The 57,435-nt window shown below is 59.1% G+C and carries 52 protein-coding genes (1 of these 52 only partly in view); 25 read left to right on the forward strand and 27 right to left on the reverse strand.

Translation table 11 applies throughout. The annotated features are described in order from the left end of the window. Genes dnaA through gyrB form a run of 4 tightly spaced genes read left to right on the forward strand, consistent with a single transcriptional unit; the run spans window position 1 to window position 6,211 of the window. On the forward strand, window positions 1-1,521 hold the full coding sequence (gene dnaA, locus ACA062_RS00005; RefSeq protein WP_497454679.1) for a chromosomal replication initiator protein DnaA: 1,521 nt from the start codon (window positions 1-3) through the stop codon (window positions 1,519-1,521). Between the two features lie 39 nt (window positions 1,522-1,560). Further along, window positions 1,561-2,664 (forward strand): DNA polymerase III subunit beta, encoded by a 1,104-nt coding sequence (dnaN, locus tag ACA062_RS00010; RefSeq protein ID WP_064680536.1) that lies wholly within the window; start codon window positions 1,561-1,563, stop codon window positions 2,662-2,664. Between the two features lie 20 nt (window positions 2,665-2,684). Next, window positions 2,685-3,788, forward strand: a complete 1,104-nt coding sequence (gene recF, locus ACA062_RS00015; protein ID WP_128874607.1) for a DNA replication/repair protein RecF — start codon at window positions 2,685-2,687, stop codon at window positions 3,786-3,788. Window positions 3,789-3,793: 5 nt separating this feature from the next. Further along, on the forward strand, window positions 3,794-6,211 hold the full coding sequence (gyrB, locus tag ACA062_RS00020) for a DNA topoisomerase (ATP-hydrolyzing) subunit B (protein WP_497454680.1): 2,418 nt from the start codon (window positions 3,794-3,796) through the stop codon (window positions 6,209-6,211). A gap of 85 nt (window positions 6,212-6,296) precedes the next feature. Here the strand turns inward: gyrB and ACA062_RS00025 are convergent, their stop codons facing one another. Further along, window positions 6,297-7,016 carry a response regulator transcription factor gene (locus ACA062_RS00025; RefSeq protein ID WP_497454681.1) on the reverse strand — a complete coding sequence of 240 codons (720 nt, stop codon included), beginning with the start codon at window positions 7,014-7,016 and terminating at the stop codon, window positions 6,297-6,299. Window positions 7,017-7,172: 156 nt separating this feature from the next. On the opposite strand from ACA062_RS00025, the gene ACA062_RS00030 reads away from it, so the two are divergent. Continuing rightward, the gene (locus tag ACA062_RS00030) at window positions 7,173-8,705 is read left to right on the forward strand and encodes a PAS domain-containing sensor histidine kinase (protein WP_497454682.1); all 1,533 of its coding nucleotides are present in this window, start codon (window positions 7,173-7,175) and stop codon (window positions 8,703-8,705) included. Between the two features lie 56 nt (window positions 8,706-8,761). On the opposite strand, the gene ACA062_RS00035 is transcribed toward ACA062_RS00030, so the two are convergent. The 5 genes from ACA062_RS00035 to glyQ form a co-directional block, all read right to left on the reverse strand. Next, entirely contained in the window at window positions 8,762-9,622 is an 861-nt protein-coding gene (locus ACA062_RS00035) for an RHS repeat-associated core domain-containing protein (protein ID WP_497454683.1), read from the reverse strand. A gap of 311 nt (window positions 9,623-9,933) precedes the next feature. Further along, entirely contained in the window at window positions 9,934-10,713 is a 780-nt protein-coding gene (locus tag ACA062_RS00040) for a lysophospholipid acyltransferase family protein (RefSeq protein ID WP_497454684.1), read from the reverse strand. An 80-nt stretch (window positions 10,714-10,793) separates the two neighbouring features. Beyond that, window positions 10,794-11,333, reverse strand: a complete 540-nt coding sequence (gmhB, locus tag ACA062_RS00045; RefSeq protein ID WP_497454685.1) for a D-glycero-beta-D-manno-heptose 1,7-bisphosphate 7-phosphatase — start codon at window positions 11,331-11,333, stop codon at window positions 10,794-10,796. A 4-nt stretch (window positions 11,334-11,337) separates the two neighbouring features. Continuing rightward, a complete protein-coding gene (gene glyS / locus ACA062_RS00050) occupies window positions 11,338-13,392 on the reverse strand; it encodes a glycine--tRNA ligase subunit beta (protein WP_497454686.1) in 2,055 nt (684 codons plus the stop codon). Continuing rightward, on the reverse strand, window positions 13,389-14,342 hold the full coding sequence (gene glyQ, locus ACA062_RS00055) for a glycine--tRNA ligase subunit alpha (RefSeq protein WP_064680830.1): 954 nt from the start codon (window positions 14,340-14,342) through the stop codon (window positions 13,389-13,391). Before glyQ ends, glyS begins: the two co-directional genes overlap by 4 nt. Window positions 14,343-14,423: 81 nt before the next feature. Between glyQ and tag the strand changes: the two genes are divergently transcribed. Next, a complete protein-coding gene (gene tag / locus ACA062_RS00060) occupies window positions 14,424-14,981 on the forward strand; it encodes a DNA-3-methyladenine glycosylase I (protein WP_497454687.1) in 558 nt (185 codons plus the stop codon). Between the two features lie 40 nt (window positions 14,982-15,021). Then, window positions 15,022-15,909, forward strand: a complete 888-nt coding sequence (locus tag ACA062_RS00065; RefSeq protein WP_497454688.1) for a lysophospholipid acyltransferase — start codon at window positions 15,022-15,024, stop codon at window positions 15,907-15,909. A 166-nt stretch (window positions 15,910-16,075) separates the two neighbouring features. On the opposite strand, the gene ACA062_RS00070 is transcribed toward ACA062_RS00065, so the two are convergent. The 5 genes from ACA062_RS00070 to def all read right to left on the reverse strand — a co-directional run bounded on the left by ACA062_RS00070 (window position 16,076) and on the right by def (window position 20,790). Beyond that, entirely contained in the window at window positions 16,076-16,390 is a 315-nt protein-coding gene (locus ACA062_RS00070) for a tetratricopeptide repeat protein (protein WP_497454689.1), read from the reverse strand. Window positions 16,391-16,563: 173 nt separating this feature from the next. Further along, window positions 16,564-17,937: a Trk system potassium transporter TrkA gene (trkA, locus tag ACA062_RS00075; protein ID WP_138963485.1), complete on the reverse strand. Its 1,374-nt coding sequence runs from the start codon at window positions 17,935-17,937 to the stop codon at window positions 16,564-16,566. Between the two features lie 22 nt (window positions 17,938-17,959). Further along, complete coding sequence (gene rsmB, locus ACA062_RS00080; protein ID WP_497454690.1) at window positions 17,960-19,270, reverse strand: 16S rRNA (cytosine(967)-C(5))-methyltransferase RsmB; 1,311 nt, start codon at window positions 19,268-19,270, stop codon at window positions 17,960-17,962. Then, window positions 19,267-20,226, reverse strand: coding sequence for a methionyl-tRNA formyltransferase (fmt, locus tag ACA062_RS00085; RefSeq protein WP_497454691.1), 960 nt, complete (start codon window positions 20,224-20,226; stop codon window positions 19,267-19,269). Before fmt ends, rsmB begins: the two co-directional genes overlap by 4 nt. A 57-nt stretch (window positions 20,227-20,283) precedes the next feature. Beyond that, the gene (gene def, locus ACA062_RS00090) at window positions 20,284-20,790 is read right to left on the reverse strand and encodes a peptide deformylase (RefSeq protein ID WP_027926190.1); all 507 of its coding nucleotides are present in this window, start codon (window positions 20,788-20,790) and stop codon (window positions 20,284-20,286) included. A gap of 170 nt (window positions 20,791-20,960) precedes the next feature. On the opposite strand from def, the gene ACA062_RS00095 reads away from it, so the two are divergent. From ACA062_RS00095 to tsaC, 3 genes are all read left to right on the forward strand, one after another. Continuing rightward, a complete protein-coding gene (locus ACA062_RS00095) occupies window positions 20,961-21,986 on the forward strand; it encodes a LysM peptidoglycan-binding domain-containing protein (RefSeq protein WP_497454692.1) in 1,026 nt (341 codons plus the stop codon). Window positions 21,987-22,067: 81 nt separating this feature from the next. Then, a complete protein-coding gene (dprA, locus tag ACA062_RS00100; protein WP_497454693.1) occupies window positions 22,068-23,174 on the forward strand; it encodes a DNA-processing protein DprA in 1,107 nt (368 codons plus the stop codon). Window positions 23,175-23,228: 54 nt separating this feature from the next. Then, entirely contained in the window at window positions 23,229-23,786 is a 558-nt protein-coding gene (gene tsaC, locus ACA062_RS00105; protein ID WP_497454694.1) for an L-threonylcarbamoyladenylate synthase type 1 TsaC, read from the forward strand. Between the two features lie 111 nt (window positions 23,787-23,897). On the opposite strand, the gene ACA062_RS00110 is transcribed toward tsaC, so the two are convergent. Further along, window positions 23,898-24,875, reverse strand: a complete 978-nt coding sequence (locus ACA062_RS00110; protein WP_497454695.1) for an NADPH:quinone reductase — start codon at window positions 24,873-24,875, stop codon at window positions 23,898-23,900. A gap of 180 nt (window positions 24,876-25,055) precedes the next feature. Between ACA062_RS00110 and hemF the strand changes: the two genes are divergently transcribed. Together hemF and aroE are read left to right on the forward strand one after the other, a co-directional pair. Continuing rightward, complete coding sequence (hemF, locus tag ACA062_RS00115; RefSeq protein ID WP_497454696.1) at window positions 25,056-25,970, forward strand: oxygen-dependent coproporphyrinogen oxidase; 915 nt, start codon at window positions 25,056-25,058, stop codon at window positions 25,968-25,970. Between the two features lie 67 nt (window positions 25,971-26,037). Further along, window positions 26,038-26,859, forward strand: a complete 822-nt coding sequence (aroE, locus tag ACA062_RS00120) for a shikimate dehydrogenase (RefSeq protein ID WP_497454697.1) — start codon at window positions 26,038-26,040, stop codon at window positions 26,857-26,859. Between the two features lie 132 nt (window positions 26,860-26,991). On the opposite strand, the gene ACA062_RS00125 is transcribed toward aroE, so the two are convergent. The 3 genes from ACA062_RS00125 to betC form a co-directional block, all read right to left on the reverse strand. Continuing rightward, complete coding sequence (locus tag ACA062_RS00125; RefSeq protein ID WP_497454698.1) at window positions 26,992-28,560, reverse strand: SulP family inorganic anion transporter; 1,569 nt, start codon at window positions 28,558-28,560, stop codon at window positions 26,992-26,994. Window positions 28,561-28,713: 153 nt separating this feature from the next. Further along, window positions 28,714-29,634 (reverse strand): choline ABC transporter substrate-binding protein, encoded by a 921-nt coding sequence (gene choX, locus ACA062_RS00130; RefSeq protein WP_497454699.1) that lies wholly within the window; start codon window positions 29,632-29,634, stop codon window positions 28,714-28,716. Window positions 29,635-29,650: 16 nt separating this feature from the next. Next, complete coding sequence (gene betC, locus ACA062_RS00135) at window positions 29,651-31,165, reverse strand: choline-sulfatase (protein WP_497454700.1); 1,515 nt, start codon at window positions 31,163-31,165, stop codon at window positions 29,651-29,653. 114 nt (window positions 31,166-31,279) lie between these two features. On the opposite strand from betC, the gene ACA062_RS00140 reads away from it, so the two are divergent. Next, window positions 31,280-32,230, forward strand: a complete 951-nt coding sequence (locus ACA062_RS00140) for a choline sulfate utilization transcriptional regulator (RefSeq protein WP_497454701.1) — start codon at window positions 31,280-31,282, stop codon at window positions 32,228-32,230. 206 nt (window positions 32,231-32,436) lie between these two features. Here ACA062_RS00140 and ACA062_RS00145 read toward each other — a convergent pair whose 3' ends face one another. Then, window positions 32,437-33,102, reverse strand: coding sequence for an NAD(P)-dependent oxidoreductase (locus ACA062_RS00145; RefSeq protein ID WP_497454702.1), 666 nt, complete (start codon window positions 33,100-33,102; stop codon window positions 32,437-32,439). An 84-nt stretch (window positions 33,103-33,186) separates the two neighbouring features. Between ACA062_RS00145 and ACA062_RS00150 the strand changes: the two genes are divergently transcribed. Beyond that, entirely contained in the window at window positions 33,187-33,513 is a 327-nt protein-coding gene (locus ACA062_RS00150; protein WP_497454703.1) for a DOPA 4,5-dioxygenase family protein, read from the forward strand. On the opposite strand, the gene ACA062_RS00155 is transcribed toward ACA062_RS00150, so the two are convergent. From ACA062_RS00155 to ACA062_RS00165, 3 genes are read right to left on the reverse strand one after another with little or no spacing between them, the layout of a single operon-like run. Beyond that, complete coding sequence (locus tag ACA062_RS00155; RefSeq protein WP_497454704.1) at window positions 33,514-33,915, reverse strand: GFA family protein; 402 nt, start codon at window positions 33,913-33,915, stop codon at window positions 33,514-33,516. It lies immediately after the preceding gene. 13 nt (window positions 33,916-33,928) lie between these two features. Then, window positions 33,929-34,435 (reverse strand): hypothetical protein, encoded by a 507-nt coding sequence (locus ACA062_RS00160; protein WP_497454705.1) that lies wholly within the window; start codon window positions 34,433-34,435, stop codon window positions 33,929-33,931. Next, window positions 34,432-35,463, reverse strand: a complete 1,032-nt coding sequence (locus ACA062_RS00165) for an AAA family ATPase (RefSeq protein WP_497454706.1) — start codon at window positions 35,461-35,463, stop codon at window positions 34,432-34,434. Before ACA062_RS00165 ends, ACA062_RS00160 begins: the two co-directional genes overlap by 4 nt. 401 nt (window positions 35,464-35,864) lie before the next feature. On the opposite strand from ACA062_RS00165, the gene ACA062_RS00170 reads away from it, so the two are divergent. The 9 genes from ACA062_RS00170 (at window position 35,865) to ACA062_RS00210 (ending at window position 46,393) form a co-directional block, all read left to right on the forward strand. Next, window positions 35,865-37,172 carry a CitMHS family transporter gene (locus ACA062_RS00170; protein ID WP_497454707.1) on the forward strand — a complete coding sequence of 436 codons (1,308 nt, stop codon included), beginning with the start codon at window positions 35,865-35,867 and terminating at the stop codon, window positions 37,170-37,172. Between the two features lie 84 nt (window positions 37,173-37,256). After that, window positions 37,257-38,024 carry a TerC family protein gene (locus tag ACA062_RS00175; RefSeq protein ID WP_497454708.1) on the forward strand — a complete coding sequence of 256 codons (768 nt, stop codon included), beginning with the start codon at window positions 37,257-37,259 and terminating at the stop codon, window positions 38,022-38,024. 306 nt (window positions 38,025-38,330) lie between these two features. Further along, window positions 38,331-39,989 carry a Na/Pi cotransporter family protein gene (locus ACA062_RS00180; RefSeq protein WP_497454709.1) on the forward strand — a complete coding sequence of 553 codons (1,659 nt, stop codon included), beginning with the start codon at window positions 38,331-38,333 and terminating at the stop codon, window positions 39,987-39,989. A gap of 193 nt (window positions 39,990-40,182) precedes the next feature. Next, window positions 40,183-41,559: a M16 family metallopeptidase gene (locus tag ACA062_RS00185; RefSeq protein WP_497454710.1), complete on the forward strand. Its 1,377-nt coding sequence runs from the start codon at window positions 40,183-40,185 to the stop codon at window positions 41,557-41,559. A 238-nt stretch (window positions 41,560-41,797) separates the two neighbouring features. Then, window positions 41,798-42,826, forward strand: coding sequence for a DUF5924 family protein (locus ACA062_RS00190; protein ID WP_497454711.1), 1,029 nt, complete (start codon window positions 41,798-41,800; stop codon window positions 42,824-42,826). Window positions 42,827-42,881: 55 nt separating this feature from the next. Then, window positions 42,882-44,030: an ABC transporter permease gene (locus ACA062_RS00195; RefSeq protein WP_497454712.1), complete on the forward strand. Its 1,149-nt coding sequence runs from the start codon at window positions 42,882-42,884 to the stop codon at window positions 44,028-44,030. Beyond that, on the forward strand, window positions 44,027-44,830 hold the full coding sequence (locus ACA062_RS00200; protein WP_497454713.1) for an ABC transporter ATP-binding protein: 804 nt from the start codon (window positions 44,027-44,029) through the stop codon (window positions 44,828-44,830). Before ACA062_RS00195 ends, ACA062_RS00200 begins: the two co-directional genes overlap by 4 nt. A gap of 1 nt (window position 44,831) precedes the next feature. Continuing rightward, window positions 44,832-45,770 carry an MlaD family protein gene (locus tag ACA062_RS00205; protein ID WP_497454714.1) on the forward strand — a complete coding sequence of 313 codons (939 nt, stop codon included), beginning with the start codon at window positions 44,832-44,834 and terminating at the stop codon, window positions 45,768-45,770. Next, a complete protein-coding gene (locus tag ACA062_RS00210; RefSeq protein ID WP_497454715.1) occupies window positions 45,767-46,393 on the forward strand; it encodes an ABC-type transport auxiliary lipoprotein family protein in 627 nt (208 codons plus the stop codon). The genes ACA062_RS00205 and ACA062_RS00210 overlap by 4 nt, the downstream gene beginning before the upstream one ends. 117 nt (window positions 46,394-46,510) lie before the next feature. Here ACA062_RS00210 and ACA062_RS00215 read toward each other — a convergent pair whose 3' ends face one another. The 5 genes from ACA062_RS00215 to ACA062_RS00235 all read right to left on the reverse strand — a co-directional run bounded on the left by ACA062_RS00215 (window position 46,511) and on the right by ACA062_RS00235 (window position 51,023). After that, window positions 46,511-47,740: a nucleoside recognition domain-containing protein gene (locus tag ACA062_RS00215; RefSeq protein WP_497454716.1), complete on the reverse strand. Its 1,230-nt coding sequence runs from the start codon at window positions 47,738-47,740 to the stop codon at window positions 46,511-46,513. Window positions 47,741-47,958: 218 nt separating this feature from the next. After that, entirely contained in the window at window positions 47,959-49,290 is a 1,332-nt protein-coding gene (gene gltP / locus ACA062_RS00220; RefSeq protein ID WP_497454717.1) for a glutamate/aspartate:proton symporter GltP, read from the reverse strand. Between the two features lie 716 nt (window positions 49,291-50,006). Further along, window positions 50,007-50,471, reverse strand: coding sequence for an inhibitor of vertebrate lysozyme family protein (locus ACA062_RS00225; RefSeq protein ID WP_497454718.1), 465 nt, complete (start codon window positions 50,469-50,471; stop codon window positions 50,007-50,009). Window positions 50,472-50,473: 2 nt separating this feature from the next. Then, window positions 50,474-50,638: a DUF1328 domain-containing protein gene (locus ACA062_RS00230; protein ID WP_003177151.1), complete on the reverse strand. Its 165-nt coding sequence runs from the start codon at window positions 50,636-50,638 to the stop codon at window positions 50,474-50,476. A 97-nt stretch (window positions 50,639-50,735) separates the two neighbouring features. Next, window positions 50,736-51,023 carry a hypothetical protein gene (locus ACA062_RS00235; protein ID WP_497454719.1) on the reverse strand — a complete coding sequence of 96 codons (288 nt, stop codon included), beginning with the start codon at window positions 51,021-51,023 and terminating at the stop codon, window positions 50,736-50,738. Between the two features lie 435 nt (window positions 51,024-51,458). Here ACA062_RS00235 and algB point away from each other — a divergent pair, with 435 nt between their 5' ends. Further along, window positions 51,459-52,805, forward strand: coding sequence for a sigma-54-dependent response regulator transcription factor AlgB (gene algB, locus ACA062_RS00240; protein WP_497454720.1), 1,347 nt, complete (start codon window positions 51,459-51,461; stop codon window positions 52,803-52,805). A 10-nt stretch (window positions 52,806-52,815) separates the two neighbouring features. After that, entirely contained in the window at window positions 52,816-54,606 is a 1,791-nt protein-coding gene (locus ACA062_RS00245) for a KinB sensor domain-containing domain (protein WP_497454721.1), read from the forward strand. A 7-nt stretch (window positions 54,607-54,613) separates the two neighbouring features. Here the strand turns inward: ACA062_RS00245 and ACA062_RS00250 are convergent, their stop codons facing one another. The 3 genes from ACA062_RS00250 to ACA062_RS00260 form a co-directional block, all read right to left on the reverse strand. Next, window positions 54,614-56,227 (reverse strand): EAL domain-containing protein, encoded by a 1,614-nt coding sequence (locus ACA062_RS00250; RefSeq protein ID WP_497454722.1) that lies wholly within the window; start codon window positions 56,225-56,227, stop codon window positions 54,614-54,616. Window positions 56,228-56,302: 75 nt separating this feature from the next. Then, on the reverse strand, window positions 56,303-57,085 hold the full coding sequence (locus ACA062_RS00255; RefSeq protein ID WP_497454723.1) for an N-acetylmuramoyl-L-alanine amidase: 783 nt from the start codon (window positions 57,083-57,085) through the stop codon (window positions 56,303-56,305). A gap of 102 nt (window positions 57,086-57,187) precedes the next feature. Continuing rightward, window positions 57,188-57,435: the 3' end of a GGDEF domain-containing protein gene (locus ACA062_RS00260; RefSeq protein WP_497454724.1), read on the reverse strand. Its footprint extends 1,798 nt past the window's final position; 248 of the gene's 2,046 nt are visible here — the last part of the coding sequence; its start codon lies off the right edge, out of view — the gene reads right to left on this strand; the stop codon is at window positions 57,188-57,190.

The following is a 57,435-nucleotide window of genomic DNA, read 5'->3' on the forward strand; positions in this document are numbered from 1 at the left end:
GTGTCAGTGGAACTATGGCAGCAGTGCGTGGAGCTTTTGCGCGATGAGCTGCCTGCCCAACAATTCAACACTTGGATCCGTCCACTACAGGTCGAAGCCGAAGGCGACGAGTTGCGTGTCTACGCACCGAATCGTTTTGTTCTCGACTGGGTTAACGAAAAGTACCTGGGCCGCGTCCTCGAACTGCTGGATGAGCATGGCAATGGCACGGCGCCTGCGCTTTCCTTATTAATAGGCAGCAAACGCAGTTCGGCGCCACGTGCCGCGCCTAATGCGCCGCTGGCCGCTGCCGCGTCCCAGGCACAGGCGGCTCAAGCGCCTGTCAGCGCACCGGCCCCCGCGCCGGCAGCCATGCCGACCAAGCGATCGACGCACAAAGTTGCCGACGTCAGTGAAGAGCCGTCCCGCGACAGTTTCGACCCGATGGCGGGTGCGAGTTCTCAACAGGCCCCGGTGCGCTCCGAACAGCGCACGGTGCAGGTCGAAGGCGCGCTCAAGCACACCAGCTACCTGAACCGCACCTTCACGTTCGAGAACTTCGTCGAAGGCAAGTCCAACCAACTGGCCCGGGCCGCGGCCTGGCAGGTAGCGGACAACCCCAAGCATGGCTACAACCCGCTCTTCCTTTATGGTGGCGTTGGCCTGGGTAAAACCCACTTGATGCACGCTGTGGGTAACCACCTATTAAAGAAGAACCCGAATGCCAAGGTCGTGTACCTGCATTCCGAGCGTTTCGTGGCGGACATGGTCAAGGCGCTGCAATTGAACGCGATCAACGAATTCAAGCGCTTCTACCGTTCGGTGGACGCGCTGTTGATCGATGACATTCAGTTCTTCGCCCGCAAGGAACGCTCCCAGGAAGAGTTTTTCCACACCTTCAATGCCCTGCTTGAAGGTGGGCAGCAGGTCATTCTGACCAGTGACCGCTATCCTAAAGAAATCGAAGGCCTCGAAGAGCGCCTCAAGTCTCGCTTCGGTTGGGGGCTGACGGTTGCCGTCGAGCCGCCGGAGCTGGAAACCCGCGTGGCGATCCTGATGAAAAAGGCCGATCAGGCCAAAGTCGATCTGCCACACGACGCGGCGTTCTTCATCGCCCAGCGTATTCGCTCCAACGTTCGTGAACTGGAAGGTGCGCTTAAACGCGTGATCGCCCATTCGCACTTCATGGGCCGCGACATCACCATCGAGCTGATTCGCGAATCCCTGAAGGACCTGTTGGCGCTGCAAGACAAACTGGTCTCTGTGGATAACATTCAGCGCACCGTCGCCGAGTACTACAAGATCAAGATCTCCGACCTGCTGTCCAAGCGTCGTTCACGCTCGGTCGCTCGTCCGCGTCAGGTTGCCATGGCGTTGTCCAAAGAGTTGACTAACCACAGCCTGCCGGAAATCGGCGACGTGTTTGGTGGCCGCGATCACACGACTGTTTTGCACGCCTGCCGCAAGATCAACGAACTCAAGGAATCCGACGCGGACATCCGCGAGGACTACAAGAACCTGCTGCGTACACTGACCACTTGATGAACACCAGCGCAGCTTATTAAGGCAAGGGACTAGACCATGCATTTCACCATTCAACGCGAAGCCCTGTTGAAACCCCTGCAACTGGTCGCAGGCGTCGTCGAGCGCCGACAGACCTTGCCGGTGCTCTCCAACGTGCTGCTTGTTGTCGAAGGCCAGCAACTGTCGCTGACCGGTACCGACCTGGAAGTCGAGCTGGTCGGTCGTGTACAACTCGAAGAACCTGCAGATCCGGGTTCCATCACGGTACCTGCGCGCAAGCTGATGGACATCTGCAAAAGCTTGCCGAACGACGCGTTGATCGACATCAAGGTCGACGAGCAGAAGCTTGTGGTGAAGGCCGGCCGTAGCCGCTTTACCTTGTCGACGTTGCCGGCCAACGATTTCCCGACGGTGGAAGAAGGCCCTGGCTCGCTGACCTGCAGCCTGGAGCAAAGCAAATTGCGTCGTCTGATCGAGCGCACCAGCTTCGCCATGGCCCAGCAGGACGTGCGGTACTACCTGAACGGCATGCTGCTGGAAGTCTCTGCCGGCATCATCCGCGCTGTGGCAACAGACGGTCACCGTCTGGCCATGTGCTCGATGCAGGCCGATATCGGTCAGCCGGATCGCCACCAGGTCATCGTGCCGCGCAAGGGTATCCTTGAGCTGGCGCGCTTGCTGACCGAGCCGGACGGCATCGTCAGCATCGTCCTGGGTCAACACCACATCCGCGCCACCACCGGCGAGTTCACCTTCACCTCGAAACTGGTCGACGGTAAATTCCCCGATTACGAGCGTGTTCTGCCAAAAGGCGGCGACAAGCTGGTGCTGGGTGATCGTCAGGCCTTGCGTGAAGCCTTCAGCCGTACCGCGATTCTGTCCAACGAGAAATACCGTGGCATTCGCCTGCAACTGGCCAATGGCCAGCTAAAGATCCAGGCCAACAACCCGGAGCAGGAAGAAGCGGAAGAAGAAGTGGGTGTTGAGTACAACGGCGGCCCCCTGGAAATCGGCTTCAACGTGAGCTATCTGCTCGACGTGCTGGGGGTGATGACCACCGAGCAAGTTAGACTGATCCTGTCCGACTCCAACAGCAGCGCGCTGGTGCAAGAGTCCGACAACGATGACTCGGCCTACGTTGTCATGCCGATGCGTCTGTAATCATGCTCAGCAGAAGCTAGATGTCCTTAAGTCGCGTCTCGGTCACCGCGGTGCGCAATCTGCACCCGGTGACCTTCTCCCCCTCTCCCCGAATCAATATTCTTTACGGCGCCAACGGCAGCGGCAAAACCAGTGTTCTGGAAGCCATACATCTGCTGGGGCTTGCCCGTTCGTTTCGTAGCACCCGTCTATTGCCCATGATTCAATACGAGCAGCTGGCGTGCACGGTGTTTGGTCAGGTGGAATTGGCCGAGGGCGGGCACAGTGCATTGGGGATATCTCGCGACCGCCAGGGTGAGTTCCAGATCCGCATCGACGGACAGAACGCCCGTAGCGCGGCTCAGCTGGCGGAGATCCTGCCGTTGCAGCTGATCAACCCCGACAGCTTCCGGCTGTTGGAGGGTGCGCCGAAGATTCGCAGACAGTTTCTCGACTGGGGAGTGTTCCACGTGGAACCGCGCTTCATGTCCACCTGGCAGCGCTTGCAGAAGGCCTTGCGCCAGAGAAACTCTTGGCTGCGGCATGGTACACTTGACGCCGTTTCGCAAGCGGTTTGGGACAGGGAACTGTGCCAGGCCAGCGCTGAAATTGATGAATACCGCCGCGCTTACATCAAAGCCTTGAAACCAGTCTTTGAACAGACCTTGAGCGAACTGGTTGAGCTCGAGGGCTTAACGCTCAGCTATTACCGAGGTTGGGATAAGGACCGCGAGCTGAGTGCAGTGCTCGCCGGTTCCCTACAGCGGGATCAGCAAATGGGTCATACCCAGGCCGGACCACAACGCGCTGATTTGCGCCTTCGATTGGGCGCCCATAACGCCGCAGACATCTTGTCCCGCGGTCAGCAGAAGTTGGTGGTGTGTGCGCTGCGGATTGCCCAAGGGCACTTGGTCAGCCAAGCCCGACGCGGTCAGTGTATTTATCTGGTGGATGACCTGCCGTCCGAACTGGACGAGCACCACCGTCGCGCGCTTTGCCGCTTGCTGGAAGACTTACGCTGCCAGGTCTTTATCACCTGTGTAGATCACGAATTATTGAGGGAAGGCTGGCAGACGGAAACGCCAGTCGCTTTGTTCCACGTGGAACAGGGCCGTATCACCCAGACCCACGACCATCGGGAGTGAAGGCATTGAGCGAAGAAAATACGTACGACTCAACGAGCATTAAAGTGCTGAAAGGCCTGGATGCCGTACGCAAACGTCCCGGTATGTACATTGGTGACACCGACGATGGCAGCGGTCTGCACCACATGGTGTTCGAAGTGGTCGATAACTCGATCGACGAAGCTCTCGCCGGCCACTGCGACGACATCAGCATCATCATTCACCCGGACGAATCCATCACCGTTCGCGACAACGGTCGTGGCATCCCGGTAGACGTGCACAAAGAAGAAGGCGTTTCGGCAGCCGAGGTCATCATGACCGTGCTGCACGCCGGCGGTAAGTTCGACGACAACTCCTACAAAGTATCCGGCGGCCTGCACGGTGTAGGTGTGTCGGTTGTGAACGCCCTGTCCGAAGAGCTGATGTTGACTGTTCGCCGCAGTGGCAAGATCTGGGAACAGACCTACATCCATGGTGTTCCGAAAGAGCCGATGAAAATCGTTGGCGAAAGCGAAACCACCGGTACCCAGATTCACTTCAAACCTTCTGACCTGACCTTCAAGAATATCCACTTCAGCTGGGACATCCTGGCCAAGCGGATTCGTGAACTGTCCTTCCTGAACTCCGGTGTCGGCATCGTCCTCAAGGACGAGCGCAGTGGCAAGGAAGAGTTGTTCAAGTACGAAGGCGGCCTGCGTGCGTTTGTTGAATACCTGAACACCAACAAGACGCCGGTCAACCAAGTGTTCCACTTCAACATCCAGCGTGAAGACGGCATCGGCGTGGAAATCGCCCTGCAGTGGAACGACAGCTTCAACGAGAACCTGTTGTGCTTCACCAACAACATTCCACAGCGCGACGGCGGTACTCACCTGGTGGGTTTCCGTTCAGCCCTGACGCGTAACCTGAACACCTACATCGAAGCGGAAGGTCTGGCGAAGAAGCACAAAGTCGCGACCACTGGCGACGATGCCCGTGAAGGCCTGACCGCGATCATCTCGGTGAAAGTGCCGGATCCGAAGTTCAGCTCCCAGACAAAAGACAAGCTGGTTTCTTCCGAAGTGAAGACCGCGGTCGAACAGGAAATGGGCAAGTACTTCTCCGACTTCCTGCTGGAAAACCCGAACGAAGCCAAGCTGGTCGTCGGCAAGATGATCGACGCGGCACGGGCTCGTGAAGCGGCGCGTAAAGCCCGTGAGATGACCCGTCGTAAAGGCGCGCTGGACATTGCCGGCCTGCCGGGCAAACTGGCTGACTGCCAGGAAAAAGACCCTGCCCTTTCCGAGTTGTACCTCGTGGAAGGTGACTCTGCTGGCGGCTCCGCCAAGCAGGGACGCAACCGTAGAACCCAGGCCATCCTGCCGTTGAAAGGCAAGATCCTGAACGTCGAGAAGGCGCGCTTCGACAAGATGATCTCTTCGCAGGAAGTGGGCACCTTGATCACCGCGCTGGGCTGCGGCATTGGCCGTGACGAGTACAACATCGACAAGCTGCGCTACCACAACATCATCATCATGACCGATGCTGACGTCGACGGTTCGCACATCCGTACCCTGCTGCTGACCTTCTTCTTCCGTCAGCTCCCGGAGCTGATCGAGCGCGGCTACATCTACATCGCACAGCCGCCGCTGTACAAGGTCAAGAAAGGCAAGCAAGAGCAATACATCAAAGACGACGACGCCATGGAAGAGTACATGACGCAGTCGGCCCTGGAAGATGCAAGCCTGCACCTGAACGACGAAGCCCCGGGGATTTCCGGTGAAGCGCTCGAGCGTCTGGTGAATGACTTCCGCCTGGTGATGAAGACCCTCAAGCGTCTGTCGCGCCTGTACCCACAGGAACTGACCGAGCACTTCATCTACTTGCCTGCAGTGAGTATGGAGCAACTGTCCGATCACGCCGCCATGCAGGATTGGTTGGCCCAGTACGAAGTTCGCCTGCGCACCGTCGAGAAGTCCGGCCTGGTTTACAAAGCCAGCCTGCGTGAAGACCGTGAACGTAACGTCTGGCTGCCTGAGGTCGAACTGATCTCCCACGGCCTGTCGAACTACGTCACGTTCAACCGCGACTTCTTCGGCAGTAACGATTACAAGACGGTTGTTTCTCTGGGCGCTCAACTGAGCACCTTGTTGGACGACGGCGCGTACATCCAGCGTGGCGAGCGCAAGAAGCCGGTCACCGAGTTCAAGGAAGCGCTTGAATGGCTGATGGCTGAAAGCACTAAGCGTCACACCATCCAGCGATACAAAGGTCTGGGTGAAATGAACCCGGATCAGCTGTGGGAAACCACCATGGACCCAAGCCAGCGCCGGATGCTTAGAGTCACCATCGAAGACGCCATTGGCGCGGATCAGATCTTCAACACCCTGATGGGTGATGCGGTCGAGCCACGTCGTGACTTTATCGAAAGCAACGCCCTGGCGGTATCCAACCTGGATTTCTGATCCAGCGTACTTGCCAAAAAAAGGCCACCGTTAACGCGTTGGCCTTTTTATTGGCCCATCGAAATGTTTGTCCGATTAAAGATCTTCACTCGCTTGCCACCCCCACACTCTCCAACCGATACCCATACCCGTAAATCGTCAACAATTGCCAACCGCGATCAGCCGTCAGCCCCAGCTTGTTGCGCAGGCGATAAATGTGGGTGTCCAGCGGTCGGGAAGACACCATCTCTTCATGGGTCCAGAACCGCTCATAGAGATACTCCCGGGACAGCGGTCGTCCCAGGTTACTGAACAGGCAACGCGCCAGTCGGTATTCCCGCTCGGTCATCCCAATAGATTTGCCGGCGCGGTTTACGGTCAACGCGGCATCATCGAACACCAGATCATTGAAACTCAGAACTTCGGTCGCTGCCGCACGTTGCTGGCTATGCCGGCGCAACACTGCAGCCACTCTGGCTTTCAATTCATTGGGTCGAAACGGCTTGCTGACGTAATCGTCGGCGCCTGCATTCAACGCCTGGACGATATCGCTTTCGGCATCGCGGCTGGTCAGCATGATCGCGGCGGGCGGTGCGTCCATGTGCTCGCGGGTCCAGCGTAACAGCGACAGGCCGCTGAAGCCTGGCAACTGCCAGTCGAGGATCAGCAGGTCGAATGTTTCCCGTCGCAATTGCCGTAACAGATCCTCTCCCTGTTCGAAGCTGTGCAATGACCAGGCAGACTCACCCGGTTCGGCCATCTGCCGCAAAGTCTGTTCCACCCTGCGCAGTTCTGCCGGTTCGTCATCCAGTATCGCGACACGCATGTACGTTATTCCTTTGGCGGCCAGCATGTTATCTGACAATACACGTTCGGTTGGAGAGTGAAAGTAAGCAGGTCCGCTATGATTCTTCAAGCGCCCTCCTCCGGGAACTGTGACCCATGAACGAAATTCCCTACAACCCTTACGTCAGTATTGCCTATGAATTATGAGCGCCGCCGGGAAAGTCGCGAGCCGACTCAAGTCCAAAGGTTGTTTCGGCAATTGGTCCGCGAATGGCTGTGGATAAGCTTGCTGTTGTTACCCCTGACGGGCCTTCTTTCTTTCAATGCCGAGACCAGCCAACGAGACGGCTCGGGTGTGTGGGGCGCGTTGTTGTCTGTTTGCCTGGTCGCCTGTGTCTTGGGTTTGTTATTGCTTCGTCCAAGGCTGGCGCTCTGGTTGACCTTGGTGGGCATGAGTTGTGCGCTACTGGCGAGCATAGGATTGGCGAAACTGGGCTGGTGGTGGTCCCCTGCAGCGAGTCTGTTGGGCATGTTGTTCGGTTACCTGATCTGGAACTGGCGGCGCTTGAGTGTGGTACTGACCTATTTTGGCTGGGAACTGGAGCGGCTGGACAGCGAGCCGAAGGTCTTTCCTGAGCGCCGTCGTGCACAATTTCCGACTGACGACCCTTTGCAAGGTCAGATCATGGCGCTGGAACAAGCGATGGGGCGAACCCGTGATACCCGTCGCTTTATCGCTGATGGCCTGGAGTATTTGCCTGTCGCCACCTTGATCAGTGATCCCCATGGCCGCATTTTGCTGGGTAACCGTAATGCCAGGGATCTGTTCGGCGCCGATCTGGTGGGCGATGACGTTCTGGAGCAATTGGCCAAACTGGGCTATCCGGAACTGGTCGAAGGCCCTCGGCCACTCTTATCGACTTTGCCGCTGGTGGAGTTCAGGGACGTCAAGGAACGCAGCCTGCGTCTGGAGCGCGCGGCGTTACTGCCAGTGGACGGAGAAACGCCTATCGGCTGGTTATTGAGCCTGACCGACCTCAGCGTTGAGCGTGATGCCGAGGAGCAGCGTGGCGTACTGTTGCGCTTCTTGTCCCATGATCTGCGGGCGCCTCACTCGGCGATTCTCGCCCTGCTCGACGTCCACCGACATCAATCCGTCGGGGACACCCAGCTGTTCGATCAGATCGAGTGCCAGGTGCGTCGAGCCCTGGAATTGACTGACGGTTTCGTACAACTGGCCAAGGCCGAGTCAGAGGCGTATCAGTTTCAGCCGAGCTTGTTTGCGATGATGGTGCTGGATGTCTTCGATCAAACATTGACCATTGCGCAGTTGAAGCAGATCGAAATGGTCCATCACTTGGATGATCTGGCGCAGGAAAGCTTGATCATGGCCGACCAGGCGCTGCTGACCCGAGCCTTGTTCAATCTACTGGAGAACGCCATCAAGTACAGCGGCCCCGGCACTCGAATCATTGTGCAAGTCAACTGCGCCGAAGGCTGGCTGACGTGCGAGATCATTGATCAAGGTAAAGGCATTGCTGCAGAGGAATTGCCCGAACTGTTCAGCCAGTATCGGCGACTTTCTTCAGCCCACGGCATCGACGGCGTGGGATTGGGGCTGTCGATGGTGAAGGCGGTGATGGATCGACATGGCGCGAGGATTGAGTGCCAAAGTGTGGTGGATCAAGGCACTCGCTTCCGGCTGCATTTCCCGTTGCTCAAGGATTAAGACAAATACTCGCAATCAGACTGAGCGCACGAAGCGAGGTGGCGTAACAAAAACCATCAGATCAACTTTTTTCCGCGAATTTGACCAGCGTCAGTTTTCACTGAAGAGGCCACCCGACTGAGACGTGAATTGGAACGGCTGGACGGTTTTGTTTTCCCCCCGGGGTTGGCCACTACTATTTCATTCTTTTTCAAAGCCGGAGCTTGTTTGCGCACCAAGCGTCGGGCAATGGCTTTCCCAAAACGGCTTGCTGCTACTGTAGTAACAGCAGTGTGCATCATTCTAATACTGTTACCTAAACTCGCCAGCGCCCCACCAGCACTCGAAACGACGGCTCCAGCTGAATAACCCAGAGCCTGCAGGGTGGCTCCCGTGGCGACACCGCCATAACCGACGTTAGACGCTAACGTCGCATAGCCCATAACTCCACGTGGAAGAGGACTAAAAGCAATCCGGGTGATATTACTGGCATGAACCGACACGGTTTCAAACGTCTTGAAGTAAGGGACAAAAACTTTAAGAAAGGCTAAAGCAGCCTTGATGAATTGCCCCGTCGGATCTACGAAGTTCACGGGGTCCCCTTCGCAATAGGCGTAAGCGTTCAAGCCGCCTTTGGCAAACGGACTCAGCCGATCAGGACTGTGAAAACGCATCAGCGTCGGGTTATAGACCCGATGACCATTACCCAGGTGATACCAGCCAGCAGGTTGTTCTTTAAGCTCCCCATTAAACCCCAAGCGAGTGCCTGCCGGGAGCGTATTGCTCTGCGAGCCATAGGGGTTATAGGCAAGTGGGCCTGGACCGGTACGATCCAATTGGGTAAGGACGCTTCGCTGCAAGTCGGTGGCCAGCAATAATGTCTTTGACAAATTGCGACTGGATGAAGGGGGGCGGTGAGTGTGACGGGAAACGGGCATAGGGAGCCTCCTCATTCAGGTCTGATTGACCCACCAACTTGAAGCGGAAATCGTTGGTCAGGGCACCCTAACAAATGCCCCGGAAAACCAACACTAGCAGTTCTGCTAGGGTTGCCTCCCGGCAGAGGGCCTACACAGCCATTGCGGCATAAAAAAAACCGGCTATATCAGCCGGTTTTTTTGCGCCCGAAAAAAACTTATGCACCTTTTCCGACGTTTTATGTGTTTATGAAATATGTATATAAATCATCAAGCTACAAGCGAAATACGGCACTTGTAAGAAAAACGATACACAGGTTATCCACAGAATCTCAGACTGCCATTTGATCACTGGCAGCCGGGGCTTGCGGAGCAGGTGGAAGCGAGCCCATTTCCCGTTGCATCTGCTCGTTCCAGGCCTGGACCCGATCGTTCAGCTCGGCAATGGCGCGCGGCCCGCTGCCGTCGGCGTACATGGGTTCACCGATGATCACGGTGATGACGCCCTGCGTTTTCGCCCAACCGGCTTTCGGCCAGAATTTGCCTGCATTGTGCGCAATCGGCAGTACCGGGAGTGCAGCATTGACCGCCAAAGCGGTGCCACCGCGGGAGAATTTTCCGATGGTGCCGAAAGGAACCCGCGTGCCTTCCGGGAAGATCAGCACCCAGACGCCATCTTTGAGCAATTCATCGCCCTTTTTCGCCACGTGTTTGAGCGCAGCTTTAGGATTGCCGCGGTCGATGGCAATCGGTCGCAGCATGGCCATCGCCCAACCGAAGAACGGAACGTAAAGCAGTTCACGCTTGAGCACTTGGCTCAGTGGCTCGAAGTAGGCCGAGAGAAAGAAGGTCTCCCAGGTGCTCTGGTGATTGGATTGAATCACGCAGGGCTGGTCAGGCACGTTCTCTGCGCCTTTGATTTCATGGCTGATGCCCAGAAAGACTTTGCTCAGCCATAAGGCGCAGCGGCACCAGTACACATTGATAAAGCGATAGCGCGCCTTGAACGGTAGAAAAGGTGCGATTAAAAAGCTCAGGCTGCACCAGAGCAAAGAGCTGGTGCCCAGCAGCAGGTAAAAGAGGAAGGTTCTGATGGCCTGCAGTATCGACATGGCGACGTTTACCGTGCGGGCATTGCCCGTCTATATAAGCGCACTCCCGATCAATCCTTGGCCAGGAATATCAGAAGCGCTCAATTGTGGATAAGTTCTGCGGCAATCGCCGCCAGATCGTCAAAAATCAGGGTGCCCACCGGCAGGGTCTTGCCCAGAGTCTTTTCGCCTTTTCCGGTCTTTACCAAAACTGGCTGAGAATCGACGGCTTTGGCGGCTTCCAGGTCACCGAGAGTATCGCCGACGAACCATAGATTGGTCAGCGCTACGTTGTAATGTGCGGCGATGGTTTTCAACATCCCCGGTTTTGGTTTGCGGCAATCGCAACCGTCGTCCGGCCCGTGCGGGCAGTAGACGATCAGCCCGACTTCACCACCCTGCTCCGCCACCAGTGAGCGCAAGCGCTCGTGCATGGCGTCCAGGGTGGCGATGTCGTAATAGCCGCGAGCGATGCCCGACTGGTTGGTGGCCACTGCCACCGTCCAGCCGGCTTTGCTCAACTGCGCGATGGCTTCGATTGAACCGGGGAGTGGAATCCACTCCTCCACCGACTTGATGTAAGCGTCGGAGTCGTAATTGATCACCCCGTCCCGATCGAGAATCAGCAGTTTCAACAGCAATCCCTCAGCCCAGCAGCGAAATGTCGGCGACACCGAGGAACAGTCCACGCAGACGCGCCAGCAATGCATAGCGGTTGGCGCGCACTTTGGCATCGTCGGCATTGACCATCACGGCTTCGAAGAACGCATCCACCGGCTCGCGCAAGGCCGCCAGGCGTGCCAGCGATTCGCTGTACTGACGTGCAGCAGCCATCGGCTGGACAGCCTGGTCCGCCTGCTGGATTGCCGAATACAGGGAGAACTCGTTGGCGTTGTCGAAGTACTTGGCTTCAACAACTGCCGGAACCGAGCCCTCTACCTTGCTCAGCAAGTTCGAAACGCGCTTGTTCACCGCAGCCAGGGCAGCAGCTTGCGGCAATTTGCGGAACGCCTCTACCGCTTGGACGCGCTGATCGAAGTCCAGCGCCGAACCCGGCTTCAGGGCCCGTACCGACAGGTAAGTCCCGACATCGACACCTTCGTCTTCGTAACGGGCACGCAGACGGTCGAAGATGAATTCCAGCACCGAATCATTGAGACCGACAGCCTTGACCTTGGTACCGAATGCATTCACAGCGAAGGCTACGGCGTCGTTCAGGTCGAGCTCGAGCTTCTTGTCGATCAGGATACGCAACACACCCAGGGCGGCACGACGCAATGCGTACGGGTCTTTGCTACCGGTCGGCAGCATGCCTATGCCGAAAATGCCCACCAGGGTGTCGAGCTTGTCAGCGATGGCCACGGCCGCACCGGTCAGGGTGGTCGGCAGTTCAGCACCGGCACCGCGCGGCATGTATTGCTCGTTCAGCGCCAGGGCGACTTCTTCCGGCTCGCCGTCGTTGAGGGCGTAGTAGTAACCGGCGACACCTTGCATCTCCGGGAACTCACCGACCATTTCGGTCGACAGGTCGCACTTGGACAGCAGGCCGGCACGGGAAGACCAGGCTGCGTTGCCACCAATGCGCTGCGCGATGAACGCGGCCAGTTTGGAAACACGCTCGGCCTTGTCGTAGACGCTGCCGAGTTTTTCCTGGAACACCACGTTTTGCAGGCGCAGATTGAAGTCTTCGAGTTTCTGCTTCTTGTCTTGCTTGAAGAAGAACTCGGCGTCGGTCAGGCGTGGGCGAACCACTTTCTCGTTACCGGCGATGATTTGTTGCGGGTCTTTGCTTTCGATGTTGGCCACGGTAATGAAGCGTGGCAGCAACTTGCCGTCGGCATCCAGCAGGCAGAAGTACTTCTGGTTGTCCTGCATGGTGGTGATCAGCGCTTCTTGCGGAACGTCGAGGAAACGTTCCTCGAACGAGCACACCAGCGGCACCGGCCATTCAACCAGCGCGGTCACTTCATCAAGCAAGGCTGGAGGAACGATCGCCGTACCTTCCTGCATCGTCGCCAACGCTTCGGTGCGCTTGCTGATCAGCTCGCGACGTTCGTTGGAGTCGGCCAGTACATAAGCGGCACGCAGGTCGCTCAAGTAGTTGGCTGGGGAGGTGATGCGCACACTTTCCGGGTGATGGAAGCGATGACCACGGGAGTCGCGACCGGCCTTCTGGGCGAGGATCGTGCAATCGATGACCTGGTCACCGAGCAGCATCACCAGCCACTGGGTCGGACGCACGAACTCTTCCTTGCGGGCGCCCCAGCGCATGCGCTTTGGAATCGGCAGGTCGTTCAGGGAGTCTTCGACGATGGTCGGCAGCAGGCTCGCGGTCGGCTTGCCGGCGATGCTCTGGCTGTAGCGCAGTTTCGGGCCGCTCTGATCGATTTCGCTCAGGTCGACGCCGCACTTCTTGGCGAAACCCAATGCCGCTTGAGTCGGGTTGCCTTCGGCATCGAACGCGGCCTGGCGTGGCGGGCCGTCGAGGTTGATGCTGCGATCCGGCTGGTGGGTCGCCAGCGAGGTGATCAGCACAGCCAGACGACGCGGTGCGGCGTAGACGGTTTTGGTCTCGTAGTTCAGGCCAGCGGCCTGCAGGCCCTTGTCGATACCGGCCAGGAACGCGTCGGCCAGGGTGTTCAGGGCTTTGGGTGGCAGTTCTTCGGTGCCCAGTTCAACCAGAAAATCTTGAGCACTCATTGTGCAGCCTCCAGCTTGGCCAGTACTTCATCACGCAGGTCCGGGGTCGCCATCGGGAAGCCCAGCTTGGCGCGAGCCAGCAGGTAGGCTTGCGCAACGGAACGCGCCAGGGTGCGTACACGCAGAATGTATTGCTGACGTGCGGTTACCGAAATCGCCCGGCGCGCATCCAGCAGGTTGAAGGTGTGGGAGGCCTTCAACACCATTTCGTAGCTCGGCAACGGCAGCGGCTGCTCGAGTTCGATCAGGCGCTTGGCTTCGCTTTCGTAGAAATCGAACAGCTCGAACAGCTTCTCGACGTTGGCGTGTTCGAAGTTGTAGGTCGACTGCTCCACTTCGTTCTGGTGGAACACGTCGCCGTAGGTGACCTTGCCCATCGGGCCGTCAGCCCAGACCAGGTCGTAGACCGAGTCCACGCCTTGCAGGTACATGGCCAGGCGCTCGAGACCGTAGGTGATCTCGCCGGTCACCGGGTAGCACTCGATGCCGCCCGCTTGCTGGAAGTACGTGAACTGCGTCACTTCCATGCCGTTGAGCCAGACTTCCCAGCCCAGGCCCCAGGCGCCCAGGGTCGGCGATTCCCAGTTGTCTTCGACGAAACGGATGTCGTGGACCAACGGGTCCAGGCCGACATGCTTGAGGGAGCCCAGGTACAGTTCCTGGAAGTTGTCCGGATTCGGCTTCAACACCACCTGGAACTGGTAGTAATGCTGCAGACGGTTCGGGTTTTCGCCGTAGCGGCCGTCAGTCGGGCGACGACTGGGCTGCACATAAGCGGCGTTCCAGGTTTCCGGGCCGATGGCGCGCAGGAACGTGGCAGTGTGGAAAGTGCCGGCGCCTACTTCCATATCGTAGGGCTGAAGTACCACACAACCTTGCTCGGCCCAGTATTGCTGGAGGGCGAGGATCAAGTCTTGGAAGGTACGCACGGCTGGCGTAGGCTGGCTCACGAAATTCACCTGTTTCTTGGGCTGCGATTTAAAGAGCGGGAGTATACCCGATTCGGTCCTGCGCACGCCCCCTGGAGCCTTATGCCACGCTGCTTTTGGTGTTCCGAAGATCCGCTGTACATGGCTTATCACGATCAGGAGTGGGGTACGCCGCTACGCGATGCGCAGGGATTATTCGAGTTGCTTTTGCTCGAAGGGTTCCAGGCCGGCCTGTCCTGGATCACCGTACTGCGTAAACGCGAGCGTTATCGCGAGGTATTGTTCGGCTTCGACGTCCAGCGCGTGGCGCAGATGAGCGACGCCGAGATCGATGAATTGATGCTCGATCCGGGGATCATCCGCAATCGCCTCAAACTCAACGCAGCCCGGCGCAATGCCCAGGCCTGGCTGGCGCTGGAGGACCCGGTGGCGTTTCTATGGTCGTTCGTCGGTGGCCAGCCTGTGATCAATCATTTCAAGGATCGAACCGAAGTGCCGGCCGTGACACCGACCGCCGTGGAAATGAGCAAAGGCTTGAAAAAGGCCGGCTTCACCTTCGTCGGCCCGACCATTTGTTACGCATTGATGCAGGCCTCGGGCATGGTCATGGACCATACCCGGGATTGCGATCGCTACGCGACTCTGGTGAACGGCGGTTAGAATGGCCGCCTCGCGCACAGCACAAGATCAGGAGTGACCTGTGGAAAAGTTTAAAGGCGCCATGCTGGTAGGCGCTCTGCGGCTGTTTGCCCTGCTCCCGTGGCGGGCCGTGCAGGCCGTCGGCTCGGCCATTGGCTGGGTCATGTGGAAAACCCCCAACCGTTCCCGGGACGTGGTGCGGATCAACCTCGCCAAGTGCTTTCCGGAAATGGACCCCGCTGAACGCGAACGTCTTGTAGGCGAGAGCCTGAAGGATATCGGCAAGTCCCTGACCGAAAGTGCCTGCGCCTGGATCTGGCCGGCTCAGCGCTCGATCGATCTGGTGCGCGAAGTCGAGGGGCTCGACATCTTGAAGGACGCCCTCGCCTCCGGCAAAGGCGTCGTCGGTATCACCAGCCATCTGGGCAATTGGGAGGTGTTGAACCACTTTTATTGCAGCCAATGCAAACCGATCATTTTCTATCGACCGCCCAAGTTGAAGGCGGTCGATGACTTGCTGCGCAAACAGCGGGTGCAACTGGGCAATCGGGTCGCCGCATCCACCAAGGAAGGCATCCTCAGCGTGATCAAGGAAGTGCGCAAAGGGGGGGCAGTCGGGATTCCCGCCGATCCGGAACCCGCCGAATCAGCCGGGATTTTCGTGCCATTCTTCGCCACGCAGGCACTGACCAGCAAATTCGTACCGAACATGCTCGCGGGCGGCAAGGCGGTCGGCGTGTTCCTGCATGCCCTGCGGCTGCCGGACGGTTCGGGTTACAAGGTGATCCTCGAGGCCGCGCCAGAAGCCATGTACAGCACCGACACCGAAACATCCTGTGCGGCCATGAGCCAGGTGGTGGAGCGATATGTCCGGGCTTATCCGAGCCAGTACATGTGGAGCATGAAGCGCTTCAAGAAGCGTCCACCGGGTGAAGAGCGTTGGTATTGATCTGTTTGTGATAACCCCTGTAGGAGCTGCCGCAGGCTGCGATCTTTTGATCCTGATCTTTTGATCCTGATCTTTTGGAGATCGCTGGGGAGCAAGATCAAAAGATCGCAGCCTCGCTTCGCTCGACAGCTCCTACAAAGGCTCCCACAGGCTGTGGTATCTCTGATCAGTGAGCCTGACGTTCGAGTTTCTTCAGAAACACCGTCATTTCCTTTTCCGCCTGCTTGTCGCCATGGACGCGGGCGGCTGCCAGACCGTGTTCCCAGGCCTGGCGCGCAGCCGGATAATCCGCCAGTGCCAGATGGGCCTTGCCCAACAGTTTCCAGGCTGCCGAATAGTTCGGATCGAACTCGACGCAACGCTGGAAATGCTCTGCGGCCTTGGCGTTTTCCCCGAGATCCAGGTAACCCTTGCCGAGGCCGAAGCGCAGCAATGAGTTATCCACACCCTTGGCGAGCATTTTTTCCAGGGATTCGATCATGGTGGATTCCTTATTGAGCTTATTCGGGGATGCCTGTGGGTTCTTGAGATCGTATCGCGGGCAAGCCCGCTCCCACAGGGTTTGCAGTGAACACGTATCTTGTGTACGGCTGAGATCCCTGTGGAAGCGGGCTTGCCCGCGATGAGGCCATTCTGACCACCGCAGGATACAGATCAGAAGAAGCTCAGCCCCACATGAAACAGCTTCTCCACATCCCGAATATGCTTTTTATCCACAAGGAACAGAATCACATGATCGCCCGCCGCGATCACGGTGTCGTCGTGGGCGATGATCACCTCTTCGTCGCGAATGATCGCGCCGATGGTGGTGCCTGGCGGCAGGCCGATGTTCTCGATGGATTTACCGATGACCTTGCTCGATTTCGCATCGCCGTGGGCAATGGCCTCGATGGCCTCTGCCGCGCCGCGGCGCAATGAGTGCACGCTGACAATATCGCCGCGCCGCACATGGGCCAGCAACGTGCCAATGGTCGCCAGTTGCGGGCTGATGGCGATGTCGATGTCGCCGCCCTGGATCAGGTCGACATAGGCCGGGTTGTTGATGATCGTCATCACCTTCTTCGCGCCCAGGCGCTTGGCCAGCAAGGACGACATGATGTTGGCCTCGTCGTCATTGGTCAGGGCGAGGAACAGGTCGGCGTCGGCGATGTTCTCTTCCAGCAGCAGATCCCGATCCGAAGCGCTGCCCTGCAGCACCACGGTGCTGTCGAGGGTGTCCGAAAGATGACGGCAGCGCGCCGGGTTCATTTCGATGATCTTTACCTGGTAACGGCTTTCAATGGCCTCGGCCAGGCGTTCACCGATCTGCCCGCCGCCAGCGATGACAATGCGCTTGTAGCTCTCATCGAGGCGGCGCATTTCACTCATCACCGCACGAATATTCGCCTTGGCCGCGATGAAAAAGACTTCGTCGTCCGCCTCGATCACCGTGTCGCCCTGGGGCAGGATGGGGCGGTCACGGCGGAAAATCGCCGCGACCCGGGTTTCGACATTCGGCATGTGCTCGCGCAATTGGCGCAGTTGCTGGCCCACCAGCGGACCACCGTAATAGGCCTTGACGGCCACTAGCTGGGCTTTGCCCTCGGCGAAATCGATCACCTGCAACGCACCCGGATGCTGGATCAGGCGCTTGATGTAGTTGGTGACCACTTGCTCCGGGCTGATCAGCACGTCCACCGGAATCGCTTCGTTGTCGAACAGATCGTTGCGCGTCAGGTAGGCCGCTTCGCGGACCCGGGCGATTTTGGTTGGCGTGTGGAACAGGGTGTGGGCGACCTGACAGGCCACCATGTTGGTTTCGTCACTGCTGGTCACGGCCACCAACATGTCGGCGTCGTCCGCGCCAGCCTGGCGCAGCACCGTCGGGAGCGAGCCGCGGCCCTGTACCGTGCGGATGTCCAGTCGGTCGCCGAGATCGCGCAGACGATCGCCATCGGTGTCGACTACCGTGATGTCATTGGCCTCGCTGGCCAAGTGTTCCGCCAGCGAACCGCCGACCTGCCCTGCGCCGAGGATGATGATTTTCATCCAGTCACTCCCTTAAACCCGGTTAACCGCGCGCGGCGGCGATCTTGATTAGCTTGGCGTAGTAGAACCCGTCATGGCCGCCTTCCTGGGCCAGCAACTGGCGCCCATGGGGCTGCTTGATGCCGGCCGCACTGGCGATATCCAGTTCACGAGCGCCTGGCGTACGAGCGAGGAAGGCCTCGATGACTTCAGTGTTCTCGGTTGGCAGCGTGGAGCAGGTGGCGTAAAGCAGGATGCCGCCAACGTCCAGGGTTATCCACATGGCATCCAGCAGTTCGCCCTGCAGCACCGCTAATGCAGCGATGTCATCGGGTTGGCGGGTCAGCTTGATGTCCGGGTGACGACGAATCACACCGGTGGCCGAGCACGGTGCATCCAACAGAATGCGTTGAAACGGTTTGCCGTCCCACCAGGTTGCGGTGTCGCGGCCGTCGGCAGCGATCAGGTCTGCGCTCAGGCCCAGGCGAGCAAGGTTCTCACGCACTCGCACCAGACGCTTGGCTTCCAGATCCACGCCCACTACGCCGGCCAGTTCGGGTTCGGCTTCAAGGATGTGGCAGGTCTTGCCACCCGGTGCGCAGCAAGCGTCCAGCACGCGTTGCCCCGGTGCCAGATCCAGCAGGTCGGCGGCCAGTTGCGCCGCCTCGTCCTGCACGCTGATCCAGCCTTCGGCAAAACCCGGCAGGCTGCGCACGTCGGCGGCGGCGTCGAGGATGATGCCATCCGGACTGTAAACGCACGGCGTGGCGACGATGCCGGCTTCGCTCAGCAACCCAAGGTAGGCGTCGCGCGCGTGATGGCGACGGTTGACCCGCAGAATCATCGGCGGATGCGCATTGTTCGCCGCGCAAATGGCTTCCCACTGTTGGGGCCAGAAGGCCTTCAGGGATTTTTGCAACCAGCGCGGGTGAGCGGTGCGCACCACCGGGTCGTGTTCCAGTTCGGCAAGCAACGCTTCGCTTTCCCGTTGTGCGCGCCGTAAAACAGCATTCAGCAGCGCCTTGGCCCAGGGCTTTTTCAGCTTGTCGGCGCAACCGACGGTTTCGCCGATGGCGGCATGAGCCGGGACGCGGGTATACAGCAGCTGATAGAGGCCGACCAGCAACAGCGCCTCGACATCGGCATCCGCGGCCTTGAACGGTTTTTGCAACAACTTCGCCGCCAACGCCGACAAACGCGGCTGCCAGCGAGCGGTGCCGAACGCCAGGTCCTGGGTGAAACCGCGATCACGGTCTTCGACCTTGTCCATTTGGGTCGGCAGCGAACTGTTGAGTGAGGCTTTTCCGTTAAGAACAGCAGCCAGTGCCTTGGCGGCGGCCAGACGTGGGTTCATTGAGCGTCCGCCGTTTGACCGAGGACGGTGCCGGCGGCGAACTTCTCACGACGGCTGTTGAACAAGTCGCTGAAGTTCAGCGCTTTGCCGCCGGGCAATTGCAGACGGGTCAGGCATAGCGCCTGTTCGCCGCAGGCGACAATCAGGCCGTCCTTGCTGGCGCCGAGGATTTCACCGGGAGCGCCCTGCCCTTCAGCCAGGCTCGCAGCCAGGACTTTCAGTGCCTCACCATTGAGCGTGCTGTGGCAGATCGGCCACGGATTGAAGGCGCGGACCAGGCGTTCCAGTTCAACCGCCGGACGGCTCCAGTCGATGCGCGCTTCATCTTTGTTCAATTTGTGCGCGTAGGTGGCAAGGCTGTCGTCCTGCACTTCGCCTTCCAGCGTGCCGGCAGCGAGAGCGGCAATCGCCTGGATCACGGCGGGCGGACCCATCTCGGCCAGACGGTCGTGCAAGCTGCCGCCGGTGTCTTCACCGGTGATCGGCGTAGTGACTTTGAGCAGCATCGGCCCGGTATCGAGGCCGGCTTCCATGCGCATCACGGTCACGCCGCTTTCACTGTCGCCGGCTTCGACGGCGCGCTGGATCGGTGCCGCACCCCGCCAGCGTGGCAGCAGGGAGGCGTGGCTGTTGATGCAACCCAGGCGCGGAATATCCAGCACCACTTGTGGCAGGATCAGGCCGTAGGCGACCACCACCAGCAAGTCCGGCTTCAACGCGGCCAGTTCAGCCTGGGCGTCTTCGTTGCGCAGGGTCGGCGGTTGCAGTACCGGGATGTTGTTTTCCAGAGCCAGCTGCTTGACCGGGCTTGGCATCAACTTTTGCCCACGGCCCGCCGGACGGTCCGGCTGGGTGTAGACCGCGACGATCTCGTAAGGGCTGTCGAGCAGGGCCTTGAGGTGTTCGGCGGCGAATTCCGGGGTGCCGGCAAAGACAATGCGCAGTGGCTCAGTCATGGGAGCGATCTCTGAAAAGAAAAAGGCTTGCCGCAGCAAGCCTTTGGAAGAAGGGCATCAAGCGTTCTGGCGATGGAGCTTTTCCAGTTTCTTCTTGATTCGGTCGCGTTTGAGACTGGACAGGTAGTCGACGAACAATTTGCCGTTGAGGTGGTCGCATTCATGCTGGATGCACACGGCGAGCAGGCCTTCGGCGATCAGTTCGTAAGGCTGGCCGTCGCGGTCCAGGGCCTTGATCTTGACCTTCTGCGGGCGATCGACGTTTTCGTAGAAGCCCGGCACCGAGAGGCAACCTTCCTGATACTGTTCCATCTCGTCGGTCAGGGTTTCGAACTCGGGGTTGATGAACACCCTCGGTTCGCTGCGGTCTTCGGAGAGGTCCATGACGACGATACGTTTATGCACGTTGACCTGGGTCGCGGCGAGGCCGATGCCTGGCGCTTCATACATTGTTTCAAACATATCGTCGACCAACTGACGCACTTCGTCGTCCACTACGGCCACTGGTTTGGCGATAGTGCGCAGGCGCGAATCGGGGAATTCGAGGATGTCTAAAATGGCCATAAGCTCAATTGCTGCACGTGTGAGGTAAAGTCGGGTCGATGGCCTGGCGGGTCCGAAGATGCCGGCTACCGTTGTAAAACGTAGCTCCCTGCTTTTCAAGAGTAAGCGGGGAGCGAGCCACGAGGGCTCTGGCGTTCTACGCGAATGCACATAATAAAGGGATTCACCGCATGAGGAAATCACTACTCGCCCTGCTCCTTCTGGCCTCGGCCGGTTTTGCGCACGGGCAAGTGCAACTCAGGGAAGGTTTTCCACAGCAATACACGGTTGTCACGGGGGACACACTCTGGGACATATCGGGCAAATACCTGCGTGAGCCGTGGAAATGGCCCGAGCTCTGGCAGGCCAATCCGCAGATCGAGAACCCCAATCTGATCTATCCCGGCGATACGCTATCGCTGGTCTACGTCAACGGCCAGCCGCGCCTGACCCTCAATCGCGGCGCTTCCAGGGGCACCATCAAGCTCTCGCCACGTATCCGTAGCAGCCCGGTGGCCGACGCGATCCCGAGCATTCCACTGCAAGCGATCAACAGCTTTCTGCTGAGCAACCGCATCGTCGACAAGGTCGAGGACTTCGACAAGGCGCCGTATATCGTCGCAGGCGATGCCGAGCGGGTGCTCAGTGGCACTGGCGATCGCATCTTCGCCCGCGGCCACTTCGACCCGGATCAGCCGGTCTACGGCATCTTCCGTCAGGGCAAGGTGTATACCGACCCCGAGAGCAAGGAGTTCCTCGGGATCAATGCCGACGATATCGGCGGTGGCGAGATTGTGGCCACTGAAGGCGACGTCGCTACCCTGGCGCTGCAACGCACTACGCAGGAAGTGCGGCTCGGCGATCGCTTGTTCAGCAGCGAGGAGCGATCCATCAACTCGACCTTCATGCCTGGTTCGCCAAAAACCGACATCAACGGCTTGATCATCGACGTGCCGCGCGGGGTTACCCAGATCGGCGCACTGGATGTGGTCACGCTCAACAAGGGCCAACGCGATGGCCTCGCCGAGGGTAACGTGCTGGTGGTGATGAAAACCGGCGAAACGGTACGGGACCGGATCACCGGTCAACCGGTGAAGATTCCTGATGAACGTGCGGGTTTGCTGATGGTGTTCCGCACTTACGACAAGCTCAGCTATGGGCTGGTGCTCAATGCTACGCGCTCGCTGGCGGTGATGGACAAAGTGCGAAATCCGTAAGCAGGCTCCACAAGTTACCAACAGAGTTATCCACAGCTTGTTCCCTTTTTGAACGGGGCTTATAACGATCAAGGATGATCCATGTCGCTACCTGGTGTTTCACCGGTTTCCCCTGCGGAACTGGAAGCTCGATTACGTCTGCACCGCTTGCCTGAACTCGGTCCTGCGCGCTTCAAGAAATTGCTTGAGGCGTTCGGTTCCGCGTCCAAAGCCATCAGCGCGCCGGCGAGTGCCTGGCGTGCGCTGGGCCTGCCCCTTGCTTGCTCTGAGGCCCGGCGCGCCAGTGAAATCCGTGACGGCGCCAGTCAGGCATTGGCCTGGCTAGAGCGTCCGGGCCAGCATTTACTGATGTGGGACCAGCCCGACTACCCGGCGTTGCTCGCTGAAATCAGCGATGCGCCGCCGTTGTTATTTGTGGCGGGCGATCCGGGTATTCTGGAAAAACCGCAGCTGGCGATGGTTGGCAGCCGTCGTGCTTCCCGACCGGGCATGGACACCGCCGCCGCGTTTTCCCGTAGCCTGGCGAGCGCCGGGTTTGTCATCACCAGTGGTCTGGCGCTGGGCATCGATGCCGCTGCGCATCAGGCGGCAATGGATGTGGGCGGGCGAACGGTCGGGGTACTTGGCACGGGACTTGAAAAGTTTTATCCACAGCGCAATCGAGGGCTGGCGCAAGCCATGATTGCATCGGGCAGCGCGGTGGTTTCCGAGTTTCCGCTGGACGCCGGCCCTACCGCCAGCAACTTCCCGCGGCGCAATCGGATCATCAGCGGTTTATCCCTCGGGGTACTGGTGGTCGAGGCGAGTGTCGCCAGCGGGTCGTTGATCACTGCGAGACTGGCGGCGGAACAAGGTCGAGAGGTTTATGCGATCCCGGGGTCGATCCACCACCCTGGTGCAAAAGGTTGTCATCAGCTGATCCGCGACGGAGCGGTGCTGGTGGAAACCATCGAGCATATCCTCGAAGCCTTGCGTGGCTGGCAGCGGTTGCCGTTGTCCACCGAGTCGCCGTCGACTGCTGCCATCCATCCACTGCTTGTGCTGCTCCATGCGGCGCCCCATACCAGTGAGGCGCTGGCAGAGGCCAGTGGCTGGGCCTTGCCGAAGGTGCTGGTAGCGCTGACGGAACTGGAAATGGATAGCCGTGCGGTGTGCGAAAGCGGGCGCTGGTTTGCGCGGGGGAGCTAGGTTTTATAAGGAAGATCGGTAAACTGCGCAGAGCTTTATTCCGGAGAGTTTTTCATGGTCAACAGTTGGCGTGTGCAACAAGCCGCACAAGCCGTTCGCGCAGGGGCAGTGATTGCCTACCCAACCGAAGCGGTCTGGGGGCTGGGTTGCGATCCGTGGGACGAAGAGGCGGTGTATCGTCTATTGGCGATCAAGGGCCGGTCTGTGGAAAAGGGCCTGATTCTGGTCGCAGACAACATTCGTCAGTTCGACTTCCTGTTCGAAGACTTCCCGGAACTATGGATGGACCGCATGGCCAGCACCTGGCCGGGGCCGAACACCTGGCTGGTGCCGCACCAGAATCAGTTGCCGCAGTGGATCACTGGCGTGCACGAAACTGTGGCGCTGCGGGTCAGCGATCACCCGCAGGTGCGGGATTTGTGCGCGTTGGTGGGGCCGCTGGTGTCGACTTCGGCCAACCCTCAGGGCCGGCCGGCGGCGCGGACACGGATTCGTGTCGAGCAGTATTTCCGGGGACAGGTTGATCTGGTGCTGGGTGGGAATCTTGGCGGGCGCAAGAACCCGAGTGTGATTCGCGATCTGGCGACCGGCAAGGTTTTGCGCCCGGATTAATACCGCGTCATCGTTCTTCGCTGGCAAGCCAGCTCCTACAGGTCCGAGTCGTATACAAATTATGTGAACGACTGAAGTACTGTGGGAGCGGGCTTGCCCGCGATGGCGTTCTCAAGGCAACAGAACAGTCGAGCCAGTGGTACGCCGCGCCGACAACTCGGTCTGAGCTTTCGCCGCTTCAGCCAATGGATACTTCTGGCTGATATCCACCTTCAGCTTGCCGCTGATGATCATCTCAAACAGCTCATCGGCCATACGCTGCAGATTTTCCGCAGTGTTGGCGTAGGTCGCCAGGGTCGGCCGGGTCACGTACAGCGAGCCCTTCGCCGACAAAATCCCCAGATTCACCCCGTCCACCGCGCCTGACGCGTTACCGAAGCTCACTACCAGACCCCGAGGCGCCACGCTGTCGAGCGAAGTCAGCCAGGTGTCCTTGCCGACGCCGTCGTACACCACCGGGACTTTTTTGCCGTCAGTCAATTCCAGCACGCGTTGTGCGACGTTTTCATGGCTGTAGTCGATGGTGGCCCAGGCGCCGTTGGCCTTGGCCAGCGCGGCTTTCTGCGGTGAACTCACCGTGCCGATCAACTTCACGCCCAAGGCCTTGGCCCATTGGCACGCCAGGGAGCCGACACCGCCGGCGGCCGCGTGGAACAAAATGGTTTCGCCGCCCTTGAGTTCGTAGGTCTGGCGCAGCAGGTACTGCACGGTCAGGCCCTTGAGCATCACGCCTGCGGCCTGTTCAAAGCTGATCGCGTCTGGCAAGTGCACCAGATTGGCTTGTGGCAATACATGGACGTCGCTGTAGGCACCTAACGGGCCGCTGCCATAAGCCACGCGATCACCGACCTTGAACCGGGTGACTTCACTGCCCACCGCCTCGACCACCCCCGCGCCTTCGGAGCCCAGGCCCGATGGCAAGGACGGCGGCGGATAAAGACCGCTGCGATAATAAGTGTCGATGAAGTTCAGGCCGATGGCCTTGTTGCTCACGCGAACCTGCTGCGGGCCGGGCTCTGCAGGTTGGTAATCGACATACTCGAGCACTTCGGGGCCGCCATGGGCGCGGAACTGGATACGCTTTGCCATCAGAACTCTCCTTGGGTCTTGGCTTCTAGAGTTGTTGCGTCAAGCGCCCTATCCAACGCCCAAGCTTGATCTTCGTCAACTGCGAAGGGGACACCTGCGATGTTATGCTACGCGCCCATTTGCGCCGGCCCCCCGCTCCGATGGAGCGCCGCGTAGTTTTGCCCGATTCAAGGTGATGACATGACGACCCGCACCGAGGCCGTAAAAGCCTACCTGCTCGACCTGCAAGACCGCATTTGCGCTGCTCTGGAAGCTGAAGACGGCGGTGCGCATTTCGTCGAAGATGCCTGGGCCCGGCCAGCCGGCGGTGGCGGTCGCACCCGGGTCATCGAAAACGGCACGGTCATCGAAAAAGGCGGCGTCAACTTTTCCCACGTCTTCGGAAGTGGTCTGCCACCGTCCGCCAGTGCCCATCGACCAGAACTGGCAGGCCGTGGCTTCGAAGCCCTGGGCGTGTCGCTGGTGATTCACCCGCACAACCCGCATGTGCCGACTTCCCACGCCAACGTGCGCTTTTTCATCGCTGAAAAAGAAGGTGAAGAACCGGTCTGGTGGTTCGGTGGCGGTTTCGACCTGACGCCTTATTACGGCAATGAAGACGACTGCGTGCACTGGCACCGCGTCGCCGAGCAGGCCTGCGCGCCGTTCGGTCCAGACGTCTATTTGCGCTACAAGGCCTGGTGTGACAGCTACTTCCATATCAAGCATCGCCACGAGCCACGGGGCATCGGTGGTCTGTTCTTCGATGACCTGAACGAGTGGGACTTCGACACCAGCTTCGCCTTCATGCGCGCCATTGGTGATGCATTCATCGATGCGTACCTGCCGATCGTACAGCGCCGCAAAAACGCAGCGTTCACCGCGAAACAGCGCGAATTCCAGGAGTTCCGGCGTGGCCGTTACGTTGAATTCAACCTGGTCTACGACCGCGGTACGCTCTTCGGCCTGCAATCGGGCGGGCGCACCGAGTCGATCCTGATGTCCCTGCCGCCGCAGGTTCGCTGGGCTTACGACTGGAAAGCCGAGCCGGGCAGCGAAGAAGCGCGGCTGACTGAATACTTCCTGCAAGACCGTGATTGGTTGGCCAAGGGTTGAGTACTGTTTCGCCGGGGATGGCGCCAAGATCGCCGCCTGCGGCAGCTCCTACAGGTGAGGTGTGTTGATGGATCGTTATGTCGTATTCGGTAACCCGATTGGCCACAGCAAGTCGCCGCTGATCCACCGCCTGTTTGCCGGGCAAACCGCGCAAAAACTCGACTACAGCACCTTGCTGGCACCACTCGACGACTTTTGCGGCTGCGCCCGGGCGTTTTTCCGAGAAGGTCGCGGGGCGAATGTGACGGTGCCGTTCAAGGAAGACGCCTATCGCCTGGCGGACAGTCTGACGGAGCGGGCGCAACGGGCCGGGGCGGTGAACACCCTGAGCAAACTGGCCGATGGCAGTCTGTTGGGTGACAACACCGATGGCGCCGGACTGGTGCGGGACCTGACGGTCAATGCCGGGTTCAGCCTCAAGGGCAAACGCATCCTGCTGCTGGGTGCGGGTGGCGCGGTGCGTGGTGCGCTGGAGCCGTTGCTGGCCGAACAGCCCGCGTCGGTGATCATCGCCAACCGCACGGTGGAAAAAGCCGAGTTGCTGGCGCAATTGTTCGCTGACCTGGGGCCGGTGTCGGCCAGTGGTTTCGATTGGTTGCAAGAGCCGGTGGACCTGATTATCAACGCGACGTCGGCGAGTCTGTCAGGCGATGTACCACCGATTGCCAGCAGTTTGATCGAGCCGGGCAAGACGGTTTGCTATGACATGATGTATGGCAAGGATCCGACTTCGTTTTGCCGTTGGGCCAGTGAACATGGCGCGGCGGTGGCGATGGATGGCTTGGGGATGCTTGCCGAACAGGCGGCGGAAGCCTTCTTTCTGTGGCGTGGGGTGCGTCCGGATACGGCGCCAGTGCTGGCCGAGCTGCGCCGCCAACTCGCCGCGTAAACCTCTGTAGGAGCGAGCTTGCTCCGGGCGGCGCTCCGACGATGGATTCAAGAGCGACGCGTTAGCCAGTAAACACGCGTTTTCGTTAACGACCATCGCGAGCAAGCTCGCTCCCACAGGGGGGGCGGTGCTTCAGTCTTCAAACCGGATCGGGCATTTTTCCGCGCCTTCCAGCTTTCTCAACTCCTCCACCACCGGTGGTCTCGCCCCGCGCAGGGTCAGGCTGCGATCCTGTTGCAACAGCCGCCGCGCTTCCTGGTGCAGCATTTCCACGCCTGAATAGTCGATGAAGTTGATCTGCTGCGCCTCGATCACCACGCGTGCGCCGTGCATCCGTTGCAGGCGCACTTGCAGATAATGACTGGCGCCGAAAAAGATCGACCCGCCGACTCGCAGAATGTCTTCATCCCCGTCGCGCCAATGCTGCACCCGCGGTTGCGAAGTGCGTTTGAGGTAGAAGAACAGCGAAGCCAACACGCCGGCGTAGATCGCCGTCTGCAGTTCCAGCAGCAGCGTGGCGATACAGGTCAGGGTCATGACCAGAAACTCGGCGCGGCTGACTCGCCACAGCGCACGGATCCCGCGATGGTCCACCAGGCCCCAGGCGATCAACAGAATGCTGCCGGCCATGGCCGGGATGGGGATGTGCGCAATCAGGCTCGCGCCGAAGAGGGCAAACAGCGCCACCCACAACGCCGAAAAAACCCCGGCCAGCGGCGAGCAGGCGCCGGCTTCGTAGCTCAGGCCCGAGCGGGTGAAGGAACCGGCTGACAGCGAGCCGGAAAAGAACGCACCCACCATGTTCGATAAACCCTGGGCGCGGACTTCCTGATTGGCGTCGAGCAGTTGCTGCGAGCGGGCCGACAAGGAACGGGCAATCGACAGGCTCGTCACCAGCCCGAGCATCCCGACCGCTACGGCGCTGGGCAGCAGACGCAGGATCAGGTCCAGGTCCAGTGGCAACGGGCTGAAGGGGGGCAGTCGCCCGACGAATGCGCTGACCAGCTTCACATGAACGAACATCGAGGGCCAAAGCCATACCAGCAGTCCACTCAGGACCAGGGTGATCAACAGTGTGGGCCAGCGGGGCAACAGCCATTTCAGGATTACCCCCACGACGACTGTGGCCAAGCCCAGTACGAGAGAAGGCCGATCTACTTCGCCGAGGTGTTTGAACACCATTAAAAAGCTGTCCAGCGCCGTCGCCTGGTTGGACACGTCCAGTCCCAGCAGGTTCGGCAGTTGGCCGATGGCGATCACCACCGCCGCGCCGAGGGTGAAACCCAGCACTACCGAGTGCGAGACGAAATTCACCAAGGCGCCAAAACGCAGCAATCCCAGCAGCCACTGGAAAATGCCGGCGAGCAGCGTCAGCAACAGGATCAGGGTGACGTAGTCCTCTGACGCGGGAACGGCCAGAGGACTGACGCTGGCGTACAGGACGATGGAGATGGCCGCCGTAGGGCCACAGATCAGGTGCCAGGACGAACCCCACAGACAGGCGATCAGCACCGGGATGATCGCGGCGTACAAGCCATACTCCGGTGGGAGGCCGGCAATCAGGGCGTAGGCGATGGATTGCGGCAAGGCGAGAATGGCACCGCTGAGGCCGACGATCAGGTCACGGCCGACGCTGGCGCGGGTCTGCCGCGGCAGCCAGGAAAGGAAGGGGAAGAGTGAATGGCGGCTGGGGAAGGCCATGGGTCCTCTCGGTGGATGACTGCAATAAGCGTCAGGGTGGTGTTTCAGTTGCCATGGCGCAAGGGCAAAAATCGATTCGCGAGCAGGCTCGCTCCCACAAGGTTCACCGAAAACCTGTGGGAGCGGGCTTGCCCGCGATAGCGTCGCCGAACCTTACAGCTTGGCCTTCACGGCCGGCAACGCATCCTTTCCATCCACGGTCTTCACCCCGTCCAGCCATTTATCCAGCACCGCCGGATTGGCCTTGATCCAGGCCTTGGCCGCCTGGGCATTGCTGATTTTCTTGTTCACCACCTCAGCCATGATGCTGTTCTCCATCTCCTGGGTGAAACTCAGGTTGGTGAGCAATTTGCCAACGTTCGGGCAGGCCTGTGCATAACCTTTGCGGGTCAAAGTATGGACGCTGCCGGTATCGCCGAAATATTTCTCACCGCCCTTCAGGTAATGCATGTTCAGCTGCACGTTCATCGGGTGCGGGGTCCAGCCGAGAAAGGTCACGAACTTCTGCTTCTTCACCGCCCGGGACACTTCAGCCAACATCGCCTGCTCGCTGGACTCGACCAGCTTCCACTGGCCCATGTCGAAGTCATTCTTCTTGATCATTTCCTGCAAGGAGATGTTGGCCGGAGCGCCCGAGCCGATGCCATAGATCTTCTTGTCGAACTTGTCGGCGTATTTGTTCAAGTCGGCAAAGTCATGCACACCCGCGTCCCAGACGTAATCGGGAACGGCGAGGGTGAATTCGGTGCCTTCGAGGTTCTTCGCCAGTTGAGTGACATCGCCGGTGGCCACGAACTTATCGTAGAAGCCCTGCTGTGCGGGCATCCAGTTACCCAAAAACACGTCCACCTGACCATCCTTGAGCCCGCCAAAAATGATCGGCACCGCCAGGGTGTCGATCTTGGCCTTGTAGCCCATGCCGTCCAGCAGAAAACCGGTGATGGCGTTGGTCGCGGCAATGTCGCTCCAGCCGGGGTCCGCCATCTTCACGGTGTCGCAGCTTTGCTCGGCGAACGCCGATGCGCTGCCCAGCGCCAGTAGCCCGACCGTCAGTACTGTGGATAACCTTTGCATGGACTTCCCCTTAACATTATTGGTTTTGGCAGGGTTGTGGATAACGGGCTTTGCGCTCCAGATCATCAAGGTCGATATGGTTGCGCATGTATTGCTGACTGGCGTCCACCAGTGGCTGGTGATCCCAACTCTTCAGCTTGCCGATGGTCAGCGCTTCGGCGACAAAACGCCGACGTCGCTGGCTCGCGAGCACCTGTTGGTGGATCGCCGGGATGTTCCATTTGGCCCGCGCTTCGGCGAGAAATTCCTCGAACAGCTGCAGATAGTGTGGTGACCCGCTGAGCTCCTCCTGTTCGCGCGGGTCATTGTGTACGTCGAAGAGTAGGCAAGGGTCGTCTTCGCTGTAGATGAATTTATAAGCGCCGCGACGAATCATCATCAGCGGGCTGATGGTGCCCTCAGCCATGTATTCGCCAAAGACTTCGTCGTGACCGCCCTGCCCTTGCAGGTGCGAAACCAGCGAGCGACCGTCCAGCGGCAAGCCTGGCTCCAGTGAGCCGCCAGCCAATTCCACGAAAGTCGGCAGCAGGTCGGCGGTGGATACCGCTGCGCTGACCCGCCCGGCACCGAACTGCCCCGGTGCGCTGATCAACAAAGGTACCCGCGCAGCCATTTCAAACCAGTGCATCTTGTACCAGAGCCCACGCTCGCCAAGCATGTCGCCGTGGTCGCCGGAGAACACAATGATGGTGTCATCGATCAGGCCGGTATCCTCGAGAGTTTGCAGGAGTTTGCCGACGTTACTGTCGATATAGCTGCAAGCACCGAAGTATGCGCGGCGCGCATCGCGGATTTTATCCACAGGCAGTGGTTTGTCCCACAGGTCGTAAACCTTGAGCAAACGCTGGGAATGCGGATCAAGTTCCGTCTGCGCGGGCGTTTCAGGCAATGGGATGTCCGCATCGTTGTACATATCCCAAAACGGCTTGGGTATGGTGTACGGATCGTGCGGATGAGTCATGGAAACGGTGAGGCAAAATGGCTGATCGCCATCCTCGCGGATATGGTCGAACAGGTACTGCTGGGCCTTGAACACCACCTCTTCGTCAAAATCCAGCTGATTGGTGCGCACGCACGGCCCGGCTTGCAGCACCGACGCCATGTTGTGGTACCAGGTCGGGCGCACGTCCGGTTCATCCCAGTTCACCGACCAGCCATAGTCGGCGGGATAAATATCGCTGGTCAGGCGTTCTTCATAACCGTGCAACTGATCGGGGCCGCAGAAATGCATCTTGCCGGACAAGGCCGTGCGGTAACCGAGGCGACGCAAATAGTGGGCATAAGTCGGTACATCGGCGGGAAAATCGGCCGCGTTGTCATAGGCGCCGATCTTGCTCGGCAACTGACCGCTGACCAGGGTAAACCGCGACGGCGCGCACAGCGGGCTATTGCAATACGCGGCATCGAACACCACGCCTTCGGCGGCGAGGCGGCTGAGATTGGGCAATTTGATGGGCGAAGGGCCGTAGAACGGCAACATTGGCGCGGCCATCTGATCGGCCATGATAAAAAGAATATTCTTGCGCTTCATGTGATCGCGGCATTCCATAGTGAATATTTATGCGAGAGTGCTGCGAACGAGCATGGAGTCCATGCATTTTGCGGTAAAGCCCATGCGTGGCAATGACTAGGATAAGCACAGCTTATGTATGACGCCCTTGGTGATTTGTCTCTGGATCTGCTGCGCGCCTTTGAAGCCGCAGCCCGTCAGCATAGCTTTACTGCCGCGGCGGTTGAGCTCGGTACGACGCAACCGGCCATCAGCCAACAGATTAAACGGTTGGAAGAACAGCTCGGGACGCGGCTGTTTGATCGAATCTATCGCGGCATCGAATTGACCGAGGCCGGGTCGATACTTTTTCAGCAGGTTCAGGCAGGTTTGCAGAATATAGACGCTGGATTGAGCGCGATCAGCGCACAGAATCAGCACGAGGTGTTGCAGGTCGCCACCGATTTTGCCTTTGCCGCCTATTGGCTGATGCCGCGGCTGCATCGGTTTCACGCCGCCAACCCTCAGGTCGATGTCAGCCTGGTCACCAGCGAACGCAGCCTCAATATGCTGCGCACCGATATCGATGTGGCGGTGTTGTTCGGTGATGGCCGGTTCAAACAAGGTGAAAGCCATTGGCTGTTCAGCGAGGAAGTATTCCCCGTGTGCAGTCCGCTGCTATTGAAGGATCGCCCCCTGCCCTTGCCGGTTCAGACATTGCTGGAATTTCCACTGCTGCACCTGCGCGGCGAAAACAGCAGCAACTGGTTCGACTGGAGCGGCGTATTTCGCGAACTGGGGATCTCGTCGGCGCCAGCACCGGGGCAATTGCGCTTCGACAATTACACCTTGTTGATTCAAGCGGCGATTGGCGGACAGGGCGTGGCGATCGGGTGGCGGCACCTTGTGGATAACTTGCTGGCGCAAGATCTGTTGTGCCGGCCGATTGCTGAAACGGTGATTTCCAGGTTGGGTTATTACGTAGTCCTGCCACAGCGCAAACGGCGTGGGCCGTTGATTCAACAATTCGTGGACTGGTTGATGGCCGAGCAGGCCAGCAGTGCGCAATCGCTGAATGGACTGCCACTACCATCGATTGCGGTGTGAAAGCGAAAAGATTGCAGCCTGCGGCTCCTACACCATCAGATTCGGGTTCCGCTGGATTGTGGAAAACGCCAATCCCTGTAGGAACTGGCTTGCCAGCGAAGGCGGCCTAGAGCCTTGCAGCGCCCATGAAGAGGCCTTCGCCAGCAAGCCGGCTCCTACAGGGGGGAACGTATTTCAAGGTAGGAGCTGCCGCAGGCTGCGATCTTTTATGGTTCTGAAGTCGCAACGAAATTCACATGCTCACCAATGTGCAAATTCAAGTGCAATTCATCGGCGATCCCGACCGCTACACGGTTCAACCGGGCCAACGGTTCGGCCAGACCCGGTTCCAGACTGCTGCTGACGTGGCTGAAATGTTCAATGGTCAACCCCGGTACCCCGCGCGGCGCATTCACCAGCGTCCAGCGCAAGGAACTGCTTTGCAAAGCCTCGCGGATTTCTTCGGCGGCGTGGTGTTCCAGTTGGTCCTCTATCTCCGGATCATCCAGCATCTCGAAATCGCCAACCAGAAACAGCCGGGCAATGCCTGCAGCCTGCATACCGTCGATCAGTGCATCCACGGCCAGCACTTGTTCGACCGGTCCCGGTACGATGGTTTTTTCCACATGCTCACTATTGAACGGCAGACCGGGTGCATCCAACAGGCATATGACCGCTGAACTCCCGGCCACGCTTTGCTTCACGCGTTCGGCATCGAACAAATCGCCGGTCTTGGCGCGCAAACCCGGACGCGGCGCGAGCGCTGTCAGGTCATCGAGAATGGCGATCACTTCATGCTGGCGCCGCAGCATTTCAGCCATCAGCGCACTGCCCAGGCTACTCATGGCACCATAAAGCACCACTTTCACTACGGGGGTTTCGGCATTTTTCATGGCTGAGATTCCTTGTTTGCGACTTATATGGCGTGTGACCTGTGGGGAGCGGTGAGGGTTCGACCGGTTTTAGAGGGATTCCAGATGCAACAGATCAAGGGTTATCACGCCCATGTGTATTTCGACGCCAATAGCATCAATCAGGCCCGAGCCTTGTGTGAGCAAGCGGCCCGGTTATTTGCAGTGAAGATGGGACGGGTGCATGAACGACCGGTGGGGCCGCACCCGGACTGGAGTTGCCAGTTGGCTTTCGAGCCGCAGCACCTTGGCGACGTGCTACCGTGGTTGGCGCTCAACCGCAAAGGTTTGGTGGTGTTTCTGCACCCGGACACCGGTAACGATCTGCTCGACCATACGGAGCATGCGATCTGGATGGGCGCGATCCGTCCGCTGGACCTGTCTATTTTTTGATCAGAGTGTTTCTTCTGGCTCAGAGGGCAAGTGCTCGTCCAGATGCAGCCATGGCAGACGGCTGTCGGTCCAGATGTGGCGCTCGGCCGGGGCCTGTTCGGGGTGGTCGAGCGTGGCGATGGTCACGTCGATGCTGTCCGGACTGAGGTGAGTCACCAGCGCCAGCTGCGCCCCGCAATTCGCGCAGAAATATCGGACGCAGGTTGAAGAAGAATCGTACCGCGTGGGTGTTCCTTTCACCCATTCAAAGGCTGATGCAGACACGGTAATCCAAGTGGTCACAATCCCGCCGCTGACTCGCCGACAAATCGAGCAGTGACAGTGGGCGATATCGTGCAGCGGACCACTGAATTGATAGCGAAGATGTCCGCAGTGGCAGCCACCGCTGTGGGTTGAAGTCATCGTCTGTACCTCGCTAGCGGATCAGATTCCGCGCGCGTGCCATCTCATCGTTAATAACGATTATTGAGCCGGGTGTGAACCCAAGGGTTTTCGCCACCGAGCTCATCGCCTTATTCAACGCGTCACGCAGGTCGACCATCCATTCTTTCGGGAAATTGTTGATCACCAAGATGCATTTTATTGCACAGTGCTCCAGGTCTAGGTTCAAGAACCCTTCTGGAAGGTGTTCTTCGCTTTGCGGGTGACGCCTGATGCAAGCAGCCAGTGTCAGTTGCACGGAGTTTGTGAATTTCTGTCTGATTTCTTCCACGAAGTTCGCAGTCTGCCGGGGAGCGCTTGATTTGGCCTCTATAAACCAGAGTTCCTGAGGTTTGTCCGGGAGATTGCGCAGTAAAACAAACTCTGTGACCTTGATTCCTTCTCCCAAGCTTTTAGAAAGCGAACTGTCTTCGATTGGAAAAAGTAGGTTTTCGGCAAATGGCCCAAAACTCATTCCTGACTCTTCGATTGAAATCGTCACCCCAGAGCTAACTCCACTTCCTCTTCATAGAGGCGGATAGACTCATCGACGATGGGGTTGTCTGGCATTCCTTTCAGCAAATCATCGTTTACCCACTGGCCACCTACTCCATCGTTTTCTGTGATCCAAGACAGGACGGGTATTGATACATTTTGTTTTTGGGCGGCCAGATACAGAGCCTTAATTACGAAATACGAGTGGCTGGCAATAAAAAATTGAATGCCGCTACCTGCTAACGAAACGATGATATCAATCAGCTCAGTAATGGCCTTCGGATGCAGTGCCGACTCTGGCTCATCAATGAACACCATAGAATCTTTTGTCAGATATCGATTGCCCAGCAAGGTGTCGAGAATTGCGATTTTCTTGATACCTTCGGCTGTCGAGCCAATCTGGAACTTTTGATTGCCCCTCTTGAATTGCCAGCGATTCGCGCTGCTATCGAACTCCACCTTACCACCGAACATCTCTTCCAAACTCTCCCGAGCCTTTGCGAAATGAGCGTGATTTTTCCCTTTTGTAGGCAAGAGACGCAGGGCTTTAGCCAAGTCGTAGTAAGTGTCATCGAAACCGAAGTCTTTATCGACGTCACGACTTTTCAAAATGATGTGCTGTAGCGAAAGCACCTCCTTTGGAGGGAGGAAAATCGAATTGCTGCTTCGGGGTGGGACGTGATTTTCCAGGGAGGCGATATTTTTTGTCGTGTCTTTACCAAAACCGTATCGAAACTCGCGCGAATCTACTTTGACCTTGCAAGACAGTGGACCATCCGCACCTTTGGTTACCAGGTCGCCAACTTTTTCTGTCTGGAAGGTCCAGTAAAGTTTGTCGGTCAGAATGTCGGCTGCAGATCGCTGGTCATTTCCGCGCTGGTATTCTTCAATCGTTCGCATCGTGCAGTACAGCGCCTTAAGCAAAAAAGTTTTGCCACTGCTGTTTGCTCCGATGATCAGATTCAGGTTTGAGAGCTTGCTCCAGCGAATTTTCTGTAATGGGCCGAAATTATCTAAATCAACGCTGGTGAGCATTGGTGGGAGCTCCTCTCAAACTTTGCAGTGGGCGCAAGCCTAGCATTGCGAATCCCTTCCATACAGCGGGGAGCATGGACCCTTCAGAATTTACGGAAGGGTCTTACGATTCTGTTCATCACCGACAGAGCTGGCTGAACCTCTCGTCAGACCTTTCTCCGGCGAAAGCTGGGTGAAAGCTTGCGCGATTAGGATCGCCCCACTACCGGCAACAGACCGGTTGGCCAATGCCAGTGTTTTATCGCTCGCACAGCCCATTTAACAACAACAATGGTGATCCTGATGTCTTCTGCTACTCGCCGCTTCGCCGCCACTCCACCCGTACGTCTCGTGCTTCCCGTTCTGCGCTGACCCCAACCGGTTCGCCCATTCCCTAGCCGCGCTATGCCTGGAGTACTCCCATGCTGACTTTCCTTGGCTTTGCCATGGTCATCACGTTCATGTTCCTGATCATGACCAAGCGCCTGTCTGCGCTGATCGCGTTGATCATCATCCCGATCCTGTTTGCCCTGTTCGGTGGGTTCGCGCCGAAGATCGGCCCGATGATGCTCGACGGCATTACCAAGCTGGCGCCGACCGGCGTAATGCTGATGTTCGCCATTCTCTACTTTGCCCTGATGATCGACTCCGGCCTGTTCGACCCGGCCGTGCGCAAGATCCTCAAGCTGGTCAAGGGCGACCCGCTGAAAGTGTCGGTCGGCACCGCCGTGCTGGCGCTCGTGGTTTCCCTCGATGGTGACGGCGCGACCACTTACATGATCTGCGTGGCCGCCATGCTGCCGCTCTACAGCCGCATCGGCATGAGCCCGCGGATCATGGCCGGTCTGATCATCCTCGCCGGTGGTGTGATGAACATGACGCCATGGGGCGGCCCGACCGCGCGTGCGGCCAGTGCGCTGCATGTCGATCCGTCCGACATCTTTGTGCCGATGGTGCCCGCGATGCTGGCCGGCGTCGTAGCGATCCTGGCGATTGCCTACTTCTACGGTAAGCGTGAACGTGCCCGTCTGGGTGAATTGCACCTGGTGGGCGATGAAATCGACCACAGCGAAATCACTGTTTCCCAATTCCCGGATGCCCGGCGTCCGAAGCTGATCTGGTTCAACGGCGCCCTGACGCTGGGCCTGATGTGCACCCTGATCGCCGGCCTGTTGCCGCTGCCCGTGTTGTTCATGGTGGCCTTCAGTATCGCGATGATCGTCAATTACCCGTGCCTGCAACAGCAGAAGGACCGCATCTCGGCCCACGCCGGTAGCGTGCTGGCCGTGGTCGGGCTGATCTTTGCCGCGGGCATCTTCACCGGTATCCTCTCGGGCACCGGCATGGTCGATGCGATGTCGAAAAGCCTGCTGGCGGTTATCCCGGACTTTCTCGGCCCGTACCTGGCGGTCATCACCGCGCTGGTGAGCATGCCGTTCACGTTCTTCATGTCCAACGATGCATTTTATTACGGTGTGTTACCGGTGCTGACCGAGGCCGCCAGTCACTACGGTATAACCGCGGTGGAAATGGCACGTGCCTCGATCGTCGGTCAGCCCGTCCACTTGTTGAGCCCGCTGGTACCATCGACTTACCTGTTGGTGGCGCTGGCCGGGATCGATTTCGGTGATCATCAGCGGTTCACCTTGAAGTGGGCAGTGCTGGTTTGCCTGTGCATACTGGTCGCCGCATTGCTGATGGGGATTTTTCCGCTGTTCAGCACTCTATAAGCCCAAGACTCACCATGACGGGTCCGGCTTCGTGGTTTGAAGTCCGGGCCCGGCCTGGTTTAACACTCGCTCAAAGGAATACACATGGAATGGCTGACCAACCCTGAAATCTGGGTTGCCTTCTTTACCCTGACCGCCCTGGAAATCGTCCTGGGTATCGATAACATCATCATGATTTCGATCCTGGTCAGCCGCATGCCCAAACACATGCAGCAGCGCACCCGGATCTTCGGCCTGGCCCTGGCCATGGTCACGCGGATTCTGTTGCTGCTGTCGATCACCTGGGTCATGCGCCTCACCGCCGACCTGTTTGAAGTGTTCGGCCAGGCCATCTCCGGGCGTGACCTGATCCTGTTCTTCGGTGGCCTGTTCCTGCTGTGGAAGAGCTCACAAGAGATGTACCACGCGCTGGAAGGCGAGGACGAAAGCGGCGACGAGCCTTCGGGCAAGGGCGGCAACTTCCTCTACACCATCATCCAGATCGCGATCATCGACATCGTGTTCTCGCTGGACTCCGTGATCACCGCGGTGGGCATGGTTTCCCACGTACCGGTCATGGTGGCAGCGATCATCGTTGCGGTGCTGGTGATGATGGTCGCCTCGCGCACCATCAGCGAGTTCATCGACAAGCACCCTTCGCTGAAAATGCTGGCGCTGTCGTTCCTGCTGCTGGTCGGTACCGTTTTGATCGCCGAGTCTCTGGATGTGCATCTGCCAAAAGGCTATGTCTACTTCGCGATGGCGTTCTCGCTGGCGGTGGAGGCAATCAACATCAAGCTGCGCACCGCGATGGCGAAAAAGCGTAAACAGCAGGATCCGGTGAAACTGCGCAAGGATGTTCCGGGGCAGTAACCCGAGGGACCTGTAGGAGCGAGCTCGCTCGCGAAGGCCTCAAGGGCGACGCGTTCATTCAGACGATACGCGTAATCGTTGACGTCCATCGCGAGCAAGCTCGCTCCTACATGAACAGGGGCCTTCGGGCCCCTTTTTCATTCTGCATCAAACTGTTTTTATGACAGTTTTGTTTCAATCACTTGTTTAGCTATGCGATGCTGGCGCCCAGACCGTTAGCCAACTACAGCTTAAGTACAGAACGTAGAAAAACGCGCGGCACCGTCAACTTGCCCCATTGGGGCGCTACCACCACAGGGGGCCTGCATGCTCACCCTGCTCAATTTGTTATCTGCCGTGGCCTTGTTGATCTGGGGCACGCACATCGTCCGAACCGGCATCTTGCGGGTCTACGGTTCCAACTTGCGCCACGTCATCGGTCAGAACATGTCCAGGCGCTGGTTGGCATTCATCTCGGGAATCGTGGTGACAGCCATGGTCCAGAGCAGCAACGCCACCGCCATGCTCGTCACCTCTTTTGTCGGTCAGGGCTTGATGGCGCTGACCCCGGCCCTGGCGACCATGCTCGGGGCCGACGTGGGTACCGCGCTGATGGCGCGAGTGCTGACCCTGGACCTGTCGTGGTTGTCGCCGCTGCTGATTTTCCTCGGGGTGATTTTCTTCCTGTCCCGCAAACAGACCCGACTGGGGCAAATGGGCCGCGTCAGTATCGGCCTGGGGCTGATCATTCTGGCACTGCAACTGATCGTCGAATCCGCCGCGCCGATCACCCAGGCCCAGGGTGTGAAAGTGATCTTTGCCTCGCTGACCGGCGACATTCTGCTCGATGCCCTGGTCGGCGCGCTGTTCGCAATGATTTCCTATTCCAGCCTGGCTGCCGTCCTGCTGACGGCGACCCTGGCCGGTGCCGCGGTGATCAGTCTGCCAGTGGCCATCGGCCTGGTGATCGGCGCCAACATTGGCAGCGGCATCCTCGCCTTTCTCAGCACCAGCATGCAGAACGCGGCTGGCCGCCAAGTTGCGTTGGGTAGCCTGCTGTACAAGTTGATCGGCCTGCTGCTGATCATTCCGGTACTCGATCCCCTGGCGCATTGGATGGATGGCCTGGACTTCAGTCCCCAGGAAACGGTCATCGGCTTTCACCTGCTCTACAACACCGCCCGCTGCCTGATCCTGCTGCCCAGTGTCGGGCCGATGGCCAGGTTCTGTGCGTGGGTGTTGCCGGAGCGTCCGCAAGTCAACGGTACCGCCAAACCGCGGCATCTTGACCCGACGGCGTTGGTCACCCCCAGCCTGGCGCTGGCCAACGCCGCCCGCGAAACCCTGCGCATCGGCGATCTGATCGACAACATGCTTGAAGCCATGCTCGACGTGCTGCGTGGCAAGCAAACCGCCGTCACCCAGGAAATGCGCCGCCTGAGCGATGATGTGGAAGCGCTCTACGGCGCCATCAAGCTCTATCTGGCGCAAATGCCCCGGGAAGATCTCAGCGACCAGGACAGTCGGCGCTGGGCGGAAATTATCGAGCTGGCGATCAATCTCAAACTCGCCAGCGACCTGATCGAGCGCATGTTGCGCAAGGTCCAGCAGCAGAAAACCTCGCAACGCCGGTCTTTTTCCGAGATCGGGCTGGAAGAATTGGCGGGGCTGCACCACCAATTGATAGCCAACTTGCGCCTCGGGTTGTCGGTATTCCTCAGTGCCGATAAGGAAAGTGCCCGCCAGTTGCTGCGGGAGAAACGTCGCTTTCGCGCACAGGAGCGCCGTTTGGCCCATGCTCACGTCAGTCGATTGCAGCGTAAGATCGTGCAGAGTATCGAAACCAGCTCGCTGCACCTGGAGCTGATCGCGGACATGAAGCGTCTGAACTCGCTGTTCTGCAGCAGCGCTTATGTGGTGCTGGAAACCTCGGACACCGGCGCACTGGCTGTCGATGATTTGGCAGACATCACGCATTCGCCTTGAACGTCTGGCAGAGTGGTCAGTCAGTAACATTGATTCAGCCTCAAGATCGCTATCGCGGGCAAGCCCGCTCCCACAGTAGATATTGGTGTACTCGAAATTGTGTTCGGCCCAGATCACCAGTGGGAGCGGGCTTGCCCGCGATAGCGGCCTGAAGGACGACACGGATCTCCGATTGATTGCCTGGAAGCTAGCTATGCGTTGCCTGTTGTTCGCCTGCCTGTTGCTCGGTTCATTCCCTTCATTTGCCCTGGATCGTTTTCAGGTCGAGGGCTATCCCCTGCCCAACGGCCTGCAATTGCTGCTCAAGCCCGGCACCGAGCGCGGGCATGTGGCGATTCGTCTGGTGGTCGGCGTCGGTATCGATGATTTCAGCTGTGCCGACAAAGAGCTGCCGCACCTGCTTGAGCACTTGCTGTTCACCGGCATCGATGCCACTGGCGAAGGCGGCCTGGAGGAACGCATGCAGGCCCTGGGCGGTGAGTGGAACGCTTTCACCAGCAATGCCGACACGACATTCGTCATCGAGGCCCCGGCGAAAAACCAGCGTAAGGTCCTCGATCTGCTGTTGGCGCTGCTGACCCAGACCCGAATCGACGACAACTCGATCAATGCCGCCAAACAAGTGGTCGAGCGCGAAGACGGTGGCCATTACACTCACCTGCAGCGCTGGCTGGATCGCCAGGACCTGGGCCATACGGCGAGTAATCAGCTGGCCGTGGAACTGGGCCTCAAATGCCCCGAGCGGGCCGAGGTCGATTACCTGACCCGCGAACAACTGGAGACGGTGCGCAAGGCCTGGTACGCGCCCAACAACATGACCCTGATCGTGGTCGGCGACCTCGACCGCTTGCTGCCGGCTTATCTGGAGCGGTCCTGGGGGGCGCTTGAAGCGGTCGACCCGACCGATCACCCGCCCCTGCCAGATATCAAGACCAGCGCCGCCCATGAGCGCACGCTGAATCATGGTTTTGTCGGCGGTGCTGCCAAATTGCACTGGCTGGTACCGGAGCCGGTGCAGGAGGATCAGCACGATCAGACCTTCGACTTGCTCAAGGACTATCTGGACTGGGCGCTCTATCGTCAATTGCGCCTGACCCATGGTTTGTCCTACGGCCCCTCGGCCGAGCGTGAGCTGTTTGGCGGAGTGGGCTTCATGAGCCTGAACGCGGACCTCGACCGCGATGACGTGCCCGAGGCCAAACAGGTGCTGGATGAGTTGAAGGCCGGGTTGCTCAAGGACGGCCTGAATGTCGACACCTTCAACCGTCTCAAGCAGGCCGCCATCGCCCGCCAGGCCTGGGCCGTGCAAGGCAACAGCGCACTGGCCGATTATTATTGGAGTGCCCTTGGGAGCTACGAGGACGGCCGTTTCGCCGACCCGTCCAAGGAACTGCGAGGGGTGACGCTGGCAGAGGCGAACAAGGCCATGCGTGAATTGCTGCTGCAACCGGGCTATCTGCGGATCGAAAAACCGTTGATCAGTGATGACCAGCTGGTGTGGGCGATGGCCGGGGTGATGGGGCTGATCGTCCTCGGATTGCTGGGCTGGCGCTTGCAACGCAGAAAATAAGTATGCCTTGTGGCGAGGGAGCTTGTCGGAACGCCGCATCGTCCCGCTCGGCTGCGCAGCAGTCGCGAAACCGGTGCATTCGTTCTAGCTGAGGCTATGCGGTGTCTTTTTTGGGGGGCGCTTCGCACCCCAGCGGGAGCAAGCTCCCTCGCCACAGTGCTGTCGACCACCCTCGCCACACCGTCCCCCGGGCGGTACTCTGTCGAGGATTTTTCCCACGACTATTGCGAACCGCCGAATGCCTACCCTGACCCTTTTCGTACAGCGCATCCTGATTTTGATGAAGCGCTACCCAGGGGTCATTGCGCTCGGCGGTTTCATTTCCGGGGTCGGCAGCTTCATGCTGGTGGATCGTCAGCAAGGTCTGGCGACGTGGATCACCATCATCATGCTGATCAGCTGGATCTGGCTGATGCTGGAAAACAGCCTGACCAAGCTCTTCGCCAGAATCTTCAACCGCGAAATCCCCCGGCCGTTGCTGCGTTACGCCACGCAGATGATTCACCAGGAAAGCCTGTTCTTCGTCCTGCCCTTCTTTTTTATCACCACCACCTGGAACAGCGGCCAGTTATTCTTTACCGGGATGCTGGGCATTGCCGCACTGATTTCCATCATTGACCCGCTCTACTACAAATGGCTGGCACCCCGACGCTGGGCGTTCCTGGCGCTGCATACGCTAACGTTGTTCGCGGCACTGCTGACCGCCCTGCCCGTCATCCTGCACCTGACCACCTCCCAAAGTTTCAAACTGGCCCTGGGCACCGCAGTCGTGCTGTCTTTCCCGAGCCTGGCGTCGATCTTCCCGATCAGAACCGTGCGCAACGCGTTGGCCATCCTGAGCATCACCGTGGGCATCGGCGGCGTCGGTTGGGTGCTGCGATCGTGGGTGCCGCCGGCAACGCTGTGGATGACCGATGTGGCGATCAGCACCCAAATGCAGGACCGCACCCCCGGCGACAGCCTCGATGAAGTCAGCGTCGAGCAGATTCGCGGCGGCGGGCTGTACGCCTACACCGCGATCAACGCCCCGCGCGGTCTGGGCGAGCGGATTTATCACGTCTGGCAGTTCAACGGCAAAGAGGTCGATCGCATCGCCCTGGATATTCGCGGCGGGCGCAAGGAAGGCTACCGGGCCTGGACCCACAAGCAGAACTTCCCCGGTAACCCCGCGGGCAAGTGGCAGGTTCGGGTGCTGACCGAGGACGGCCAACTGATCGGGGTGCTGCGTTTCGAGATCACGGACAGCACATCGGTCAAAGAAAAGTAAGGCGGTTCATGCTATTAACGTAGGCCTGCGTAACAGCCGAAAAAGCATGGAGCTTATGACCAGCAACACAGTGGCCGGCAATGCCCGACTGGACACCTCTGACACCCCTGCTCAACTGCAGATTACGGGTGACTGGACGCTCGCCCATTACGCCGATCTCAAGCGCCTGAGCGAACAACTGCACGGCCGCTACGACGATAGCACCCACATTGACCTTAACGGCCTCGGCGCGCTCGATACCGCCGGTGCATCGTTACTGGTGGAGTTGCTTGGGTCCGAGCGTCTTGGCAAGTCGGCCGAGCATCCCGATTGCACCCTGTCCTCTGCCGACCGCGCCCTGTTGCAAACCGTCTATTGCTCGCTGACCGACTTCTGCGTTCCGATCAAGGCGCCGCAAACCAGCGTCGGCATCCAACTGCTGACCCGCATCGGCCGCGCGGTGGCAACGGTCTGGCAGGACACCCTGCAACTGCTGGGCTTCGTCGGCCTGATCCTGGAAACCATGGCCCGCTGCCTGTTTCGCCCCAAGCGCTGGCGCCTGACGCCGATGGTGGCGCACATCGAACAGACCGGCCTGGATGCTGCGCCCATCGTCGCCCTGTTGACCTTTCTGGTGGGTGCCGTGGTGGCATTTCTCGGGGCGACGGTGCTGTCGAGTTTCGGCGCGAGTATTTTTACCGTGGACCTGGTGGCGTTCTCCTTCCTGCGCGAATTCGGTGTGTTGCTGACCGCGATCCTGATGGCCGGGCGCACAGCCAGTGCATTCACTGCGCAAATCGGCTCGATGAAGGCCAACGAAGAAATCGACGCCATCCGGACCCTGGGTCTGGACCCCATGGAACTGCTGGTGGTGCCGCGCGTCCTGGCGCTGCTGGTGGCGCTGCCGATGTTGACGTTCCTGGCGATGCTTTCGGGGATTATCGGTGGCGGCGTGGTCTGCGCGGTGTCGCTGGATATTTCACCGGCGATGTTCCTGTCGCTGTTGCAAACCGATATCGGCGTTCAGCATTTTCTGGTGGGGATCGTCAAAGCGCCGATCTTCGCGTTTCTCATCGCCGCGATTGGTTGCCTTGAGGGCTTCAAGGTCAGCGGCAGCGCCGAATCTGTCGGCGCCCACACCACGTCGAGTGTGGTCCAGTCGATTTTCGTGGTAATCGTGCTCGACGCCGTGGCCGCACTGTTTTTCATGGAGATGGGCTGGTGAGTCGAATACCCCGAGCGCCCACCGAGGCGGTGATCGAAGTCCGTGGGCTGTGCAATCGTTTCGGCAGCCAGAGTGTGCACGAGAGCCTGGACCTGGACTTGTACAAGGGCGAGATCCTCGCCGTGGTGGGCGGTTCCGGTAGCGGTAAGTCGGTGCTGCTGCGCAGTATTGTCGGTTTGCGTCAGCCCAGTGAAGGCGTGGTAAAAGTCTTTGGCAAGAACCTGCCGACGCTGGCCGAACATGAGCGCTCGCTGGTCGAACGGCGCTTTGGCGTGCTGTTTCAGAAAGGTGCCCTGTTCTCTTCGCTGACCGTGACCGAGAACGTGGCCTTGCCCCTGATCGAGCATGCTGGACTGAGCCGCGACGACGCCGAGCATCTGGCGGCGGTGAAGCTCGCCCTGTCGGGGCTGCCGCTGTCGGCGGCGGACAAATACCCTGCTTCGCTGTCCGGCGGCATGATCAAGCGTGCGGCGCTGGCCCGGGCGTTGGCGCTGGACCCGGACATCCTGTTTCTCGATGAACCCACCGCCGGCCTCGATCCCATTGGTGCGGCGGCGTTCGATCAATTGATCCTGACCCTGCGCGATGCCCTGGGCTTGAGCGTGTTTCTGGTGACCCACGACCTCGACACCCTCTACACCATCACCGACCGGGTCGCCGTGCTGGCGCAGAAGAAAGTGCTGGTGGCCGATGCCATCGATGTCGTTTCGGAAACAGACGATGCATGGATTCACGAATACTTCCATGGCCCTCGCGGCCGCGCGGCGCTGACCGCCGCTAACCAGCTAAACGAGGCCTGACATGGAAACCCGAGCCCATCATGTATTGATCGGCCTGTTCACCGTGATTGTGGTGGCAGGCGCCCTGCTCTTCGGCCTGTGGCTGGCGAAATCCAGCATCGACACCGAGTTCAAGGACTACGAAATCGTCTTCAACGAGGCGGTCAGCGGTTTGTCCAAGGGCAGCGCCGTGCAGTACAGCGGGATCAAGGTCGGCGACGTGGTGACGTTGCGCCTGGACCCGAAAGACCCGCGCCGGGTGCTGGCGCGCATCCGCCTGGGCGGTGATACGCCCATCAAGGAAGACACCGAGGCCAAACTGGCGCTGACCGGGATTACCGGGACCTCGATCATCCAACTCAGCGGTGGCACGCCACAGAGCCCGACGCTCAGGGGCAAGGACGGTGATTTACCTACGATCATTGCATCGCCCTCGCCTATCGCCCGACTGCTCAATGACAGCACCGACCTGATGGCCGGCGTGAACGCGCTGATGCACAACGCCAATCAGATGTTTTCTTCGGAGAATGTCGAGCGCATCAGCAAGACCCTTGAGCATCTGGAGCAAACCACCGGCACCCTCGCCGATCAGCGCGGCGACATCCGCCAGGCCATGCAACAACTGGGTGCCATCGGCAAGCAGGCCACGGCCACGCTGGAGCAGACCGCCGCGTTGATGCGCAATGCCAACGGCTTGATCAGCGATCAGGGCAAACAGATGTTCGGCAGTGCCGAACAGGCCATGAAATCGCTGGAACAGAGCAGCGCCACGATCAACAAGCTGCTCACCAACAATCGGGATTCGCTGAACAGCGGGATGCAGGGCCTCAATGGCCTGGCGCCGGCTGTGCGTGAATTGCGCGATACCCTGACGTCGTTGCGGGCCATTTCCCAGCGCCTGGAAGCCAACCCCAGCGGTTATTTGCTGGGCAACGACAAGAACAAGGAATTCACGCCATGAAAGTGAGCCGCCTCGCCATCCTCGCCGCCTTTGCGTTGACCGGTTCCTGCTCGATCCTGCCCAAGTCCGAGCCGTCGGATGTCTATCGGCTACCGACGTCCCAGAGCAGCGCCTCAGGCAATCAAGGCATGCCGCAACCCTGGTCGCTTCGCCTGACAAAGCCGCAGGCCAGCCAGGCTTTGAACAGCCCGAACATCGCGGTGATCCCGCAGGGTGACCTGATCAGCAGCTATAAGGCTTCACGCTGGAGCGACCCGGCGCCGGTGCTGCTGCGTAATCGTCTGCTCGATGGTTTCCAGCGTGACGGTCGGGTGTCGCTGCTGAGTACCGATGACAGTAATTTCCAGGCGGACCTGGAGCTGGGCGGCAATCTGCAGGCGTTCCAGACGGAATACCAGGACCGCACTGCGAGCGTGGTCGTGCGGCTGGATGCGTTGCTGGTGCGCGGTCATGACCAGCGGATCCTCGCCAGCCGGCGTTTTGAAGTGCGTCAGCCGTTGAGCGATGTGAAGGTGCCAGCGGTGGTGGCCGGGTTTGGCCAGGCGAGTGACCGGTTGACGGCACAGGTGGTGGTCTGGGCGGTTGAGCAAGGGCAAAAAGCGGCGCTGCCATCAAGGCCCTGAGTCCAACACTGAGCCCTGTGGGAGCGGGCTTGCTCGCGAAGGCTTTGTGTCAGTCGACATCAATACTGAATGACACACCGCTTTCGCGAGCAAGCCCGCTCCCACAGGGGATCTCGGTTAGCCAAAGAACCAGTAGCAAACGCCGATAGCGCCGAGAACGCCGGCCAGTTCCGCCAGCAACGCACAGCCCACCGCATGCCGCGCCCGTTGGATGCCCACTGCACCGAAGTACACCGCCAGCACATAGAACGTCGTTTCCGTACTGCCCTGCACCGTCGCCGCCACCAGTGCCGGGAAGCTGTCGACCCCGGAGGTCTTCATGGTTTCGATCAGCATCGCCCGGGCCGCGCTACCGGAGAATGGCTTGACCATGGCGGTCGGCAAGGCATCGACGAAGCGCGTGTCCCAGCCGGCCCACTCCACCAGATGCCGAATCCCGTCCAGACCAAAATCCAGCGCCCCGGACGCCCGCAGCACGCCGACGGCACAGAGCATCGCCACCAGATACGGCAGCAGGTTCTTCGCCACATCGAAGCCTTCTTTGGCGCCTTCGATGAACGCCTCGTAGACCTTCACCTTGCGCAACGCACCAATCACCAGAAACAGCATGATCAGCCCGAACAGCGTCAGGTTGCCGAGGATCGATGACAGGCCGGCCAGAGCGGTCGCCGAGAGCGTCGCCAGCAGCGCCATGAAGCCACCCAGTATCAGGGCGCCGGGAATCAGGTACGCGAGCACCACCGGGTCCCACAGGCGCAGACGTTGCATGACCGCCACTGACAATAGACCTACCAGCGTCGAGCAACTGGTCGCCAGCAGAATGGGCAGAAATACCAGCGTCGGATCGGGCGCACCTTGCTGGGCGCGGTACATGAAAATCGTCACCGGCAACAGGGTCAGGGAAGAGGCGTTAAGCACCAGGAACAGGATCTGGGCATTGCTGGCAATGGTGGCGCTGGGGTTGAGCTCTTGCAGCGCCTTCATGGCCTTGAGGCCGATTGGCGTGGCGGCGTTGTCCAGGCCCAGGCCATTGGCGGCAAAGTTGAGCGTGATCAGGCCGATAGCGGGGTGACCGGCCGGCACTTCCGGCATCAGGCGCAGGAACAATGGCCCCAACGCCTTGGCCAGCCAGTCGACGATCCCGGCTTTCTCGGCGATCCGCAGAAAGCCCAGCCAGAGGGTGAGGGTGCCGAACAACAAGACCATGACCTCGACCGACAATTTGGCCATGGCGAAAATGCTTTCCACCATCGCCGCGAAGATCCCGGCGTTGCCACCGATCAACCACTGCGCCAGCGCCGATACGGCTGCCACGATGAAGAAGCCGAGCCACAGGCCATTGAGCATCAGTTAAATCCCCCAAAGAATGCGGCGAATGATAGCGGGGTAGCCAGAAACGACAAACCCCGGATTTCTCCGGGGTTTGTCTGAGGGGTTGCGTCCTGCACTTAATGTGCTTGCAACCCCGTACTGTAGGAGCCGGCTTGCTGGCGAACGGGGCGCCGCGGTGTATCAGTCACTGCGCGTTATCGTTTTTCGCCAGGCCGGCTCCTACAGGGTTTGTATCAGCTGTTCGAGGTTTCGCCAGCCGGCAATTTTTCCTTGCTGCGCCAGTGCGGCAGGGAGTTCCAGTAGCGCTGGCCCTTGGCGTCGTCGTACATGCCTTCCCAACGAGAAATGACCAATACGGCCAACGCATTGCCGATCACGTTCAGTGCGGTACGGGCCATGTCCATGATGCGGTCGACACCGGCGATGAACGCCAGGCCTTCCAATGGAATACCCACGCTGCCCAATGTTGCCAGCAGCACCACGAAGGACACACCCGGCACGCCGGCGATGCCTTTGGAGGTGACCATCAACGTCAGCACCAGCAGCAATTGCTGGCTGATGGACAGGTCGATGCCATACAGCTGGGCAATGAAAATCGCCGCAATGCTCTGGTACAGGGTCGAGCCGTCGAGGTTGAACGAGTAACCGGTCGGTACCACGAAGCTGCAGATGGCTTTCGGTGCGCCGTAGGCTTCCATCTTCTCGATGACACGTGGCAGCACGGTTTCGGAGCTGGCGGTGGAGTAGGCCAGCACCAGCTCATCCTTGAAGATGCGCATCAGCTTGATCACCGAGAAACCGAACAGGCGAGCAATCAAGCCCAGCACCATGAAGGCGAAGAAGGCGATGGCGAAGTAAACCAGGAGCACCAGTTTGGCCAGCGGCAGCAGGGAGGCGAAGCCGAAGTTGGCCACAGTCACCGCGATCAGTGCGAAAACGCCGATCGGGGCGTAGCTCATGATCATGTGGGTGACTTTGAACATGCTTTCCGACACGCCCTGGAACAACTTCACCAGCGGGTCGCGCAAATCAGGTTTCAGGCTCGACAAGCCGAGGCCGAACAACACCGAGAAGAAGATGATCGGCAACATCTCGCCACGGGCGATAGCCGCGAAGATGTTCGACGGGATCAGGTTGAGGATGGTTTCGATGAACGCGTGTTCATGCTGCACCTCGGCGGCTGTGGCCTGGTACTTGGAAATATCGACGGTACCCAGCGTACTCATGTCGATGCCGGTACCTGGGTGGAACACATTGGCCAGGACCAGGCCGACGACGATGGCAATCGTGGTCACGATTTCGAAGTAGAGGATGGTCTTCAGGCCGATGCTGCCGAGCTTCTTCGCATCGCCGACACCCGCGATACCGACGATCAACGAGGAGACCACGATCGGGATCACGATCATCTTGATCAGACGGATAAAGATATCGCCTGCTGGTTGCAGAACGTTACTGATCCACCAGGCTTTTTCGGCACTGAAATGGTTGAGCAGCGCACCGATTGCAATCCCCAATACCAGACCGATGAGGATCTGCCAGGCGAGGCTAAGCTTTGCCTTCTTCATATCTTTACCCTTACTTGCGTTTGACTCAGGCCGATGCAGGAACTGGAACGCTTGTGGCGTAAAAGTGTTGTGCATCTGCCCCCGTATAAGGTGCCCCGGAGCGCTGGATAGTGGCTCTCTGGCAAGCGAAAAAAGGCGCAACTATTCCGATGCAAGGAAGCGACGTCTAATGCCGTAAACGCCTACCCTATGCCGAATCGGCATGAGCTTTTTATAGTGAAACTCGCGTCCCAACCGGTTCGAATACGACATTTCGGCAGGCAAAAGTGCCGTGAACCGGCCATCTCAGGGAATATCGAATGTTTTTTGATCAGTCGGGCGAAGGGTGTTTTTCAAGAAAATCCGACAAGGCGCAGAGAAAATTAACCGCAAAAGGGCGGTAATATTTCTCGATGTACGGTCGTGCGTGGACCACCGGAAAAAGAATTTCCAGGCAGCACGGCAACATTTTGAAAGTGAAACGACGAAATGGGGAAGGATCGCTCTAACTCAACGCTTTGCACGTAGAAGCTCTTCGCAAGTCCGTCGAGCATCTGTGATCGGCGAACTTGCGTCGCAGCTTTTTGCCTGACCCGGCCCTTGCGCAGGCACCCCATGTACCCGTAGGTCACTCCGCCCCTGAAACAGGCAGAACATCCCGACCCCTTGGTCATGCGTCTACCTTCATCGGGCAGCGCATTTGGAAAGAAGCCGTTGGCTTCTTTCGTATCTCAAAATCAGTACCAGTTTGGATCTTTCTTCAGCTGTTCCATCAGCAAATCCTGCATACCCTGGTCTGGTTTTCCCAGAAAACGATAATTGGCATGGCGTGTCGGCGACTTGTCAGCCGGCAATCCCGCAGGCACTTCAACCAGCATAGCGTAGGCATGCTTTTTGTCGAAGCTGACGGCGACAATCAATCGATTATTCAGGCATGTGGCCTGGGATTCGCAAAGCGGCCCCACCAGATACTGGTCGCCGTCTTCTTCAACCGCGTTCATTTGCTCGGCAGCGCCGGACAGGTTCATCACCCATTCCGGCAGGCGTTCTTCTTTCTTCACAACGCCTTGCCAGGTTTCACGGTATTGCGGGTCGGCGCTCAACAGCTCGTTGGCCCGCGTCTGGCCATCATTGGCGGCCATGGCCATGGCACTACCGCCCAGGAGCAGGGCGGCTGCCAGTGTCTTGAAGGAAACGCTCATTTTCAGCCTCGACCGCGGCGGCCAAAGAAGAACGAAGCAATGAACATCACCAGGAACACGACAAAGAGAATCTTGGCGATACCCGTGGCGGTGCCCGCGATACCACCGAAGCCCAGTACTGCAGCGATGATGGCAATGATCAAGAATGTGATTGCCCAGCTCAACATGGTGATTCTCCTTACGCTTCTATTTTAGAGGTGATGCTTGTGGTGCTTTTCCCGGCGCAGCCAGCGCGCCAAGCTCTGTTGGTTCAAGCTCTGTTGGTTAGAACACCCAACGTTCCAGACGGGGCATCTCATCCACAGGCTGGGCCTGGTCGACGTCCATCATCCGCATTGGGGCGAGGTCAGCCTGGTTGCTGCTGGCGGCGCTGAAATGGGTCTGGACCGGATGCTCAATCGTCACGCGCGACGCTTCCTGCTGCGAGTTCTGCTCCCAACGCTGAAACTGCTGGCAGCCGATCAACGTGATCAACAGCGCCAGAACAGCAAACAGACCTTGCTGGATATGCAGTGGCGAGATACGCATTTGGGCGGCACGTTGGCGACTCATCCTGAAGCTCCTCCCACATCGTGGTGATCTTGTTTAGGGCGACGATTTGAATGCCCTGGATAACTGAGTCGTTGCAGCCTGCATGCCAGCTTTTTAACAGAAATAAAATCAATAAAATCAATAAGTTAATAGTGATGCCAAAATCGGGTCGGACGCATCCTGCACGATGGTCTTTCAGCGGTCGGGCGAAATGCACGATCGATGCATAAGAATTTTCAAGTTTTTTGAATTGCCTGAAGGGCATGGATGTCAGAAAAATGATCAGTAGTGCGCCTGTAGACCGGCTATCTGATAAAAAAACAACAAAATCAGTCGATTAGCCGTAGGGTAAGCAGAGAGCTACCCTGTTGTAGGCGGAATCGACCAGAATCAACCATGCAACTTGCCCGATTTTTCCGGGACTAACCAAGATCATTCACTAAGGAGCGTAGGAAAATGGAATCAGCCACTGAGCACCAAGGCCGCATTCTGCTGGTGGACGATGAATCCGCCATCCTGCGTACTTTTCGCTATTGCCTTGAAGATGAAGGCTACAGCGTCGCGACTGCCAACAGCGCTGCACAGGCCGAAGCGTTATTGCAACGTCAGGTCTTCGACTTGTGTTTCCTCGATTTGCGCCTGGGGGAAGACAATGGTCTCGATGTGTTGGCGCAAATGCGCATTCAAGCGCCGTGGATGCGTGTGGTCATCGTCACCGCGCACTCGGCGGTGGACACGGCAGTGGACGCTATCCAGGCCGGTGCCGCCGATTACCTGGTCAAGCCTTGCAGCCCCGACCAACTGCGCCTGGCCACCGCCAAGCAACTGGAAGTGCGACAGCTGTCGGCCCGTCTGGAAGCCCTGGAAGGTGAAGTGCGCAAACCCAAGGATGGCCTGGACTCCCACAGCCCGGCGATGAAAGTAGTGCTCGAAACCGCCCGCCAGGTTGCCAGCACCGATGCCAACATTTTGATTCTCGGCGAGTCCGGTACGGGCAAAGGCGAGCTGTCCCAAGCCATACATGGCTGGAGCAAGCGCGCAAAGAAATCCTGCGTCACGATCAACTGCCCGTCCCTGACTGCCGAACTCATGGAAAGCGAGCTCTTCGGTCACAGCCGTGGTGCCTTCACCGGGGCCAGCGAAAGTACCTTGGGACGTGTCAATCAGGCCGATGGCGGAACGCTGTTTCTTGACGAGATCGGCGACTTTCCCCTGACGTTGCAGCCAAAGTTGCTGCGTTTTATCCAGGACAAGGAATACGAGCGCGTCGGCGACCCGGTCACCCGCCGAGCCGATGTGCGAATTCTCGCAGCCACAAACCTCAATCTGGAGGACATGGTCCGTGACGGCCGTTTCCGTGAAGACCTTCTCTATCGCCTGAACGTGATCACCTTGCACCTGCCGCCGTTGCGGGAGCGCAGAGAAGACATCCTGAACCTGGCCGATCGTTTTCTGGCTCGTTTCGTCAAGGAATACGCGCGTCCGGCACGGGGTTTCAGCGACGCGGCTCGAGAAGCACTGCTCAGCTATCGCTGGCCGGGCAACATCCGCGAGCTGCGTAACGTCGTGGAGCGGGCGAGCATTATCTGTCCGCAAGAGCGGGTAGAGATCAGCCACCTGGGTATGGCCGAAACCCCGGTCAACAACGCGCCTCGGATCGGTGCCGCGTTGAGTCTGGATGAGTTGGAAAAGGCTCATATCGGCGCCGTTCTTGCCACCGCCGACACGCTGGACCAGGCCGCCAAGACGTTGGGCATCGACGCCTCGACGCTGTACCGCAAACGCAAGCAATACAACCTGTGAGCCCCGCCCGATGAAACTGGCGATGAAGTTGCGGACTCGGCTGTTTCTAAGCATTTCTGCACTGATCACCGTCGCGTTGCTCGGGCTCTTGCTCGGGCTGGTCAGCGTGATGCAGATGGCGGGCACTCAGGAAGCGTTGATCCGAAACAACTTCGTCACCCTCGACCTGGGGCTCAAATTGCGCCAGACCCTTGGCGACCAGTTGATCATCATGCTCAGCGAGCATCCGGATCCTGCTGCATTCGAGCAGTCCAGGCAGCACTATTATCGGTTGCTTGATGAAGGCATTGCCCTGGCCGATTCCGGCAACGACGTTCAGTACGGTTTTGCACAGGCCAAGGCTGACTACCAGAGCTTCATGCAGGCGTACGACCAGTCACCAGACACGTCGCGCGTGTTGACGGGTACCAGTGAACTCACCGAAAAATTCAATACGCTGCGCAATGGCTTGATCGCCGAGCACAAGCGTGCGCTGGATTACATCAATGTCATCGAGCGCCAGGCTCGGGAGCGGGCGCTGCTGGTGGCCGGTCTGCTCGGGCTGGTGGGGTTGGCGGTGCTGATCATCGGCTTCGTGACCGCACACGCCATCGCCCGGCGTTTCGGCGCACCGATAGAGGCCTTGGCCCAGGCGGCGGATAACATCGGGAAAGGCAATTTCGAAGTGACCCTGCCTATTTCTTCGGCAGAGGAAATGAACCAGCTGACCAAACGCTTCGGGATCATGGCCGAGGCCCTGCGCGAGCATCAGGCGACCAATATCGACGAACTGCTCGCCGGTCAGCAGCGTTTGCAGGCGGTACTCGACAGCATCGACGACGGGTTGCTGATGATCGACCGCGAAGGGCATCTGGAACACCTCAACCCCGTGGCACAGCGTCAATTGGGTTGGGACACCGATCGGCTCGGCCAGGGGCTGGGCACCGCTCTGGAGCGCCCCGAGCTTGATGGACAGCTGCAACTGGTGCTGCGCGGCGGGACCCTGGAGCGGGCGCCGGAAGATTTGAGCATCGAGGTCGATGGTGAGTCGCGACTGTTGACCTATAGCCTGACCCCCGTCAGCCACACTCAGGGCCATATTCTCGGCGCCGTGATGGTGTTGCATGACGTCACCGAGCAGCGTGCATTTGAACGGGTGCGCAGCGAGTTCGTGTTGCGCGCCTCCCATGAATTGCGCACACCGGTCACCGGCATGCACATGGCGTTCGGCCTGTTCCGCGAGCGTGCGCATTTCGCCCAGGACTCCCGTGAGGCCGATCTGCTGGACACCGTGAATGAAGAGATGCAGCGCCTGATGCAGTTGATCAACGACCTGCTGAACTTCTCCCGCTATCAGAACGGATTGCAGAAACTCACCCTGGCGCCGTGTTCCATCGACGATTTGCTGGAGCAGGCGCGGGAACGGTATGCCGGCGTGGCGGTGGAGAAGGGCATCAATCTGTTGGTGGAAGTGCAGGGCCCATTGCCCTGGCTACAGGCCGATCAGCCTCAACTGGACCGGGTGCTGGACAACCTGATCGACAACGCCTTGCGCCATACCGGCGCCGACGGGCAGATACGCTTGCAGGCTCGGCGTCATGGGGAGCGGGTGATCATCAGCGTTGAAGACAACGGCGAAGGCATTGCCTACGGCCAGCAAGGGCGGATCTTCGAACCCTTTGTCCAGGTCGGCCGTAAAAAGGGCGGCGCCGGGCTCGGCCTGGCGCTGTGCAAGGAAATCGTGCAATTACATGGCGGACGGATGGGCGTCTATTCGCGGCCGGGGCAGGGGACTCAGTTCTATATGGCGCTGGCGGTGTAAGCGGCTTTCACGCTTCGTCATCCAGGCGTCTGCCCGCCAGCCGGCGGCCACGGGTAATCAGTTCAATGAACTGCACTGCGCTCAACGCATGGGCGAACAGCCAACCCTGACCATATTTCACGCCTTCGCTGCTCAGAAACACCGCTTGCGCTTCATGTTCGATGCCCTCGGCAATCACTTTCAATTTCAGGGCCTGGGCCATTTGAATGATGTACGGTGCCACGCCACTGCTGGCGGCGTCATGGCCCAGCGCATCGATAAAGGCCTTGTCGATTTTCAGGCAATCCACCGGCAGGGTTTGCAGGTAGGCGAGGCTGCAATAACCGGTGCCGAAGTCGTCGATCAGCACCTGATGCCCGACATCGCGCAAGGCCTGCAGGTTTTCCCGGGCCACCACCACATCGATCAATCCCCGCTCGGTGACCTCGAAGGCGATCTGCTTGGCCGCGACCCGATGCAACGTCAGCAAGCGCGCCATCACTTGGCCGATACGCGGCACCATGACGTCGCAGGCTGCGAGGTTGACCGAGATGTATAACTGCGGATTGGCCCGCAACAAATGACCAAGCTGCTCAAGCAAGCGTTGCAGGACGAAGTCGGTGATCTGGCGGATCTGGCCGGTGTTTTCCGCCATCGGGATGAACAGGTCGGGGCTGGTCAGGGTGCCGTCCGGTCTGCGCCAGCGGAGCAAGGCTTCTGCGCCGACACAGTTGCGGCTGTCGAGGTCGAAAATCGGTTGATACAAGACCTGTAACTCGCCCCGCCGAATGGCGCCAGTCAGTTCAGCATCCATCGACTGTCGCTGCTTGACCAGCAGAAACACCAGAAAACCCACGCAGATGCCCAGTGCCAGGCTGGCTGGCAACAGCCACCACCAGACCGCAGGCACGTGCATGCCGGTACGCGGTGTTATAAGTACAAGCTGGTATTCCGGATTGTTGGTGGGCATACGGTAAATCAAGCGTTTGTGCGTGACTTGCAGCGCATCGGGACTCTTCGGGGGCCAAGGTTCGGTCGGGGGCCAGTCCTGCGACACACCCAGTACCGGAATCGCCCGCGTGCCGTGGTCGAGTACCACCAGCAGGCTGCTCCCGGGCGACAGGTCGACCATATCGGTCAAATGCCCGCGAGAGGTCGCGACGCGGAAATTACCGCGCCCGAGCATTAGCGCAGCACGGTTTTCATCAGGTTCGGTGGTGGTGTTCAGCCAATAGCTATAGGTGGGGCCCTTGATATCCGGCGGCCGTAGCAGGGACAGCCCTTCCTGGCGGGGGCGGTTGGAGCAGATCCGCGAATCGTCCCTGTAAGCCGCTTCGTAAACGAAACGGTAATTGAAACTGACTTGCTGCAAGGTCGCGATCATTTCGTCATCGCAGCCCCGCAGCGGCTGCGCTTCGAGGTCGTCGAGGCTTTCACGCAATTGGCCGAAAAGCTGCTCCAGACGGGCCAGGAAGCGCTCGCCCTGGGCATTCATTTCCTCGCTTTCGCTCTGCTCGACCTGATGCATGGCCACAAACAGGCTGCCCGTCATTAACAGGGTTGCGCTCAAGGCAGCAGCAAGCATCGCCAAAAACCAGGGGCGATAAAACCAACTACGTAATGTCTCTCTAGCAGCAGGCATTGGGTACATCCGAAGGATTACCAATGAGTTATAGCTGCTGATTGAGAAAAAGCTCTTACCGTCGGGCGGGCGTCATTATTTTGTCTGATTTAAAACGTGTAAAAGTGCCGCGGTTTGCGCATCCGGGGTGCCATCGAAGCGGGTCGGTCGGAAATGCATCTGGAAGGCCGCAATCACATGGCGCGTCGCGACATCCAGTTCGCCTGTTTGCGGCGTGGGGTAACCCAGGCGGGCCAGCTGCGCCTGATACCAACCGATGCTCGGCAACTGGACGTCGAACTGTACTTGCTGGCGCGCCACGGCCTGCTCGTTCGGCCAGACGCCCAAACCTTCGGCTGCCAGGTGTTTCCAGGGGAACAGCGGTCCCGGATCAAGCTTGCGCAACGGTGCGATGTCGCTATGGCCGATGATGTTGCGCGGGCTGATGGCGTAGCGCTTGCTGATGTCCTTGAGCAACACAATCAGGGACTGGACCTGGGCTTCGCTGTAGGGATACCAGAGACGCTCCCCGTTCGGCGTGTCCTTGAAGCCGGGATTGACGATTTCGATGCCCAGGGAACTGGAGTTCAACCAAGTCCGACCTTGCCACTCGCTCTCGCCGGCGTGCCAGGCCCGCAGGTTTTCATCCATCAACTTATAGATGGTGGCATTTTTGTCGTCGCCGATCAGGTAATGACTGCTGACTTCGCCATGGGTCAGCAACTGCAGCGAGCGCTCCTGCGACGCGGAGGTGTAATGCACCACCACGAACTGGATGCGGCTGTCGTGGTTGACTGAGACATGGCTGGTGTCGAACCGGGGGCCGCTGGCACAACCGGCCAACAGAGCCAGCGAGGCGAGGAGAGCAAAAAATTTCATGGCAGAGGCAATACACGCAAAGACAATAATGCAACAGTGTAACGTACTGCTTTGCGCACAGACGGGCGGCGCCGTCATTTAAACAAATTGGAACAATTGGTTCTAGCCGATTTGCACCTGGTTCCGTCCGGTGTGTTTCGCCTTGTATAGCGCCTGATCGGCCCTTTTCAGCACCAGATCGCTGTGTTCGCCGGCCTTGAACTCGGTCAGCCCGATGGAAAGGGTGATAGTCACCGGTTCGCCCTTGAAGTGGAAAGGACAGGCCTCAATGGCGGTTCGCAGTTTTTCCAGCAGTTTCACGCCGACCCCCGCACCGGTTGCGGGCATCAGCAGTACAAATTCTTCACCGC

Source organism: Pseudomonas sp. LBUM1679, assembly GCF_059695565.1.

Excerpts from the sequence above, each read along its gene's own strand:
- dnaN (WP_064680536.1), top strand. The coding sequence starts at position 1,561 with ATGCATTTCACCATTCAACGCGAAGCCCTGTTGAAACCCCTGCAACTG.
- recF (WP_128874607.1), top strand. The coding sequence starts at position 2,685 with ATGTCCTTAAGTCGCGTCTCGGTCACCGCGGTGCGCAATCTGCACCCG.
- ACA062_RS00025 (WP_497454681.1), bottom strand. The coding sequence starts at position 7,016 with ATGCGTGTCGCGATACTGGATGACGAACCGGCAGAACTGCGCAGGGTG.
- ACA062_RS00030 (WP_497454682.1), top strand. The coding sequence starts at position 7,173 with ATGAATTATGAGCGCCGCCGGGAAAGTCGCGAGCCGACTCAAGTCCAA.
- ACA062_RS00035 (WP_497454683.1), bottom strand. The coding sequence starts at position 9,622 with ATGCCCGTTTCCCGTCACACTCACCGCCCCCCTTCATCCAGTCGCAAT.
- ACA062_RS00040 (WP_497454684.1), bottom strand. The coding sequence starts at position 10,713 with ATGTCGATACTGCAGGCCATCAGAACCTTCCTCTTTTACCTGCTGCTG.
- glyS (WP_497454686.1), bottom strand. The coding sequence starts at position 13,392 with ATGAGTGCTCAAGATTTTCTGGTTGAACTGGGCACCGAAGAACTGCCA.
- tag (WP_497454687.1), top strand. The coding sequence starts at position 14,424 with ATGCCACGCTGCTTTTGGTGTTCCGAAGATCCGCTGTACATGGCTTAT.
- ACA062_RS00070 (WP_497454689.1), bottom strand. The coding sequence starts at position 16,390 with ATGATCGAATCCCTGGAAAAAATGCTCGCCAAGGGTGTGGATAACTCA.
- trkA (WP_138963485.1), bottom strand. The coding sequence starts at position 17,937 with ATGAAAATCATCATCCTCGGCGCAGGGCAGGTCGGCGGTTCGCTGGCG.
- rsmB (WP_497454690.1), bottom strand. The coding sequence starts at position 19,270 with ATGAACCCACGTCTGGCCGCCGCCAAGGCACTGGCTGCTGTTCTTAAC.
- fmt (WP_497454691.1), bottom strand. The coding sequence starts at position 20,226 with ATGACTGAGCCACTGCGCATTGTCTTTGCCGGCACCCCGGAATTCGCC.
- def (WP_027926190.1), bottom strand. The coding sequence starts at position 20,790 with ATGGCCATTTTAGACATCCTCGAATTCCCCGATTCGCGCCTGCGCACT.
- ACA062_RS00095 (WP_497454692.1), top strand. The coding sequence starts at position 20,961 with ATGAGGAAATCACTACTCGCCCTGCTCCTTCTGGCCTCGGCCGGTTTT.
- dprA (WP_497454693.1), top strand. The coding sequence starts at position 22,068 with ATGTCGCTACCTGGTGTTTCACCGGTTTCCCCTGCGGAACTGGAAGCT.
- tsaC (WP_497454694.1), top strand. The coding sequence starts at position 23,229 with ATGGTCAACAGTTGGCGTGTGCAACAAGCCGCACAAGCCGTTCGCGCA.
- ACA062_RS00110 (WP_497454695.1), bottom strand. The coding sequence starts at position 24,875 with ATGGCAAAGCGTATCCAGTTCCGCGCCCATGGCGGCCCCGAAGTGCTC.
- hemF (WP_497454696.1), top strand. The coding sequence starts at position 25,056 with ATGACGACCCGCACCGAGGCCGTAAAAGCCTACCTGCTCGACCTGCAA.
- aroE (WP_497454697.1), top strand. The coding sequence starts at position 26,038 with ATGGATCGTTATGTCGTATTCGGTAACCCGATTGGCCACAGCAAGTCG.
- ACA062_RS00125 (WP_497454698.1), bottom strand. The coding sequence starts at position 28,560 with ATGGCCTTCCCCAGCCGCCATTCACTCTTCCCCTTCCTTTCCTGGCTG.
- choX (WP_497454699.1), bottom strand. The coding sequence starts at position 29,634 with ATGCAAAGGTTATCCACAGTACTGACGGTCGGGCTACTGGCGCTGGGC.
- betC (WP_497454700.1), bottom strand. The coding sequence starts at position 31,165 with ATGAAGCGCAAGAATATTCTTTTTATCATGGCCGATCAGATGGCCGCG.
- ACA062_RS00140 (WP_497454701.1), top strand. The coding sequence starts at position 31,280 with ATGTATGACGCCCTTGGTGATTTGTCTCTGGATCTGCTGCGCGCCTTT.
- ACA062_RS00145 (WP_497454702.1), bottom strand. The coding sequence starts at position 33,102 with ATGAAAAATGCCGAAACCCCCGTAGTGAAAGTGGTGCTTTATGGTGCC.
- ACA062_RS00150 (WP_497454703.1), top strand. The coding sequence starts at position 33,187 with ATGCAACAGATCAAGGGTTATCACGCCCATGTGTATTTCGACGCCAAT.
- ACA062_RS00155 (WP_497454704.1), bottom strand. The coding sequence starts at position 33,915 with ATGACTTCAACCCACAGCGGTGGCTGCCACTGCGGACATCTTCGCTAT.
- ACA062_RS00165 (WP_497454706.1), bottom strand. The coding sequence starts at position 35,463 with ATGCTCACCAGCGTTGATTTAGATAATTTCGGCCCATTACAGAAAATT.
- ACA062_RS00170 (WP_497454707.1), top strand. The coding sequence starts at position 35,865 with ATGCTGACTTTCCTTGGCTTTGCCATGGTCATCACGTTCATGTTCCTG.
- ACA062_RS00175 (WP_497454708.1), top strand. The coding sequence starts at position 37,257 with ATGGAATGGCTGACCAACCCTGAAATCTGGGTTGCCTTCTTTACCCTG.
- ACA062_RS00180 (WP_497454709.1), top strand. The coding sequence starts at position 38,331 with ATGCTCACCCTGCTCAATTTGTTATCTGCCGTGGCCTTGTTGATCTGG.
- ACA062_RS00185 (WP_497454710.1), top strand. The coding sequence starts at position 40,183 with ATGCGTTGCCTGTTGTTCGCCTGCCTGTTGCTCGGTTCATTCCCTTCA.
- ACA062_RS00190 (WP_497454711.1), top strand. The coding sequence starts at position 41,798 with ATGCCTACCCTGACCCTTTTCGTACAGCGCATCCTGATTTTGATGAAG.
- ACA062_RS00195 (WP_497454712.1), top strand. The coding sequence starts at position 42,882 with ATGACCAGCAACACAGTGGCCGGCAATGCCCGACTGGACACCTCTGAC.
- ACA062_RS00205 (WP_497454714.1), top strand. The coding sequence starts at position 44,832 with ATGGAAACCCGAGCCCATCATGTATTGATCGGCCTGTTCACCGTGATT.
- ACA062_RS00210 (WP_497454715.1), top strand. The coding sequence starts at position 45,767 with ATGAAAGTGAGCCGCCTCGCCATCCTCGCCGCCTTTGCGTTGACCGGT.
- ACA062_RS00215 (WP_497454716.1), bottom strand. The coding sequence starts at position 47,740 with ATGCTCAATGGCCTGTGGCTCGGCTTCTTCATCGTGGCAGCCGTATCG.
- gltP (WP_497454717.1), bottom strand. The coding sequence starts at position 49,290 with ATGAAGAAGGCAAAGCTTAGCCTCGCCTGGCAGATCCTCATCGGTCTG.
- ACA062_RS00225 (WP_497454718.1), bottom strand. The coding sequence starts at position 50,471 with ATGAGCGTTTCCTTCAAGACACTGGCAGCCGCCCTGCTCCTGGGCGGT.
- ACA062_RS00230 (WP_003177151.1), bottom strand. The coding sequence starts at position 50,638 with ATGTTGAGCTGGGCAATCACATTCTTGATCATTGCCATCATCGCTGCA.
- ACA062_RS00235 (WP_497454719.1), bottom strand. The coding sequence starts at position 51,023 with ATGAGTCGCCAACGTGCCGCCCAAATGCGTATCTCGCCACTGCATATC.
- algB (WP_497454720.1), top strand. The coding sequence starts at position 51,459 with ATGGAATCAGCCACTGAGCACCAAGGCCGCATTCTGCTGGTGGACGAT.
- ACA062_RS00245 (WP_497454721.1), top strand. The coding sequence starts at position 52,816 with ATGAAACTGGCGATGAAGTTGCGGACTCGGCTGTTTCTAAGCATTTCT.
- ACA062_RS00250 (WP_497454722.1), bottom strand. The coding sequence starts at position 56,227 with ATGCCTGCTGCTAGAGAGACATTACGTAGTTGGTTTTATCGCCCCTGG.
- ACA062_RS00255 (WP_497454723.1), bottom strand. The coding sequence starts at position 57,085 with ATGAAATTTTTTGCTCTCCTCGCCTCGCTGGCTCTGTTGGCCGGTTGT.